Origin of the sequence: Ensifer sp. 22460 (assembly GCF_052044935.1) — a bacterium.
Taxonomy (GTDB): Bacteria; Pseudomonadota; Alphaproteobacteria; order Rhizobiales; family Rhizobiaceae; genus Ensifer.
Genome location: NZ_JBQENZ010000013.1, coordinates 1 through 56,420, shown reverse-complemented (window position 1 = coordinate 56,420; position 56,420 = coordinate 1). Strand labels below are relative to the sequence as shown.

Below are 56,420 nucleotides of genomic sequence, written 5' to 3'. Positions count from 1 at the left end.
GCGCATTCGCGAGATGGGCGTGGATGTCGAGACGGTCTGACACATTCAAAGAGGGATATTATGAGCTATTCGCCGGATCAGGACGCCAGGGCGGTGTTGTTGCCTGCATTTGACACTCTCGATTTCGCGGACGTCATGGAGCCGTTTCTCGAGCAGGGAGGATACGCGGTCCTGATCGGGGAGACGCGCGAAGAATATGTGGCGCGGACCATGTCCGAGACGAGGCTCTCAACCGAAACGGCAAGCCTCTTCCGCGGAGCGATAGAGAGGCTGCTGGCGAAGTGCCCAGACCTCATCGTCGCCGTGGACCAGGAAATGGGTGGAATCCAAAGGCTGCAGGGTCTGGTTCCGCCTCTGCCCACATTGCGTGAGGCCAGTTCGCTCACTGATCAAGCCGTGGCTGACTGCTGTTTCCGAACAGCCAGTGGCGCACGCGAGCTTGGTGTGACCATGTTCCTCGCACCGATTGCCGATGTCGCGGGCGCGCAAAATCCCTGGCTGTGCAATCGGCAGATGGGGACCGACGCCGCGACCGTAGCGAAGCTTGTCAAGGCATTCGTCACGGGCGTTCAGAAGGCCGGGGTTTCTGCCGTTACCAAGCACTTTCCAGGATTCGATCACCTGACCGGTGACCCGGCCCTCGTTGATGTTTCGTTACACACGACACTTGAACGCATACTGCAGAATGCGCTGCCGTTTAGGGCAGCCATCGAGGCAGGAACCAGAGCGATTATGACTGGGCCCGCACCAGTTGCCGCGATCGATGCGGAAAATGCCGCGAGCACGTCGCCTGCCGTCGTTGGTTGGTTACGGCAGCAATTCGGGTTCCAAGGTCTGGTCGTTAGTGATGATCTCGATGCGCCCGCCACCATGCGAGGTAGGTCGCTTTTGCAGACCGCGGTCGCATCGATCAATGCTGGGGCGGATCTACTGCTCGTTGGCGGTGGGCCGCACCTCTGCGATTTGTCTGAAGGCATCGCGGCCGCCGCACGGACCGGCGAGGTCTTGGCCGAACGTTTGTCGGACGCCGCGAGCAGGGTGAGACGGCATGCTGCGTTGACCTAACTCCCATCGGAATACAGGTGCTCTCCACAAGCGCCTAACCTCCGGTTCTACGGGTTGGATCAAGACGAAGGCCCGAGAAAGGAGCGGGATACAGCGCTCCGAAACATATGCTGTGATCGCGACGCGGCAAGAATGCACACGACGCGCAATTCGCGTCATCTTGCATCACCTGTTTTGACGTAGCGAAATCGAAAGTCCTAATCCCAACGGATACCCTGCGGTTCATTGATCGATACACCGGGGGTCGGATGGGAACGCCTAAAGGCAAGCCTAGCATCCGGTGTCGCTCTGCCGCTCCTTCATTGGCTGACGACGCCGGATCGCGAGCAGTCGACAAACACACCGGCGCTCCACCCGGTTTGGAGTGGGTGCGCTCGCCTCTCACTCACCTCATCTCGCGCGTCGGCACCCGCCTTTCTCCCGAAAGCCGGAATCCATCGCCAGTTTTCGCGCTTGTCGTGCAAGAATTCACCCCGAACTATGAAACCGCCCGCGCAGGTGCGTGGCTCGCCGAACTCACTTACTTCGACACGAAACTAGCATTGGCAAGTGCTTCCGCCCGGTCGGGATCCAGATCGTTCTCGACGACAAGCCGGTCAATTTCCGTGGCTGTTGCGATCCGATATGGTGCGCGTTCACCACAGCTCTCCGCCGTCGCAGTGACGACGCACGCCACGGGGCACGCGGCTTACGTTCCGTCACGGTGGCACCTCAGCCGCGCCCGCAAAGCGCAACGCGCATAGAAGGATTCGCATGCCAGATACTCAGTCCCCCTCCACTTGCACGATGCGCAGCGAACGAGATTCACTTGGCGAAGTCGAAGTACCGGCGGACGCCTACTATGGCGCGCAAACCGCCCGCGCGATCGGGAATTTTCAAATCTCCGGGATCCCGATCAGTCACTACCCGCTGTTCATCCGGGCTCTTGCATTGACGAAAAAGGCGGCAGCTCTCGCCAATCACCAAATCGGCGACCTTACGTCCGAGAAGAAGCGGGCGATAGCGATGGCCTGCGACGATGTGGCAAATGGCCAGTTGCTGGACCAGTTTGCGGTCGACGTCTTCCAGGGTGGTGCCGGAACCTCAACAAACATGAACGTTAACGAGGTTATTGCAAATCGGGCACTCGAGCATCTTGGCCTCCCTCGGGGGCGCTTCGACGTCATTCATCCCAACAATGATGTGAATCTCGCGCAATCGACAAATGACGTCTATCCAACGGCAATAAGATTGGCGTTGCTCTTCAGCTACCGGGAGCTATCGACCGCGATTGAACGACTGGCCTCCGCATTCGAAGCAAAGGCTGGAGAATTCGGAGACATCGTCAAACTTGGAAGAACCCAACTCCAGGACGCTGTCCCGATGACGCTCGGACAGGAGTTCATGGCCTTTGCCGTGACCCTGCGAGAGGATGTCCTCCGACTAGAGGAGGCGGCTCGACTCCTTGAAGAGATAAATCTTGGTGGTACCGCGATTGGAACAGGTATCACGGCTGATCCCGCCTACACGACGATCGCAACACAAGAGCTCTGTAGGATTACCGGGATCGAGCTACGACCGGCATCGGACCTTGTCGAGGCCTGTTGGGATACCGGCGCCTTCGTGCACTTTTCCGGAACCTTGAAAAGGACAGCGGTAAAACTGTCCAAGATCTCGAACGATCTACGGCTGCTTTCCAGCGGCCCGCGCGGCGGCTTTGGCGAGATTAATCTCCCTCCGATGCAACCAGGCTCGTCAATCATGCCCGGAAAAGTGAACCCTGTCATTCCGGAGGTTGTGAACCAGGTTGCATTCCAGGTCATCGGAGCAGACCTTGTTGTAACGTTGGCAGCTGAAGCCGGACAGTTGCAATTGAACGCGATGGAGCCGGTGATTGTTTTCAACCTGTTGCAGTCGATGAAGCTGTTGACGAATGCGAGCGAGACGCTCACCGCCAAATGCATTGTCGGCATCACCGCCAACATCGAGCGTTGCCGGCAGAACCTTGAAGCTGGCACTGCACTGGCGACTGCACTTGTATCACTTCTCGGGTATGAGCGATCCGCGCAAATCGCGAAGGAGGTTCTGGAAACCGGCCGTACTATAAGCGAGGTACTTGAGACGACGCTGGCGCTGCCGGCGAGCGTCAAGAACGACCTGCTAAATCCTCTCCATCTCACGAAGCCGTCGAGACTTCGGACACCGAACTGCTAACGTGCGAAGGGCGACCCACGCAGGTCAGGAATGGTAAGCGTGGAGCTCGCCTTCGCAGGCTTGCACTGCGCAGAGCCGGGAAGCGCACTGGTTCAAGCACGTCGCGGGACGGGCAAGCTCTTTTAACGCGCTTTGAGTATTCGAGCTGGCCCGCCTGCCTAGAACGCAGAAACTAGGGCCACCAACGAGTCGCGTTGAACTAACGCAGCGCCCTCGCGAGCTTCGCCAGCTTTTTCCAAGAACGACCAGATAGGGCCTGACGAAAGGAAGAGAAGGCCGATCAGGACCGCAGCAACGGCGAGATGAAGATTGGCGGTTTTGGCATATCGGATAAACACCACTTTTTCCTCCAGGTTCCTCTGTAGATTTGAGTGTCATTGAAACTGCTTTTGTTGTCCCCTTCTCACTCTTCATCTAAGTGACGCAAGTTGACGCACGCTAATGGTGGGCGACGGCGGCACGTGCGCGGTTTCGACCTGCAGATCGGAATCGGTGTTGCGTGGGGTCAAGATAGACCCAACGGCGGCTTGCGTTGATTTTAGTTGCGACCAAACAACACAGCTGGCCGCCTTCCCTTGAAGCGCAGAAGTCCCTCATTTCCTCGGGCGAGCCAGAGATCGGTGACAGCGATCATGTCGTCGCGAGACGTTACGACCTCTGTACACATATGTTCTAGTTTTGTGCTTTTGGGATCGCATAATGTATCGACTGGAATGTGCCGAGGGTCCGGCTATGCTGCTCTATCGATTTCCGGGATCAGCTCCAGTTCGCCATGAAGCGCTATTTCCTCTGTCTTGAGGTTGAAGCTGGTCTGCATGTTCATCCAAAATTCCGGCGTTGTGCGGAAATACTTGGCGAGGCGCAGAGCGGTATCCGTGGTTATCGGTGTTTGCTCCGCCGCTATACGTTCGATGCGGGTGCGCGGAACATTGAGCTTTTTCGCCAGTGCACCGGCGCTCATGTTCAGCGGAAGTAGGTACTCCTCGCGAAGGATTTCGCCCGGATGGACCGGCGGAAGGATATGGGTCATCTCAAGCTCCCTGTGTGCCACGATTGGCCTTCAATGGTAGTCAACGATTTCGACGTCTTCGATGCCGGCCTCTGTCCATATGAAGCATATGCGCCACTGATCATTGATCCGGATCGAATGTTGGCCTTCTCTGTCGCCCTTAAGGGCTTCAAGTCGATTTCCCGGAGGGGAACGCAGGTCGTCGAGAGCGGCTGCGCTGTTCAGGATCGTCAATTTACGAACAGCCGACCTCACGATGTCTGAAGGAAAACCTTTTGGTGCTTTGCCGCGTGCAACAGCTTCGGTCTTGGCATCCTTAAATGACCTGATCACGTCCGGCTCTTCATGTTTGTATCATATGGTGATACTGGTGAAAGTCAACCAATACGTATCACTGCGCGATACAGATTCGCAATCGCAATCCGGTTTATGCCATCCGAAGGATGCCCATCCTCGGTTCGATTTCCTCTCAAGAGTAAAGATCCGATGATTTGGGACGTCTCGAATCCCGACAACGTGACCGCACCGGAAACGGTTCTGCGTCCGATTCCGCTTAACCCGGGCAGGTCGGGCTGTGGTCAGTTGTCAGTCGAGCCCGATAACCTTCGCTGGTGCGAAGGTTTGAAAAGTCTTGACACCGGAAATCATACCGGACTTGAAAAGAGGTGTGCCGATGGCGCCTTTCATCCAGCACTCCCTCTTTTTCTTGATGTAGGTGAATGCAACACACCGGTCATTGTCGATGCAGGCCAGTCGGCACTGAAGTGGCGTTGCGTTCGCGATTGACGCGCGAACGCCCAGGTCGCCTCCAGGCAGATCAACATCCTCGAATAGCGCTTTCTTCGGATCGATTGTGCCCATGCTAAATGGCGTTGGATCTGCGTCCGCGCTTGCCAGGAATTTCCCAGAGATAGCGACCGAGTTTCCGTCCGCGCGACCTTCGTTTGCTTTCAGAAAGCAATTTGGTCCCCGAACAATCTTCGGATTGGCATTGAAGGTGAACGCCTTACAGACGCCGTTCATCTCTAGACAACTCGTCGCGCATTCGGCGACGTCGACCGTCCTCTTTGAAGCGAGGTCATCGCCAAACAGGTCAAGGCCAGCGTAGACAGCGATACGCGTCGGCTTACGGGCGAACTCTTCAATTGCCGACAGTTTCTCACTCTGACCGGGATCGATCGCCGATGGGTCAGAAGCGGCCGCTTGTTGGCTGTTTGCTTCAGGAGTGGGTACTGCGCTTGTGTTTGCCGTCGAGGATGGTGCGCCTTCGGGATTGACGGCCGGAGTTGTGGGGATCGGCTCGTTCGAGGCCGTCGTCGCGCCCTTGCGATTGAGCTTGTAGCGACTGATTTCCTCGCTCGAGAACACATGCATCTGCGACGGAGGCGTCTTGAACATTGTTGTCATGACTTCTGCCGACGTATCGAAGCGAGCGAGCATGTCGATGATATCGGAAATTGACAGCTGTGCGTTCACCAGGTCGTTCGATTCACTGGAGATCTGGTGCACGCCAAGCTCACCGTCCACCTGGCGTTCGACACCCGCCATAAAAATAAACGCGCAGGCCGAGTAGCAGCCTTTCCCTTTCGGAATAAAGGTGGAGAGGCGCCTCTCATGCACGTCGTCGGCAATCAACAGTGCCATTTGGACAGCGCCGCCGACGCTATCGAGCACCAGCAACCTGGCTTTCTGTGATGCATGCAGCGCCCGCCGGAAGTTCAGGGCGGAATAGAGGTCGATCTCGCCCGTGAGCGTGATGACGCTGGGGTCACTCTCCTCGAACGAGAAGGGACCAAATTTTTTTGTGGCGGCGAGCGCTGGATGACACACAAGCGAAAGGGCCAGGCAGAACGCCCATATGCGAATGAAGCCGAACGGAAAACTCGGCAAGATTGATACTCCCACGCTCTGTTTATATTCAGAGAACATTGATCAAATTGAAGTTGCAACTTAAAAAAGCCGCAACAGTTAACAGGCGACATAACGCGGATGTCGGTCCCGGGTTCGGATACTATTTCGTTGGCTTGCCGTCCTCCAGGAACCGTTGAATGATACAACCCTGGGGCGGGGAGTATCATGCGACGATTTCTTGTTGGCGGGTCCGTAGCTGCGGCATTGATCTATTGGCTAGGCTCGACTAGCGACGAGCGGGCGGCGGTCAGTGAAACGCCGCTTCCTTCAGCAAGAATTGTCGTACAAGAACAGAAACCTGCGGCCGCAGACGGCGTCCAAGTCTCTGCAGCTACGCCTCAGCAACCCCAGTCCGCCGCAGCTAAAGCGTCGCCACTGAGGAAATGTTCGCCACGGTTTTCGTTCGCGGCAAGCGTGTCGCCCTACGGGAGGGACCGGGCAAAGAGTTCCGTGTCCTCGATCGCTACGATGCGGGACGGCCGATCCGCTTACTGTCTGTCGATGGGGAGTGGTCGCATGTCCAAGACGATCTCACGCGGCGGGAGGGGTGGATCGCATCGCATCTCCTAAGTTCCGGCAAACCTTGGTCAGAGCTAAGAGGCGATACACCTGCATCCGTAGAGGCATCTCGTGAAAATCCGATCGAAGCTCCGCGGATTTCCGACACCATGGTTGTACAGCGCATCATCGCTGAGTCGATCTCCGGTTACAGCGGCTCCTGCCCATGCCCGGAGAGCCGCGATCGGGCTGGACGGCGCTGCGGACGTAGGAGCGCGTATTCGAAGCCGGGTGGGGCAGCCCCAATCTGTTATCCAGGCGACGTCTCAAAGGCCATGATCGATGCGTTTCGCTCGCGATTGTGACGGAATGCGGTTCTGCTGTAGACGGCTCGGGTCCAGCGGCTCAGCGTTCACCGAAGGCCACCGGAGTTCATCGCCAGTTGAACGCGGTGCTGAAGTCGGGTCTGAATTTTCGAAGGCGAGGCAAGAACTGGTCCGCGTTGCTGACCAACTCGTCATTCGACGCGAGGCAGATCACCCCACCTTATCCTCAGAAGAGGTTTCGCCGTTTTAGGAAGCTTCGAGCGATCGACCATCCGCGATGAGACTTCAAAGTCCGCGTTGATCTTCACGACGAGCAACTTGCTAAAGTTGCTTGATACCTTCACGAAAACCTCGTCCTTGGACTTGAATGGCGTGATCGTTTTGATCTCAACGTGATCGTTGCCAAGCCGACCGTCGGCACCCTGCGCGTAGTTCTTGTTCAGCTTTATGCCGTAGGTGATGGCGCCGAAGAGTTCTCCTATGTCTCCGTACACATTCAGATGACGACCTGTCTCAAGGTGGTAGCTTTCTGCCAGTGACAAGAGCTCTTGAAAATACGGGATCAAAGGCCTGATTGCATTGGGATATTTGGCGCGCCACTCCTGGTATCGGAGCTGCTCTTCCACGTCGGACCAGGAAACCCACTCGCCGTCGTCATAGAAGGCGCGATCCCAGATATCAGCATCCATTCTTCACCTCCTGGAAGTCCGACCTTCGCGACCCAGCCCTTGCGATCTTATGGTCGATCCATACAGAAAGGCCGTTCCAGAGTTCTTGGTTCAGGCCGACGTGACGAGCGATCGCAATGATCTGCTGGTAGGAGATCGGCGTGATCGCAGCTTGGCCAGCGAGGCTGGGATCCACCAGGCCCCGCTTCACCTTCCGCGCCGTCGGGAAACTGGGGTGATCGGCAAAGGCTGCGAGGGCTGCCGCTTGAAGGTTGCGGTGCTTGCCTATTGCCGCCGCCAGCACGGCGTTGCGCATCCACTGATAGGCGTCTCCCTTAAATGGACAGGGCGTGTGATCAACGCCCGGATCGAGCGCGAAGGCCTCTGGGATGTATTCCCAGTACCGAATGCCCTTGCCTGTAAGAGCGCAATGCGCGCGCACGCCGTTGCCTGGGTTGATTTGGTCAGCGTAGCTTCCGTTGCATTGTCGTTTGCCCGAGCGCGACACGGCCGTTTGGCTACATTGCCCTCCGGGTTCGGTGAACTTGCACTCGATGACGAGCGCGGCCAGCGAGCCGACGGCAAGGACGTCGACTTGCGTGGGCCTCGGTTCTCTCAGCAGCCGATCGCTGTCCATCCACTCGAGTGTTATCGCCCATGGACCGCCTGATGCCACTCCCACACGCTCGGCGATGGCGTTGAGGACGCGGTCGCGATCGGCGCTCATCTTGAGTGTGCCGAACACGTCGATTGCGATGGCTTGCGACGAATGCGCCTTGTGTGCCTGAATTCGATTGGCTCGGTCACGGTGCCAAGGGAATGTCCTCCAGTCCTTGATCGCTCCGTGGCTTCCCGGATACAGATTTTCGCGAACTGCCTCGAAATCGGAGATCATGTCGGGCTGCCTCAATTCCATCAAGCCAATGCGATGTGTTCCTCCAATGGAAGTGGCTCGACCGTGCAGGCATTCGTGATGAGCGCGCGTTAGGTGACACTCGGCTTGTCCACCAACTTTTCGACCAAGCGCCTGAGTTCCGACGGGGTCGTTTGGCCAGCCACGACCTCGTAGTACCCGATCCCGGCGCGTCGCAGCGCCTCCTTCTTTACCGCGTCACGCGCGGCCGCGGCGCCTTGATGGTGCGCTCCGCCCTGGTATTCGATGACATGCCGAGGTTGGCAGTTGCTGTCTACGAGCAGCAAGTCGACACGTTTGGAGTTGATGCAACGGTAGGCGTCCGCATCGGTGCTTCGGAGGATCTCACCGAGCGAAACCTGCGCCATTACCTGCCAGGAAGGATTGCAGCCGATCACGATGCTGTCCAGTTCCCGAAACACCCGGGCCTCGCTCTTATTCAGCAACGGCTGAATATTGAAATCCGAGCGCATCACGATACGCAGTTGATCGGTGGCGTCGACCGGCTTCGATGGCTCCGTAACTGGCATCTGTTGCCAAGGTCCCACTACAATGCGCTCGTGGCTGCGCCTTTCCTCCCAGCGTGATCTGTTTTTCTCCCGCCACGCCTGCTTTCTCATCGTGGCTAGGAACTGCTCAATGGCCATGCCGATCAGGAGGCCGATAAACAGCACGGCGATCAGCAGTTCAGGCTTTTCGAAGTCTGCAACGGTTATACTGCCCGAAGCGACTACTGCGGCCGCTCCGATGATTAGCCAAGGCGCTGCGAACAGCACCGACCTTTGGCGATATTGCATGCCCCTCTCCAGATTTCCCGCCAAGATAGTAGAACGCTCGGAGGACGCGCGAAAAGTCGCCCAAAAGGATTAGGTTCCGCGGGACGCAGAGCCAGCAGCTATCGCATGCGAAAGCCTGGGCGGAAGGTTCGCTTCCCTTGGGGCGAGAAGCAGGATTGCACTGTTCATTTTGTGACCAAACCAGCGAAGCTTTTCAAAGCCGCAGTTCGCGAAAGGCAGGTCTCCATCGAAATGGGGATCAAAAACCTGTTGCATAGTTGCCGCTTTCCTATATCTTATAACTTATAAGTTAGAAACAGCGGGAGCAATTCCTTGTCAGTGCGACAGACACCAGGCGGCCACCTTTTGGTGGCGCGCAGCCATGAACTATTGTCCGACGAACAGCTTGCCTTCCTTCATGAGCGTGCGCGCTTCATCAGGCTCGAGACGCTTCGGTTGATCTCGATCGCCAAAGTGGGCCACTACACCTCGGTCTTCTCCTGTGCGGAGATCTTTGCGGCGCTCTATTACGATGTGATGCGGCTTCGAAAGGGCGAGCCGGCCTGGACCGACCGGGACCGCTTCCTGATGGGCAAGGGCCATGCGGCCGTTGGGCTTTTCCCCATTCTCGCCGATCTCGGCTTCTTCGATCCCGCATGGCTTGAAAGCTACACGCGGCTCGGCAGCCCCCTCGGCGATCACCCTGATATGACGAAGGTCCCCGGCGTCGATTTCAGCTCCGGGTCTATCGGTCATGCCCTGTCGAACGGCGTCGGCATGCTGCTTGGCGCGCGCTTCCAGCAGCGTGATTTCAATGCCTTCGTCCTCCTCGGCGACGGGGAAATGCAGGAGGGCCAGGTCTGGGAAGCCGCCTTGTCCGCCGCCTCGCACAATCTCTCCAACCTGATCGCCATCGTCGATCGCAACGGCTACCAGCTCGACGGCAAGGTCGACGACGTCATGGCGATAGAACCGCTTGATGAGAAATGGCGCGCCTTCGGCTGGGAGGTTCACACCGTCGACGGCCATGACCTTGAGGCGCTGACGACGCTGCTGCGCGCCGTGAAGGCCGACCGTGCTCGCACAAAGCCGTGCTGCATCATCGCCCGCACCGTGAAGGGCAAGGGCATCGACTACATGGAAACCGAACCCGGCTGGCATCTCGGCTATCTCGGTGCGGAAGATGAGGCCAAGGCCCGCGAAACGATCATGAACACGGTAATTTCCCAATGACCCAACTGCTTTCCAAGGACTCGTGGCAGTACCGCGAGATCAACCGCCGCGCGCCCTCGCTCCCCACGCTGTCGAATGCGCTCATCGCCCTTGCCGACGCCGGCCATCCCGTCATGGCGGGCACGGCCGACCTGCAATATTCGAACGGTCTTTCCGGTTTCGCCCAGCGCTATCCCGAGCGTTTCGTGCAGTTCGGCATTTCCGAGCAGAACATGGTCTCGGCTGCCGCTGGTATGGCGACGACAGGCGTCATTCCGTATGTGGCGACCTTCGCCTCGTTCCTCGCGCTTTTGTGCTGCGAGCAAATCCGCATGGATGTCGCCTATTGCAAGCAACCGGTTCGCCTGATCGGGCATCACACCGGCATTTCGCTAGGCTTCTACGGGACGTCCCATCATGCGACCGAAGACATTGCCATCATGCGCAGCATTGCCAACCTCGCCGTCGTGTCGACGGCGGATGGGCCGGCGCTCGATGCAGCCCTCAGGGCGACCGTCGACTATCCGCTCCCCATCTATTTCCGCATCCACCGCGGGCACGATCCGGTCGTCTACGAGAACGGCGTCGCATTCGAACTCGGCAGGGCGATCGTACACGGCATCGGCAAAGACATCACGATCATAGCAGCGGGCTATCCCGTGCATGGCGCCAAGCGCGCGATGGAGGAGCTGAATGCCGCAGGCCATTCCGTCGGGCTAATCGACATGCATTCGATCAAGCCGCTCGACGAGGATGCGATCCTCGAGGCCTCCGCCCGTTCGAAAGTCATCCTGACGGTCGAGGAGCACAACATCCTCGGCGGGCTCGGCGGGGCCGTCGCCGAAGTGTTGGCCGAAAAGGGCAGGGGCGCCCGCCTCGTCCGGCACGGCATCCGCGACGAATACAGCCTGATCGCACCCCCCACCCATCTCTACAGGCACTACCGCCTGGACGGCGACGGCATCCGGGCCGTGGCGCTCGAGAGCATTGCGTAAGGAGAATGCCGATGTCGACGAACAACGAAACGATCGCCGCGCGCGCGGAAGCCGTCATACCCGGCGGCCTGTTGAGTCCTAGCCGGCGCCTCGGCGCGCCGATCGCCTTCGCCAGGGCCGAGGGAGCCTATCTCTACGATGCCGATGGCAACCGCTACACCGACTATCACTGCGCCTTCGGTGCCAATGTGCTCGGCCATCGACCGCCCGCCGTCGCTGCCGCGATTGCCGAGACGGCCGAAAACCTCGACCTGATCGGTGCCGGCGTGCTGGAGCTGGAGGTCGAGGTGGCCGAACTCCTCGTGCACGTGATCCCCTGCGCCGATCAGGTGGCATTTTGCAGCAGCGGCTCGGAGGCAACCTACCATGCCCTGCGTCTCGCCCGCGCCTATACGGGGCGGAAGCAGATCATCAAGTTCCAGGGCGGCTACCATGGCTGGCACGATTATGTCGCCATGAACGGCCAGTCGAGCCGCCAGATGATCGGCTCCTACGACCCAATGTCCGACGGCATGCTGTTTGATGCCGCCCGCCACACCGCCATCCTGCCCTATAACGATGCCGGTGCCGTCGAGGACTACATCCGTAAAAACCCCGGCGAGGTCGCGGCGATCATCGTCGAGCCTATCGCGCACAATATGGGCGCGGTCATCGCCGAGAGGCAGTTCCTTTCCGACCTGCGCCGGATCACCGCCGAGCACGGTGTTGTCCTCATCTTCGACGAGGTGATCACCGGTTTCCGGCACGCGCTTGGCGGCTACCAGTCGATCGTCGGCGTCACGCCCGACCTTTCGACCTTCGGCAAGGCCGCAACGAGCGGCTATCCGATCGGCATCGTTGCCGGCCGGCGCGACATCATGGAGCGGGTGGGCCGCACGGGCGAGGGCGCCGTCTTCATGGGTGGCACGTTCAACGGCACGCCGTCCTCGATGGCGGCCGTAAAGGCGACGATTGAGGAGCTAGCGAGACCGGGCGTCTACGAGCGGCTGTTCGAGCTTGGCGCCTATCTCCGCGGCGAGATAGACGGCATCATAGCGCGGCACGGCCTGAAGGCGCAGGCCGCCGGTTTCGGCTCGGTCTGGCTCGTCTACTTCTTTGACGGCGAGTTCCGCCAATACACGGACCTCCTGCGCAACGACAACAATCTCGACATGCGCTTCCGGCGGGCGCTGATCGCCGGCCGGCAGGTCTTCCAGCCGCTTCAGCTCAAACGACTTTACCTCTCGCTGAGTCACGATCGCGCCGTCATAGACGACACGCTCGAACTCATCGACACGACCATGGCCGGCCTCGCGCGTTCCGCCGCGGCCTGATCATTCAAACCTGCTCTCAAAGATAAAAGGGGAACCCATGAGAACTCGGTTTTTTGCGATGATGACGAGTGCCACACTCGTCGTCGCGTCTCCAGCGCTGTCACGCGACCTGACCGTCGTCGGCTTCGGCGGCGCGACACAGGAAGCGATGCGCGAAACGCTCTTCAAGCCTTTTCAGGAGAAAGCCGGCGCGCCGCTACTGGAGGAATCCTATACGGGCGGCATCGCCAAGGTGAAGGCCATGGTCGAGACGGGCACGACCACCTGGGATGTCGTTCAGATGGACGAGAACGAGATGATCCTCGCCTGCGACCAGGGTCTGCTGGAGCCATTCGATTGGGCCAGTCTGCCGAACAGCGCCGAGATTATCGAGCCGGCCAAGTCCGATTGCGGCGTCGGCGCCTTCGTCTGGTCGAAGATCCTCGCCTATGACGGCGACAAGACGAGCGGCGTCACGTCCTGGGCGGATTTCTGGAACCTTGAGAAATGGCCGGGAAAGCGCGGGTTGCGCAAGCAGGCGCGTATGACGCTTGAAGTCGCCCTGCTCGCCGACGGCGCAAAGCCCGAGGAGCTTTACGCCATCCTGGCGACGAAGGAAGGACAGGACCGCGCCTTTGCCAAGCTCGACGAGATCAAGTCGAGCATCCAGTGGTGGGAGAGCGGTGCTCAGCCGATGGAATGGCTGGCCTCCGGCGAGGTGACGATGACCTCCGCCTATAACGGGCGCGTCATCGCCGCAAACCAGCAGGGACGGCATTTCAAGATGTCCTGGACCAACCAGCTCTATGCAATGGACTTCTGGGCCATTCCGAAGGGCGGCAACAGGGACCAGGCGTTCGGCATCGTCAACTTCATGACCAGCCCCGACCCGCAGAAGGCCTTTGCCGAGAAGATGGTCTACGGCGTGACCAATGCCAAGGCGATGGACAGCATCTCCGCCGACATCAAGCCGCAGCTTCCGACGGCCGAGGAGAACATGGCGGGTGCGCTTGCCGTCAGCACGCCGTTCTGGGTGGATCACGAAGAGGAACTTCAGCAGCGCTTCAACCGATGGGTCGCACAATAAGGGAGGATGTCATGAGCTATCGTGGGTTTTTCGGCGGGCTGGGCTTGCTCGTCGCCCTGGCGGGGGCTCCCGCCGCTTTCGCCGATGCCGGCAAGTTGACTGTCGTCGGTGCCGGCGGCGTACTGCAGGATGCCGAGCGCAAGGCCTTCTTCGAGCCCTTCGCGACGTCGTCCGGCGTAGTGCTTACGGAAGATTCCTATTCCGGGCAGATGGCCAAGGTGCGTGCCATGGTCGACAGCGGCAGCGTCTCCTGGGACGTCATGCAGGTGGAGCAGAACACGCTTCTATCCGGTTGCGCCGAGGGCCTTTTCGAGGAACTTGACTGGAGCAGGATCGGCAAGCGGGAGGACTTCATTCCCGAAGCCTATAGCGATTGCGGCGTCGGCGCCTTCGTCTGGTCCATGGTACCGAGCTACGACAAGGTGAAACTGGCGGATGGGCCGAAGAACTGGGCAGACCTGTGGAATGTCGAGAAATGGCCCGGCAAGCGAGGGTTCCGCCAAACGGCGAAGATGACGCTCGAAATCGCACTGCTTGCGGACGGTGTTGCCAAGGACAAGGTCTATGAGGTGCTTGCCACGGATGAGGGCCAGGACCGCGCTTTCGCCAAGCTCGACGAGATCAAGCCGTCGATCCTCTGGTGGGCGACGGGTGCGGAATCCGTCGAGCGCCTTGCCGCTGGTGACGTCGTCGCCACGGCGACCTTCAACGGCCGCGTCGCGGCGGCCAATGCCTCCGGCAAGGACTTCGCACTCATTTGGGACGGTCAGGTCTTCGGCATCGACTACTGGGGCATCGTGAAGGGCTCGCCCAATCGGGAGAATGCGCAGAAGTTCATCGCCTTCGCCTCGACCGAGAGTGCCCAGGCAGCATTCCCGCAGCATATCGCCTATGGCGTCACTAATCTTGCGGCCATTCGCGGCGTCAAGCCGGAAATCGCGAAGGATCTTCCGACGACCGAGGCGAACATGGCCTCGGCGGTAGCGCTCAACACCGAGTTCTGGGCCGACCACGGCGAGGCGCTCGAGGCGAGATTTGCGACATGGCGCGCGCAATGACGTCGGTTGTTTTCCCGGGGCCGCGCATTGGCGCGACCGACGGCCAGCAAGGGCGGGTGTCCGCCCTTGCCACCGGCTTTCGCGCCGACAGACGGCGGCAGACGATCGGCAGCCTTGTTCTGATCGGTCCTCTCGTCGCCTTCATCGTCTTCGCCTTCGTGCTACCGCTCGGCACGATGCTGTTCCATGCCATCAACAATCCCGAGGTCCGCAATGCCTTTCCAATGACGCTCGCCTCGCTGGAGGATTGGGACGGGATGGGAACGCCGCCCGATGCGGCCTTCGACGCTCTGGCTGCTGACATCCGCGCGAGTGCCGATCCCAAGACCATGGCGGAGGCGGGTCGCCGACTGAACTACGAGATCACCGGGTTCCGGAGCCTTCTCGCAAAAACGGTCCGAACGGTCCGCAAAGCGCCGGAGCAACCCGCCAGGACACAGTTGCTCGCCATCGACGGGAACTGGTTCAACCCTGCCTATTGGCGGGTCATCCAGCGCAACGGCGCACCGCTGACGGCCTTCTACCTGCTCTCGGCCGTCGACCTGCGCCCCGGGGAGAACGGCGGCGTGCAGATGGCGCCGCCGGAGGAGCGGCTGTTCCTCTCAACGCTGATGCGGACTTTGACGATCAGTGCGTTGGTCACGCTGATCTGCCTCTTCGTCGCCTATCCGATTGCCAACGCAATCGTCGCCATCGGTGCGCGTTTCTCGGCGATCATGCTGGCCTGCGTGCTCTTGCCGTTCTGGACGTCGCTCCTGGTGCGGACGAGTGCCTGGATCGTCATCCTGCAGAAGGAAGGTGTGGTGAACCGCCTGCTTCAGGCGCTGAACATCACGAACGCGCCGCTCGAGCTCGTATTCAACCGGACCGGCCTCTACATCGCGATGGTGCATATCCTACTGCCATTCATGGTGCTGCCGCTGGTCAGCGTCATGAAAGGCATCTCGCCGTCTTATGTCAAAGCCTCCGCTTCGCTCGGTGCCGGACCCGTCACGACGTTTCTTCGGGTCTATTTGCCGCTCACGCTGCCGGGTGTCGGCGCGGGATGCCTTCTCACCTTCATCATCTCCGCCGGCTACTACGTCACGCCCACTCTCGTCGGCGGTGCATCGGACCAGATGCTGAGCTACTTCGTGGCCTTCTATGCCAACACGACGATCAACTGGGGCATGTCCGCCGCGCTCGGCGTCCTGCTTCTGACCTGTATCCTCGCGCTCTACGGGATTGTCGGGCGGATCGTCGGCATCGGCCGCATCGTTGGAATGGAGTGAGAGATGCCTGTTGCCTTGAGACGCGTACAGATAGCCTTCTGCTGCCTCGCGATGATCTTCCTCATCGGGCCGACGATCGTGGTCATCCCGATCTCCTTCAGCTCGGCAAACTTCCTATCCTATCCGCTGCCGGGCTTTTCCCTGCAATGGTATGAGAAGATCCTGCAGCCGCTGCCCTGGATGTCGGCACTCCTCAACAGCCTGATCATTGGCGCCGGCGCGACTCTGGTGTCCACGGTGCTGGGCACGCTGGCAGCACTCGGCATGTCGCGTGGCCGACTTCCGGCGCGGTCCATGATCCTGGCGGTGGTGATCTCGCCGATGATCGTGCCCGTCGTCATCAGCGGCGTCGGAATGTATTTCTTCTTCGCGAAGCTGGGCCTTGTCGCGTCCTTCCTAGGCCTCGTTCTCGCCCACGCGGTTCTGGCGGTGCCCTTCGTGCTGATCACGGTTACCGCCACGCTGAAGAACTTCGACGTGAACCTCGTTCGGGCCGCAGCAAGCCTCGGCGCGAGTCCCTTCCATGCCTTCCGTACGGTGACGCTGCCACTCATCGCGCCGGGCGTTATCTCGGGTGCGCTCTTCGCTTTCGTCTTTTCGTTCGACGAGGTCGTCGTCGCGCTCTTTATCAGCGGGCCGGGCCAGCGCACTCTACCGCGCCAGATGTTCGATGGTCTTCGGGACAATATAGATCCGTCGATCCTGGCGATGTCGACATTGCTCGTGATCATCTCCATGGTCCTGATGGGGGGCGGGGCCATGGCCCAGAAGCGTGCCGCCACAAACCGTTCGACTGCCAATGTATAGAGGTGAAGGAATGATCATCGTAACAGGTGCCACGCACGGGATAGGGCGGGCCTGCGTGGAGAAGCTTGCAGCGGCCGGCGCCCGGGTGGTGGCGACGGGCCGGGATGCGGAGGCGGGCAGGGCGCTCGAGGAGATTAGTCCGGGCGTCACCTTCCTGCCCGGCGATGTCAGCCGCGAAGAGGATTGCCGGCGCGTCATCGACCGTGCGCTCGACCTTGGCGGGGGCCATCTTTCGGGCCTCGTCAACAATGCCGGCATGTCGAAGCGCATTTCCTTCGCTTCCGCTACGCAGGGCGATTGGGACGAGGTGCTGGCGGTCAATGCTCGCAGCACGTTCCTTTTCATCCGCCACGCGCTGGAAGGCCTGCGGCGCGGCAGGGGATCAGTCGTCAACATCGCCAGCATCGCCGGAAAGACCGGCGAGGAGGGGCTGGCTGTTTACTGCGCCTCGAAGGCTGCCGTCATCGGCCTCACCCAAGCGCTGGCACTCGAGTTCGGCGACGAGGTGCGTTTCAATGCCGTCTGCCCTGGCCAGATCGAAACGCGCATGATGGACAAGATCATGAGTGATGCCTTGCGCAAGAAGCAGCTCGAACTGCGCATCCCCGCCAATCGCTTCGGGGCCCCGCAGGAAGTGGCGGATGTCGTCGCCTGGCTGCTGTCGGATCAGTCGACCTATGTCAACGGCACGGTTGTGACCGTGGATGGCGGGGAGACCGCCGGCCTGCGCACCCCGCGCATCGCGCAGGTCTAGGACCTCGCCGGCGCCGGTTTCACTCGGCGCCGCGTTCTTCGAAATAGCGCAGGAGACTGGGCGAGGCCCGCTGGATGTCGTTTTCGATGGCCTGGCGGGCCTTCTTCTTGTCGCCGAGCCTCAGCGCTTCGATCAGATGGTCGTGTTCCTCCGCGCCGGTATAGCCGTGCGGGATTTCCCGGTAGTAGACGTTGAGGATCGGCCCCATCGAGACCCACATGCTCTCGATCTGGCCGACCAGCATCGGCATGCGCGACAGACGGTAGACACCGAAGTGGAAGGCACGATTGGAGGAGCGCGCCTCCTCCAGATTGCCGGCCTTTTCATTTTTCACGAAGGCGGCGTGGAAGCTTTCGAGCTGCGTCAGATCGGCGGCGGTCACATGGTCGGTGGCGTGCTCTGCAGCCAGCCCCTCGAGTGCCATGCGGATGAGCTTGATCTGGATGTAGCGGGCGCGGCTGAGGTCAGGCACCGTGACGAACCGGCCGGAGCGCAGTTCGAGAGCCTGTTCGCTAACGAGCCTCAGGCAGGCCTCGCGCACCGGCGTGACGCTGGTCCCGAGCTGCTCTGCGAGATCCTGCATGAGGAGACGGTCGCCCGGAGCGAAGTTACCGATGATAAGGCCTTCGCGCACCTTGTTGTATATCCGGGCGGACAGGCTGCCCGCTTCGCCGGGCTGCATCTCCATAACGCTCATGGGAATTCTCCTCATCTTTTTTGCAGCTCTAGCTGAAAATGCCCGGAGCCGCCAATCGCTTATATCCTATCGCTCGCCGCGGCGGCGGGACGTCGCAAAAAGTTTCTCGCCTCTGGCGAAATTCACTTGCATGCGCCTTCTGATAACTTATAACTTATAAAATAGCAAACACGGTTTCGGAGGCTACCTTGCACAATTCGCTGCGGGCGCGCGACATGGCGTACCACTTCCATTCACAGACCAACCCGCGCAGGCATGAGGCCGAGGGCCCCTTGATGATCACGGCGGGGGAGGGTTGCTACGTCATCGACGAGATGGGAAATCGCTATCTCGAGGGCATGGGAGGCCTCTGGTGCGCCTCGCTCGGCTTTCGCAACGAGCGCCTTGCCGACGTTGCGGCAAGCCAGATGCGCAGGCTCGCCACCTATCACACCTTCAATCACCGCTCGAACGACCCGACGGTGGATGTCGTCGAGCAGATCGCGACGCTTTCCCCCATTCCGGGGAGCAAGGTCTTCCTCGTGAATTCCGGCTCGGAAGCCAACGACACGATGATCAAGCTTGCCTGGTACTACAATGTCGCGCGTGGCAAGCCTGGCAAGCGCAAGATCATTAGCCGAAAGGGCGCCTTTCACGGCAGCACCGTCATGGGGGCGGCCCTCGGCGGGCTTCCACACATGCATGAGAGCTTCAACATGCCCGGCCTCAACGTGATCTACACGGAGAAGCCGCACTACTACCGCAACGCCCTGCTGGATGAGAGCGAGGAGGCTTATTGTGTCCGGCTGATTGCCGCGCTGGGGGCCCTGATAGAGGCGGAAGGGCCGGAAACCATCGCCGCGATGATCGCCGAGCCGATCATGGGGGCGGGCGGCGTCGTCACGCCGCCGGCGGGATACTTCCCAGCGCTGCGACAGCTTCTGACGAAGCATGACATCCTGCTTCTTGCGGACGAGGTCGTCTCCGGTTTCGGGCGAACCGGAAAGTGGTTCGGGTCCGAGGCGCTCGGCTTCGTTCCGGACATGATGTCGGTCGCCAAGGGCCTGTCCTCCGGCTACCTGCCCATCGCCGCGGCGGTGATCGGCGATCATGTCTACCAGGCCATTGCCGGCGAAGCCGATCGAATCGGCGTCTTCGGCCATGGCTTCACCTATTCCGGCCATCCGGTCACCGCTGCGGTGGCGGCCGATGTGCTGCGCATCTACCAGGAAATGGATGCGCCGGGCCGAGCCGCCGAACTTGGCCGCCGTCTGTTCGCCGCGCTCGACGCGCGCATTGCGCGTTATTCCCTTGTCGGCGAGATCAGGGGAACCGGCTTCCTTGCCGGCATCGAGCTGGTGGCCGACAAGTCGCGCCGTGCGCCCTTCGATCCCGCTCTGAAGGTCGGCACACTGGTCGAACAGCGCTGCCGGGCGCATGGCGTCATGATTCGCAACATGGGCGACGTCATTTCCATATGCCCGCCCTTCGTCATGACGCCCGAGGAAGTCGACCAGCTTGTCGACGGCATAGCGGCGGCGCTTGACGATGTTGCCGACCGGCTTGCAGCGTGAGGGCGTGACGATGGACGATTTTGTCAATCTGGACCTCACCGCGCAGGCGGATCTTGTGAAGTCGGGGCAGGCCACCGCCTGGGAGCTGGTCGAGGCGGCAATCCGGCGTGCCAAAAAGGTGAACCCCACGATCAACGCGATCATCGCGCCACTCTATGACGAAGGGCGCGCGGAAGCGGCGCAGGCGGCCACGGACAGCCTTTTCGCCGGGGCCCCGTTCCTGGTGAAGGACCTTTACTGCCACATGAGCGGCGTGCCCACCACCGGGGCCTCCCGGCTGACCCGGAGCTTCGTGCCTGCCCGAGACAGCGAGCTGATGCGCCGTTACCGCGCGGCCGGCCTCAGCACGTTCGGCAAGACCAACCTGTGTGAATTCGGAACGCTTGGCACAACCGAGCCGAAGCTGTTCGGACCGACGCGCAATCCCTGGAACGTCGGGCGGTCCAGCGGCGGTTCGAGCGGCGGCGCCGGCGCGGCGGTGGCGGCGGGCATCGTGCCGGCGGCGCATGGCGGTGACGGGGCGGGCTCGATCCGCATTCCCGCATCCTGCTGTGGCGTGTTCGGGCTGAAACCCTCCCGCGGACGCATCACGCTGGGGCCGGATCTCGGCGACAGCACGGGCGGGATCGTGAACGAACATGTCCTGTCCCGCAGCGTGCGCGACAGCGCCGCACTCCTCGACGCGACACAGGGTTCGATGCCCGGCGATCCCTACGCCGCGCCTCCCCCTTCGGGCGGCTATGCCGATGCGATCCGGACGAAGCCGCGCCGCCTGCGCATCGGCTTCACGACGGCCTCGCTGCTCGGCACCGCGGTCGATCCCGACTGCGTGGCGGCGACGACCGACGCGGCGCACCTTTGCGAAAGTCTCGGCCACGAGGTCGTGGAATGCGCGCCGTCGATCGACGGGGAAACCTACCGCACCCTGTACAAGCGCTTCTGGGCGATGACAGCGACACGCGCGATCACCGCGCTGGCGCGAAGCCGCGGCGAGGACCCGTCTGGGCTCGTGGCCGAGGTGGAGAGCTTCAATCAGTATCTCTACGGCGTCGGTTCGCGGATCTCGGCGGCCGACTATCTCGTCGATCTCAACTGGTTCCATACGACGGGCAGGACGCTGGCGAATTTCCTGCTCGACGTCGATGTCTGGCTGACCCCGACACTCGGCACGCCGCCGCCGGTACTCGGCCACTTCGATGCCGACAGGCATGGCGGCGAGGCGGTCATGGAGCGCTTCCTCGAGTTTCTCGCCTTCACGACCTTTGCCAACATGGTTGGCTTGCCGGCAATGAGCGTGCCGCTCTACTGGACAGCCGGCGGCCTGCCTGTCGGCACGCAGTTCACCGGCCGGTTCGACGACGAGGCGACATTGCTTCAACTCGCGGCGCAACTGGAAGAGGCGCGGCCCTGGGCGCAGCGCCGACCCGCGGTCCACGCGGCTGAATGACAGATAAAAAGGGGAACCAAAATGTCATCCTCCAACTATGTCGAATTCCTCAACATCGACAAGAGCTACGACGGCCGCAGCCTCGTGGTCGACGATCTCAACCTCACTATCGCGAAGGGTGAGTTCCTGACCATGCTTGGGCCGTCCGGCTCTGGAAAGACGACGAGCCTGATGATGCTCGCGGGCTTCGAGGCGCCAAGCTCCGGCAGTATCCGGATCGACGGACGATCGCTGGAAGCCATGCCGCCACACCGAAGAAACATAGGCATGGTGTTCCAGAACTATGCGCTCTTTCCCCATCTGACGGTCGCTGAAAACTTAGACTACCCATTGCGGGTGCGTAAGGTCGCCAGGCAGGAGCGGAACGCCCGCGTTCGAAGGGCGCTGGAAATGGTCCAGATGGGGGCGATGGGCGGGAGGAAGCCCGCGCAACTGTCGGGCGGGCAGCAGCAGCGCATCGCGCTCGCTCGCGCAATCATCTTTGAGCCGGATGTGGTGTTGATGGACGAACCGCTCGGCGCCCTCGACAAGAACCTGCGTGAACATCTCCAGCTCGAGATCAAGCATCTCCACGAGCGCCTCGGCATAACCGTCGTCTATGTCACGCACGACCAGTCCGAGGCGCTGACCATGTCCGACCGCGTCGCCGTGTTCAACGCCGGCAAGATCGAGCAGCTTGCGCCGCCGAGTGAACTCTACGAACGCCCCTCCACGGCCTTCGTCGCCGGCTTCATCGGAGAAAACAACCGGTTCGTGGGCGAGATCGTCGGCGGTAGCGGGGGCGAATACGGCGTTCGCACGGCGGACGGGCAGGTCATCAGCGTCTCCAGCAGCGCGGCCTTCTCGAACGGCCAGTCCGTCATCGTGTCCCTGCGCCCGGAGCGCCTCTATCTTGAACATGCCGCCGCCTGCAGCAATAGCTTCTCCGGGACCGTCGCCGAGGTCATCTATCTCGGGGATCATCGCCGGGTCCATGTCCGTTTCGGAGACAATGCGACGCTCGTCGCCAAAATTCCCAATGCGGGCACGGGCGTGGATGTCACACCCTCCCAGGCCATTTCGCTCGGCTGGAACAGCCGCGATGCCGTACTGATCCCGGCCTGACATGAAGGCGGTCTATTCCGGTCTGCATCGGTTGCACAATCCTGGCTCCGTCGTCGAAGGGGGCGTTGTCCGGCGGAGCCGGGACGTGCCCGATCGTCTCGACGCGTTGTTGCGGGCGGCGCGGCGTGCCGGGTTCGAGGTTGTCGATGCCGTCGATCACGGGATGGCGCCGCTCGCTGCCGTCCATACGGGTCGTTATCTCAGCTTTCTCTCGTCCGCGGGATGCGGAGACGGGTGTTCCGGGTGGCTCGCGCCGGCTGTCTTCGAAACCCGTCCCGAAATGTACAGACCGGATTGGTCGCTGATTGCCAAGGCGGGTTACCATCTGCGCGACCAACTGACGCCGCTCGGCGAGGGGACATGGCAGGCCGCCTATTGGGCTGCACAGGCGGCACTCACTGCAGCGTCGCTTATCAGCGCAGGAGAGCGGATCACCTATGCCTTGTGCCGGCCGTCGGGTCACCATGCTGGACGGGATTTCGGCGGCGGTGCGACTTACCTGAACAATTCTGCGATAGCGGCGCGGGCGCTTTCGGCCACACTCGGGCGGATAAGCCTCATCGATATCGATGTCCATCACGGCAATGGGACACAGGACATATTCTGGGAGGATCCGCTCGTCTTCTTCGCCTCCCTGCACAGGAGCCCCGCAGACTATTATCCGCACCTTGCCGGCTTTTCCGACGAGACAGGGGGACGATCGGCCCCGGGCCTCACTCTGAACCATCCGCTTTCGGCAGAAACGGGCGACGTGGCCTATATCGCGGCGTTCAACACGTGCCTTGAAGCGGCACTTTCCTACAGGCCAGAGGTCCTGATCATCTCCCTCGGCTTCGATGCGCTGGCAAGCGATCCGGCGCGGGGCCTTCAGCTCACCGTCGAGGCATTCAGTAAGATCGGGGAAATACTTGGAAGGCTCGATCTGCCGGTGCTGTTGATCCAAGAAGGTGGATACGATCTGATGAGCCTCGAAAAAGCTGTTACAACGTTCTTGCTTGCACTTGCACAGAAGCCGAATGATCCAGCCTGCTCCTGAGAGGCTCCCTCGGGTCAGCAGGTTTGGCGCGATCAGTGTCAACATGGGGAAATAGGTCCGATTACGGCTGACATCACGCGTGAGCAGCGGGAATCCGCCGACGGCCGCATGGGCGCCGATGAAGAAGTCGGGGAATACCCCGGTTCTTATTTCCTTCGCTTTGCGAAATCGGGCGAAAACTATGCCCAAGCGGAACTCCAGGCACTGGCCATGACGGCTGTGGTCGGCGTTGAGGAAATCCGGCTAAATGCTGTTGCTGGCCCGGGGCGTAGAGCGAGAGTTGCGCGCTGCTCCTCTCAACGTGGCGATGGGCCTCCGAGGTGACGGAGGGACCAGAGATCATGGAATGTGCCTTCTGGGCCAAATGATCGCATAATGTATCGACGGGAATTCGTTGGGTGGTCAGGCGGCGCGCGCGGCGCTCCAATGTGGTTACCTCGATCTACGAACCTCCAGCTCGGACTTCTGGAGTAAGAAGTCGGCACAACGCTCGGCAATCATGATCGATGGGGCATTGGTATTGCCACTGACGAGCGTCGGCATGATGGAGGCGTCTGCTATCCGTAGCCGCGGCACACCGATTACTCTGAGCCGACTATCGACGACGGCCATCTCGTCGCGGCCCATCTTGGCCGTGCCCGAGGGATGATAGACGGTCTTCGCGATGGAGCGCGCGTGGTGCTCGATCGCAGCATCGGTTTGGGCTGCGTCCCCTGGCGCCAGTTCGCGGAAGCCGAGCGCTTTCATCGCCGGGGCCGCGAGGATCTTTCGGCCTAGCTTGATGCCGCGCACCAACGTGTCGATGTCGGCTTGCTTGGTGAGGTTGTTCCCGACAAAAAGGATTGGATCTTCGGCCTTGGAGCTTCTGATCGAAACTTTGCCTCGTGCTTGCGGCCGCAGGATGCATGGATTGATCGAGACGCCGTGACCATCCATCTGACCGCGCGACGCATCGCCAACAAGTGCCGGTGTGACGTGAAACTGTACGTCGGGCCGGCCGCAGCCGGACGTGTCGATGAAGCCGCCAGTCTCAACGACGTTCGACGAGAGCAGCCCCGAGCGGTTGAACAGGTATTGTAGGCCGTTGACCGCGGCACGTATCCCCTTGTCCTGCCCTCTCAGCGAAATCGCGCGGTCGGTAATGCCATAAACCGAGGCGGTGATGTGATCTTGAAAATTCTCTCCGACGCCAGGCAGATCGCGTAGTACCGGAATGCCGTGGGACGAAAGATGGGCGGCTGGGCCGATGCCGGAAAGCATCAGAAGCTTTGGCGTGGCGAGGGCCCCAGCGCAAAGGATGACCTCTTCCCTGGCTTTCACTTTGTGGTCGATACCATCCGCAGTCCTGTAGGCGATCCCAGAGGCAGCGCCATTTTCCATCAGTATGCTGCGGACGGCACTTTCGGTACTGATCGTCAGCAGCGGTGATCCCCGCACAACCTTTAGATAGGTTGCCGCCGTCGATCCGCGTCGGGCCTGAAACGTTGTCGTCTGGTAGAAGCCGATGCCTTCCTGGGAGGCCCCATTGAAGTCATGCGAAAAGGGCAGACCCACTTCCTGCGCGGCGCGAACGAAGGCGGAACTGATCGGGTGCCGGTGGCGCGGCTCGGAGACCTTCAAGGGCCCGCCCGTCCCGTGATACTCGCCGGCGAGTGTCTCGTTGTCCTCGCAGCGCTTGAAAACCGGCAAAACGTCGTCGTAGCCCCAGCCCTCACAGCCGAGATCACGCCAGGTATCGTAATCCTGCGCCTGACCGCGAATATAGATCATTGCATTGACGGAGGAGCCGCCGCCGAGCGTTCGGCCCTGCGGCACGACGAGAACACGACCATTGGCGCCTGGTTCGGGTTCCGTTTCATACATCCACGTACGCTTGGAACCGATCACGCGCACGAAGGTGGCGGGGATATGGATGAAGGGTGTATTGTCCCGCGGCCCCGCCTCCAGCAGAAGGACTGTCTTGCCGGCCGTAACGAGCCGGTTCGTTACCACGCAGCCGGCCGAGCCGCCACCCACCACAATGTAATCGAACGTCTTCATCCGCTGTCTGATCCTCTACGAGCCCACAGATAGAGTGCGCCGAACGATGTCAGCACACCAAAGCGGCATCAGGCGCCGATGTGGCTGACGAACTTCACAGTTTGATAGGCGTCGAGACTTTCCGCCCCGCCCTCGCTGCCATAGCCGCTGTCCTTGATGCCCCCGAACGGCGTCTCCGCCGCGGCGATGCCGAAATGATTGATGGACACCATGCCCGCTGCAAGCTCGCACGCGAAGCGGTCCGCCACCGCCAGCGAGCGGGTAAATGCGAAGGCGGCCAAGCCAAAGGGCAAGCGATTGCTGTGCTTGATCGCTTCATCGACAGATTCGACACGAACCAGTGCAGCCAGAGGGCCAAAGGGTTCCTCGTTCATGATGCGTGCCTCTTCCGGCACATCGGACAACACCGTCGGCTCGAAGAAGAAGCCGGCATTGCCAATGCGTCGGCCACCACATTCCAGCTTCGCGCCGGCTGCCACCGCGTCCTCGACGAACATCTCCATCGCATCGAGACGCCGCGGGTTGGCCAGCGGACCCATCTGGGTGCCCTCTGTCAGTCCGCCACCGACCTTGAGTGCCTTGACCCCTGCGACGAAGCTATCCTTGAAGCGGTCGTAGACGGAGTCCTCGATATAAAAGCGGGTTGGCGATGCGCAGACCTGACCGGCGTTCCGAAACTTCAGCATGACGCCGAGCTTGGCGGCCGCTGCAATGTCTGCGTCCGCCGCAACGATGTAAGGGGCATGTCCCCCGAGCTCCATCGTCGAACGTTTCATGTGCGAGGCGGCCGCCGCGGCCAGCGCCTTGCCGACCGGAACCGAGCCAGTAAAGGAGATCTTTTGAATGATCGGCGATGCAATAAGATATTCGGAGACCTCAGCTGGGATGCCGAAGACGATGTTTACGACACCATCTGGCACGCCAGCGTCCTGGAATGCCTTTGCGAGCTCGATGCAGGCAGATGGTGTTTCTTCCGGTGGCTTCGCGATCACCGAGCATCCGGCGGCGAGTGCCGCGGAAATCTTGCGAACAAGCTGATTGATCGGGAAATTCCAGGGAGAGAAGGCGGCAACGGGGCCGACCGGCTCCTTGATCACGATTTGCCTCGCGCCAGGAATGCGCGAGGGGATCACCCGACCGTAGGAGCGGCGAGCCTCTTCCGCATGCCATTCGATGTGCTCCGGCGCAGCATTGGCCTCGCCCCGTGCTTCCGCCAGTGGTTTGCCTTGTTCGCGCACCATGTGCTGGGCGATTGTCTCTGCGCGTTCGCGAACCAAGGTGGCTGCGCGCAGCATGACGCGGCAGCGTTCCAGAGCTGTCGTCTTTCGCCAGATTTCAAAGCCCTTGGCTGCGGCGGCCAGCGCTTCGTCGAGATCGGCTCGTTCGCAGACCGGCAGTCGCGCAATGACCTGGCCGGTTGCCGGGTTCTTGACCTCGGTTGTGCGGCTACCAGAAGGCGCGCGCCAGGTTCCGTCGATCAAAAGCGGTTTATCCAACATTGCTTATTTCCTTCGAATTTCCGTCATAGACGGCGTTTGGCAGGCTGCTTACGACCTGCACATATTCCTTGGCGATACGGGTGACGATTTCGGCTGCAGGCAGAACTTCGGAGACGAGCCCCGTGCTCTGGCCGGCCTCCACCTTGCCGCCGCTCACGTCTCCGTCGAAGGCCGCGGCTTTCAGGGAACTGGCAACGAAGAGCGCCTTGCGCCGATCGTCGGAAAGCCCCTCGGCTTCGGCCTTCGCCATGCCTTCGGCGAACTGGTTGCGAATGACGCGGATGGCGCCGAAACCGCGTCCGACCACCATCGTGTCGGCAACTCCGGCTTTTACCAGCATGTCCTGATAGGCCGGATGCAGACGTGCCTCACGCGACATCATGAAGCGTGAGCCAAATTGCGCAGCACCCGCCCCGAGCGAGAGAGCGGCTGCGAGCCCGGAGCCATCGGCAAAGCCGCCAGAAAGGATCAGGGGTATCTCGGGAACGGCCTTGGCGATCGCCCGACCAAGAACGAGCGTAGAAACCAGTTCCGGAGGCGGATGACCACCGGCTTCGCCGCCAACGGCAATCAACCCATCGACGCCTGCGTCAGCTGCCTTGCGGGCATGGATCTCACCCGAGACGACATGCAAGCAGATCGTTCCGACGGCCTTGAAGCGATCGATGTACTTTTTCGGTCCGCCCTGGGAAGCAATCAAAACCGGGATGCGTTTTGCCAAGAGCATGTCGATGATCGCGTCAGCGCCTTGGCGGTAGAGAGGCAGGTTGACGGCGAAAGGACGATCAGTTCCCGCCCTGATCTCGTTGATTGCCTCTTCGAGATCATGGGGATACATCGGCCCGGCAGCAAGAACGCCGAGACCCCCGGCATTCGACACCGCAAGTGGCAATGCCGAGTTGGATGACGCCCAGGACATACCTGCCTGAATGATCGGCAAGTCGATGCCCAGCAATTTGGTGACGTTGGTCTCGATGCGCATGTCAGCTCTCGATGCCCACGAGTTTGCGCGCGTGGGCGGCAAGTTGCTTCTTCTGAATTTTGGAACTGGCTGTCATGCCGATCGACTCGAAATCCTCGACGATCCAGACGTGGCGCGGCACCTTGAAGCCCGCCATTTCCCGCTTCGACCACTCGATGATCTCCGCCTCCGTTGCCGTGCAGCCATCATTGAGAATGATGAAGGCGGCGGTGACCTCGACGAGACGTTCATCCGGCACGCCAACCACGGCCGCCTGGCGGATCAGCCTGTTCTGGTGCAGCACGTTTTCGACATCGGCGGGCGATACGTTCTCGCCACCTACGCGCACGATTTCCTTCGCCCTGCCGAGAAATCTTAGCCGCCCGGTGGTATCGAGTGCGCCAAGGTCACCCGTCGATAACCAGCCATCGCCGGACAGCGCGGCTGCGGTTTCTTCCAGTTTGTCGAAATAGCCCTTCATGACGTTCCAGCCGCGAACATGGATCTCGCCAGGTTCGTCCGGTCCAGCATTACGCCCCTCTTCAGTGCGGATGCGGACATCGACTCCGGTTTGAACGCGCATGGCCGCGCTGACGCGAACCTCCTCTGGCTCCCACCAACAAGATTGGGCCACATTGGGAGAGGCTTCCGACAGCCCGTAGCCAACGACGCATTCGCGTGCGCCAAGCTCGTCGATGACACGACGAACAATTGTGGGGGACGCGGCAAGCCATGCGCCGCGCAGGTTGAGGTGGCGCGACGGCAGGTCGGGATGTGTGAGGAGCATCAGCGCCATGGTGTCGTTGCCCGAGAAATGCGTGCAGCGCTCCCTTTCCATCAGGCGAAGCGCCTCGCCGGGCTCGAAGCGGTCCATGCTTACCAGGGTCACCGCATGCTGCAGACATGAGAGGATCGACAGCGTGGTGCCCGCGACATGGAAGAACGGGCGGGCACTGTGGAAACGGTCACCAGGCCGCAATCCCATCCGCAGGCCGGAGAAGAAGGCATTCGGCAACATGTTGCGATGCCGAAGCAACACGCCCTTGGGAAAGGAAGTTGTGCCGGATGTGTATTGAATGAGGAGGACGTCGTCGGCGTTGTCCTCTGGTTTCGTGCGCACCAGCGTGCTTGCGTACAGCTCACGAAAGTTTTGCGCGGCAGAAGGAACATTGTCCCCAATCACCAGAACTCGCCGAAGGTCGGGCAGGGCATCGTGCGGGAGCGCACTATCTAGGCCTGGACACACCTCGCGAAACATTGAGATGAAGTCGATCTTGAGGAAACGATCGCAGGTAACGAGCGTGGTCACGCGCGACTGCTTTAGCGCATACGCCATTTCGGCGGTAACGAAACGGGTATTGATGGGGACGGTCACGGCTCCCATTGATCCGATCGCCAGGAAGATGACGACCCATTCAATGGAATTCCCGAGGCACAGGCCGACATGATCTCCCTTGCGCACGCCCGCTGCGAAAAGCGCATCGCGGGCGTCGGCAACTCTTGTTTCGAGTTCTTGATATGTCAGCCTGCCGTCGCTTGCGACGATCGCTTCGACATCCGGCGTAATGGTCGACGAACGGCGTAACGCGGCAGAGATCGTCAAGGGGCAAGTGGCGTGGAGATCGAGATCGCTCATTTGCCGCTCCCACTGCCAACGACTTCGGAGAACTTTTCGATGCCGGAGCGCCAGTTGCCATCGGCAAGGCAGCGTTCGATCGCTGCCATTTCGATGCGGATACCGTTGCCAAGGTTGGTTTCATGGCCGAGGTCAACAGCCTGTTTGGACAACGCCATCGCAAGTGGTGGTGCTGCCGCAATGCTTTGGGCAATTTCCTGCCCTACCTTCTCCAGTTCGTCCGCCGGCACGACCCGCGCGACGAGGCCGCGTTGATAGGCTTCGTCAACCGGCATGATTCGACCGGTGAAGAGCAGTTCCTTAGCGTTCATGCGTCCAATCACCCGCTGTAGGCGCTGGGTGGCGCCAACCGTGCCCCATTGTGGTTCCGGGAAGCGGAATGTCGTGTTCTCAGACGCGACGACGAAGTCGCAACTCATGAGAATCTCACCGCCGGAGCCGACGACCGGCCCTTGCGTCAGAGCGACAATCGGCTTGCCGCAGCGGCCGATCGCGTCATAGGCGGCGAAGGAGGCCTGCCGGCGCGCAAGCACCCAAGCTTCGTCCTTGTCGGCGCGTTCCTTTAGGTCCGCGCCCGCACAGAATACTGGACCGTTGGCGGAAAGCAGAATGACGCGGACATCTGGCTTTGAGTCCAGGCGTTGAAATGCCTCGCGAAGCGCGATGCACATTTCAAGATTGACCGCGTTGCGGGACTGCGGGCGGTTCAGGACAACGCGCGCGATGGCCCCGTCCTGCGTTACCGATACAGCATCGAGGCTCATCCGATCGCTCCTTCCTTCCGAAGCGCCGCAATCTCAGCGTCGGTCAGGTTCATCTCGTCTCTCAAAATGGTCTCGGTGTCGGCGCCAAGCAGCGGCGGACAGCCTATCTCGGGGCTGTCGAAACCTTCGAAATTCACAGGCGTGCGAAGTGCCTTGAACGTGCCTTCCGCCGGGTGTTCGAACGTGCCTACCATACCGCGCGCCAGCATATGCGGATCATCAAGGATCTGCCGCGTCGTGTTGACTTCGCCGGCCGGTATGCCGACTGCGCGTAGCGCTTCGGCCAGCGGCGCGCGCTCACATGCCGCAATCGCCGTGCGCATCTCGTCCATCACTCTTTTTCGATTGGCCACTCGCCCGCCGTTCTTGGCGAGGGCGGGGTCGGCACCGAGCTCAGACAGGCCGAGGACGTCACACAGTCGTCCCCAATGTTGATCGCTGCCGCTGATATGCAACCATCCGCCATCACGGCACTGGAAGGCTGCTGAGGGAACGCGGCCCGGATGCTCTGTGCCGGAGCGACCGATATCTTCGTCCAAGGCGAAAAGGCGCGCGGCGGCCAGCGCAAGCAGACTTGCCTGCACATCCATCATCGCAAGGTCGATATGGCACCCCTTACCACTGCGGCCCCTGCCGACGAGGCCGGTTAGAATGGCGATCGCGATCCACAGGCCGGCGGTCAAGTCGGCGATCGGCACGCCAGCCTTGGCCGGCGGCGTATCGGGATGGCCAGTCAGGTGCATGATACCGGATAATGCTTGAAACACCGTGTCGTAGCCGGCGCGCTCTCGATACGGTCCGGTCTGGCCGAAGCCGGTATTGGAAACATAGATCAGGCCTGGATTGAGCGCCGAGAGTTTGCCGTAGCCAAGATCGAAGCGATCCATGTCGCCGGGAAGGAAGTTTTCCAGCACGACGTCGTGCTGCGCTGCGAGCCGTGCTGCGATCTGCTGCGCCTTTGGCGACTTCAGATTCAGCGTCAACGATCGCTTGCCGCGATTGAAAGCAAAGAAGTAGGCACTTTCGCCTCCGGGAAGACGCGGCTCGAACACGCGCGATTCATCGCCGCCACCCGGGCGCTCCACCTTTGTGACAGTTGCGCCCAACTCAGCGAGAATCTGGGTCGCCATCGGGCCTGCCAGGACACGGGAAAAATCCAGAATACGGATGCCTTCAAGCGGTTTCATTTGGCCTCCGTGCGGAAACTGCGCATTTTAGCATTAAGCTCGCGGCCAGCGGCCATGGCTTGAGGGTAGGGGAGGTCCGCCACCTGATAGTAGAGCGCCTTTGCGGCTGCCATGGCGAGCGGGTTGGCCGTCGCCCACGCCTCTGCAATCTCGACCGCCGCCGCGAGAATCCCCTCCGGGGGCACAACGCGGTTGCACAGGCCGAGTGACATAGCTTCATCCGCACCAATCAACCGGCCGAGGCTGATCATTTCGAAAGCAGCCTTGCGACCCAGCGACCGCTGCAGGCCTGTCATGACCAGTGCTGGCACAATGGAATGCTTCAGCTCCGGATAGCCGAATTTCAGGTTCGTCGCCGCCACCATCATGTCGCAGCCGATGGCAAGGCCTGCGCCGCCGCCGACGGCCGCGCCCTGCACCGCGGAAACGATGGGCTTCGACAGGCTTTGCATCATTGCCTGCGTTCGGCACGTCAAATCGGCGCGCTTTTCGACCAGATCCTGGTTTCCCGGAGTCAGTGTCTCGAACTCTGACAGGTCGGCGCCAGCGCAAAAACCACGGCCATTCCCGGCCAACACGATCGCGCGGATCGCGGGATCGGCATCCGCGGCCAAAAGCGCATCCTGGATCGCTTGGGTGAGTTCGGTATTCAACGCGTTAAGCTTTTCGGGGCGGTTCATCGTAACGATGCGCACCGCGCCGCGTGTCTCGGCGAGAAGAACGGTAGAAGATGGAACGTTCATGCCCTAACCCTATGCTGCCAGATGGCCAAAGCCGCTGCGCGCGACCCGGCTTAAAAGTTCACGTTTGAGGATGGCCTCGCAGCGACGGGAGGCCTCTTGCAGTTTCTCCAGGTCGAGACCGGTCTCGATCCCTTCGGCTTCGAACAGGTTGACGAGGTCTTCTGTGGCGACATTGCCCGTGAAACCTTCGCCGTATTTGATTTGTGCCGGGTGGCCGCCGACGCCGCCCATCGCACTGTCGAACCAACGGCAACCTGACTCATAGGCGGCGTAGCAGTTGGCAAGCCCCGTTCCGCGACTGTCGTGGAAATGGGCGATCGGGGTCATATCCGGGAGTTCGTGGGCGATCCGCTTAAAGAGGCCTTTTATCGACGCCGGTGTGCCATGCCCTGTCGTATCGCAGACGGAAACGTGGTGCACACCGAGTTGCGAAAAACGGGCGAGGTCAGCAAGCACACTCGACGGATCGACCTTGCCTTCGAAGGGGCAGCCAAGGGCCATGGAAATCACCCCGATCAGCCGGAAGCGGCCATCCGCCAATTTCACCATTTCCGCGACATTCGCCCACTGCAATTCTCGGGTAGTTCTAAGGTTGCGCTGGGTGTGGGCTTCGGTGGCAGAAACCAGCAGGCTGATTTCTTCGGTGCCATATCCGGCATCGAGATCGGTAATCGCGCGTTGAACAGCTTTAATGTTGGGGCAGGTGGCCTTGTAGCGCGTGCCCTTGCGTCTGGTGATGCCTGCCAGAACCTGCGACGCATCTGCAAAGACAGGGACGTGCTCCGGGCTGCTGTAACTTGTCGCTTCAATTCTGGGAAAGCCGGTATCCGAGAACGCATTGATCAACGCGATCTTGTCGGCCGTGGACGTCGAAACAGCCTCATGCTGCAGTCCGTCTCGCGCAAAGCATTCGCAGATTGTGATTTCGCTCGCCATGCCTCACCTCCGTTCGGCTTGACGACAGGAATGAATTCATTCGTTCACAATGTCAACTAATTTTCTTTCCGAGATTACCATGTGCCTCACTCTTCCTCGAGGCTCTTGAGGTCCGACTGTGAGGCGGTGTTGCGCAATTCGTGATAATATTTACTGCTCGTACGGGTGACGCGGCGCAGGAGCTCGACAAGGATTTGTTGCTCGGCGCGGCTCAAAGTGGCGAGCATTTCCTCGTTTCGCTCGAAGGAGTCCTCGAGGATGCTTCGCGACAGTGCCAGGCCTTCTGGGCTTAGCGTCAACAGGATGCTGCGTCCGTCCTGCGGGTTGGCGGTCTTGGCGATGTAGCCGCGCTCAATCATTGCCGACACGGTACGGCTCATCTGGCTTTTCAGAAGGCCGCTATGCTTCGCCAGTTCCTGTAGCGGCACCTCTCCAAGGTATTTCAGAACCGCAAGAACGCGCCACTCCCGTGGCGTAATGCCGTATTTGGGGCGAATGGAAAGGGCCGCAATGCGGGTCGAAAGTCCTGCCAACCGCTGAAGCTGGAAGCTGAACAGGTCGCGGATATCGGGTTCCTTTTCCGACTGCTCGTGGAGCCGATCGAAGTAGTCCCCTGATTTTTCATTGAGCTGATCGCGGTTCTGCACAGTCGTTTCCTCTCCGGGTGTGAATCGGTCTCTTTCTGCTCGATTTCTTCCGGCGATGCCAGTTTTGCCAAAGTCGCGCAGAAAATTAGTTGACAACGTGAACAATGTAGTTAATTTCGTCAACTAGATTGGCATGTGGCCGACGACTTGTCGACCACGATGATCTCGCCGGAGGAGTGGCGGGACGGTCGGATCTGTTTTCGTGGAGGAGCAAACATGATTTCACTGCGGCATAAATCGGCCTGCATCGTTGGTGCGGCCTTTATCGCATCGATGGCGGTACCTGCTAGCGCGGCCGACGCGACGCTGACGATCGCTGGTTTCGGCGGCAACCTACAGACGGACCTGCGCAACACGATCTGGCAGCCGGCGGCCGATGCGGTAGGGGTTCAGCTGCGCGAGGAGACCCATGACGGTCTGGCGGCGGTGCGGGTTCAGGTCCAATCGGGTTCACCGACATGGGATGTCGTGCATCTCGGCGCCGACGAATGCGCCGTCGGCGGCAAAGAAGGCCTGTTCGAAACGCTCGACTATAAGGTGATCGACACCACTGGTTTCGATCAGCTCGGCTATGGCGACAACTGGATCGCAACGAACACGTATTCGGTAGTGCTCGCCTGGCGCACCGACGTATACAAGGACAAGAAGCCGCAAGGCTGGAAGGACCTTTGGGACGTGGAAAATTTCCCAGGCCGTCGTGCGCTGAGCAGCTACCCGCAGGAGATGATGGAGATCGCCCTCCTGGCTGACGGTGTGGAAAAGGACAAGCTCTATCCGCTCGACACCAAGCGCGCGCTCGCCTCTCTGGACAAGATCAAAGGGAATGTCGCCGTCTGGTGGTCCTCCGGCGCACAGTCTGCGCAGCTGATCAAGGACAAGGAAGTCGACATGATGGCAATTTGGGGTAGCCGCGTTGCCAATGTCATCAAGGATGGCGCGCCCGTTGAGTTCACCTATCAGGACGCCATTCTCGGCTATGGCTGCCTCGCCATTCTAAAGGGATCGCAGAACGTCGAAGCGGCGCAAAAGTTCATCGCTGGCGTTGTGTCTCCTGAAGTCCAGGCGCGCATTCCGGAAATGATGCCATACTACGGACCAACGAACAGCCATGCCTTCGAAGTCAAGAAGTTCGCGCCCGAGGTGCTGGCCAAGTCGAACATGTCGCCGGAAAACGTCAAGAAGCAAACCTTCCTGAACGCCAATTGGTGGCGCGACAATAATGCTCTCGTTCGCGAGGACTACAGCCTGTTGATGTCGAACTGACGTCGATCGCATACGGAGAACGGCAATGACATCAGGTGCAGTTTCGATCCGCCAGATCCATAAGGCCTATGGGAGCTACAAGGCGCTGGACGGCATATCTCTCGATATCGCTGCCGGGGAATTCCTGACGCTTCTCGGCCCCTCGGGTTCGGGTAAGACCACGCTCCTGAACGTCATTGCCGGCTTCGAGAGACCGGACAGCGGTAGCCTGCTGGTCGACAATACCGAGTTCATCACCCGGCCGCCGCACAAGCGCGACCTGGGCATGGTATTCCAGAGCTATGCTTTGTTTCCGCATATGGACGTGTTCGCCAATGTCGCGTATCCGCTGAAGCTCAGAAAGGCGGATGCCTCGACTATTCGGGCGAAAGTGACAAAAGCGCTCGAGACCGTGCATATGGCCCATCTCGCCGGGCGACGCATTCACGAACTGTCAGGCGGTCAGCGTCAGCGCGTCGCATTGGCACGCGCCATCGTATTCGAACCCAAACTGCTTCTAATGGATGAGCCTTTGTCGGCGCTCGACAAGAATTTGCGTGAGCACATGCAGATCGAACTGAAGCGTCTGCATCGTACTCTCGGGATGACGACCGTCTATGTCACTCATGATCAGCAGGAAGCGCTGACCATGTCGGACCGTATCGCCGTTCTCGATCGGGGCCGCATCATGCAGTTGGATACGCCGAGGGCAATCTATGATGCGCCGAACTGCAAGTTCGTTGCCGGCTTCATGGGCGACACCCGTTTCGTCCCGGTCGAAAGGAATGGCTCGGATTTCGCGTTGGGTGGTCAACCACTCAAAGTTCGCGCCGCACCGGCGAAGTCCGCAAGCGACATCTTCCTGATGGTGCGCCCGGAGCGATTGCGCTGGCACGGCACTCCCGAGCGCGACAATCGGATCGAAGGCAATGTCATCGATGTGATCTATCTTGGTGACAGCCATATGGTGTCAGTCGAACTGCCCCAAAGCACGGAAATTTCCATCCGCCATACCGGCGCGGAAGCGACCTCCTTGCCGAAACCTGGCGATCGCCTTGCCCTTTGGATGACGCCGGAGTCCAGCGTCATCATCGAAGGGGCCCGCTCATGACCATGGCGGAAACTCATATGCCCTCAATTGAACTCAATACGGACGTCCTGCAGCGGTCCCGCCGCAAGACCGGGCTTACTTTTATAGGGCTGTCGGCTCCTGCGTTCGTATTGGTCGTCTTGGTGCTTATTATCCCGTTTGCCTGGCTCGCATGGATGTCGCTCTATGACGCATCGGGCGCTTTGTCGGCAGAAAACTATGCGCGTTTGCTGCGCCCCGCCTATGTCGACAGCTTTCTGACGACCTTCAAAGTCGCGGCGATCGTCACAATCGTCTGCGTCGTGCTCGGCTACCCGGTGTCGTACCTTCTTTCGCAACTGCCGCAGAAGGTGGCGCAGATTTTGATGATCTTCATCATCCTACCCTTCTGGACCTCGGTGCTGGTGCGCACTTATGCCTGGCTCGTTCTCCTGCAGCGTCAGGGGCTGATCAACACCTGGCTGACGAATCTTGGGTTGATCTCTGAGCCGCTGCCACTTGTTAACAATCTGACGGGTACCGTTATCGGCATGGTCCACATCATGCTGCCCTTCCTGATCCTGCCCCTCTATGCCTCGATGAAGACGATCGATCCCATTCTCTTGCGGGCGGCGTCCAATTGCGGCGCTTCGCCGACCCAGGCGTTTCGGCAGGTGTTTCTGCCTTTGTCACTGCCGGGCGTGGCGACGGGTGTGGCGCTGATCTTCGTACTGTGCCTTGGCTACTATTTGACGCCGGCTCTGCTTGGCGGCGGACGAGTGGCGATGTGGTCGACTCAGATCGCCGACATGATCGCCAAATTCGCAAACTGGGGCGCGGCCAGCGCTCTGAGCGTAGTGCTTCTCGTTGTCACCGGAAGCATTCTGTGGATCGTCAGCGCGCTGTTTAAAGCCGCCAGCGTAACCAAAGGAGGCGTCTGATGCTGAAATCTCCGGCCACCTCCACCCAGATCACCCACGGCGAGCGGCTTTGGCTCTATGTCTTTGTCGGGGTCATCTTGGCCTTCCTGATCATTCCATGCCTGATCGTCATTCCGATGTCTTTTTCGGATTCCCAATATCTCGAGTTTCCACCCCGGGTGCTGAGTTTACGCTGGTACGATGCGTTCTTCTCCTCGCCGGAGTGGCGGCAGTCGGCAATCGTCTCGTTCAAAGTGGCTGGCGCCACTACTCTCTTAGCGACAATCCTGGGAACGCTCGCAAGCTATGGCCTCTTCAAATCGACGAACCCGTTCAATTTCGTCATTCGCAGCGTTCTCATCCTGCCAATGATGGTACCGCTGATCTTTGTGGCGATCGGCGTGTTCTTCGTCTTCGCAAAGCTTGGTATGAACAATACGCTCACGGGCCTCATCCTGGCTCATACGACGCTTGCAATCCCCTTTGTCATGATTGCTGTGACCAATGGTCTGCAGGGCTTCGATTTTAACCAGGAGCGGGCTGCCCGCAGCCTTGGAGCTTCGCCGGCCTGGGCCTTCTTCACCGTCACCCTGCCGCAGATCAGGATCTCAATCGTGTCCGGCATGCTGTTTGCGTTCATTACCTCATTCGACGAGGTCATTGTGTCGTTGTTCGTCTCCAGCGGCGCCAACTCTACGCTCACCAAGCGCATGTTCGCCAACATTCGCGACCAAGTTGACCCGACCGTGGCCGCTATTTCGTCCATGCTGGTGGTCGCCTCGATCGTGATCCTTATAGGCGCGCAATTCGTCAAAAGGCCGAAGGCCAGGGCCGCCGAACAATAAGCTTCGCGGTCCATCATTCATCGACTGGCAGCAGTCGCCCCTCAGGAGGAAACCATGCTTCAGAATTCGCTTCGCGCGCTCGACATCGCCGTGCAGATCCATCCCCAGACCAATCTCGCTTTGCACGAGAAGGTGGGCCCGACGATCATGTCGCGCGGTGAGGGCGCCTATGTCTACGACGATGACGGCAAGCAGTACATCGAAGGGATGTCAGGTCTGTGGTGCGCCGCTCTCGGCATGAGCGAAAAGCGCTTGGTCGAGGCTGCAACGCGCCAGATGAATACTCTGCCTTATTACCAGAATTTCGCCCATCGAACGACCGAGCCGGCCATCGAGTTGTCCGATCGGCTGCTGCGGTTGGCGCCAGTGCCAATGTCGAAGGTTCTCTTTCAAAGTTCCGGATCGGAGGCCAATGACACCGCAGTCAAGCTTGTTTGGTACTATTTCAACTCGCAGGGGCGCACGGAAAAAAAGAAGATCATTGCTCGCAAGCGCGCCTATCACGGCACCTCAATCGCATCCGCCAGTATTACCGGCTTACCGCATTTGCATCGCGACTGGAACCTACCGCTCGATGGCTTCCTGCATGTGACCTGCCCGCACTTCTATCGCGATGGCTTGCCAGGCGAGACCGAAGAGGAGTTTGCAACGCGTCTGACCGATGAACTTGACGCGCTGATCGTTGCTGAGGGGCCCGAAACAGTCGCGGCCTTCTTCGCTGAACCCGCCATGGGCACTGGTGGTGTGGTGCTCCCGCCGAAGACCTATTTTGAAAAGATCCAGAAGGTCCTGAAGAAGCACGACGTCCTCCTGATTGCCGACGAAGTCATTACCGGCTTCGGTCGGACTGGCAACTGGTGGGGAGCGCAGACCTATGAAATGCGACCCGATATAATCACCTGCGCGAAGGCATTGACGTCTGCATACATGCCGCTGTCGGCAATCCTCCTATCGGAGCGCATCTATGAAGGCATGAGGGCACAGAGCGAGAAAATCGGCGTCTTCGGCCACGGATACACCTATGGTGCTCACCCGGTGGCCTGTGCTGTCGGGGTCGAAACTTTGCGCATCTACGAGGAAGACGGCATTATCGACGGCGTTAAAGCGCTTGGGGAGCACATGGGCAAGCTCCTGCACCCTCTCGTGGATCACCCGCTCGTAGGGGAGGTCCGTGGCGTCGGCCTGATGTGGGGCGTGGAACTGGTGCGCAGCAAGACGAGCCGTGAGGCATTTTCGCCCGAACTGCAGTTCGGACTTGGCGTCCAGAACCACGCCTTCGAAAACGGCCTCGTCTGCCGCTCGCTTGGTTCGGCCATTGCCTTTGCGCCGCCGCTCATCGCAACCACGCAACAGATCGACCAAATCGCCGATCGTTTTAAACGCGCACTCGATACGGCTCTGGACGACTATTCCCGTTCGGGCGGGAAGCTGGGCTGAGAATTACTGGGGAGCGTGATCGATATTGGCCATATACGAAACAATCGCAAGGGCTTGCACAAGCCCTTGCAGCGCCGGCGCAGCCGGACTGCAGCAAGTTGTTTAAGCAGGGGCTTGATCGGTATCATATCCCTTGCGTCGGTAGAACACGACTTTGATGCGGTCGCGGTAGCCGAGTATCTGGATTTCCTGCAGATCGGGTGTTCATTGCGGGGCTGGGTGCCGCGACCGCGCCCAGCAAGGTCGTCGGCCAACATCATTTGCGTGCCATCGCCGCACGCCATCCGACTGCGAATTCGACCGAGGCGAAATACGAAGCCTGAGCAGGGGTGCAAAATAACATGGAAGCCAGCACGCTTTACACCAACGGCGCGATCCGGACGATGGATCTGGAGCGCCCCTTAGCCGAAGCGCTCGCCGTCGACGCGGCGGGCCGCATCCTCGCTATCGGTACTGCGGCAGAACTGAAGCCGTTCATCGGAACGACAACGAAGGTGATCGATCTCGGCGGGCGCTTCGTCATGCCTGGTGTCTTCGATTTCCATTTGCATGTGATCACCGGCATGACGACGCGCCTGCGCTCATTCGTTATCGATGCCGGCGATGACTTTGGGACTATCTTGGCGCGGGTCCGCGCGGCAGCTGCAGGTAAGCGCGAAGGCGAATGGCTCACTGGCAGTGCCTATGGCGCGCGTGCCCTCGCCGATATCCAACGAGCTGGCCTCGATGCCAAGCGGCAACTGGATGAAGCGAGCGGAGGCCGTCCGACGCTCCTCATCCACAGCAGCCTGCATGGAGCTTTCGCCAACGAGGCCGGGCTAGCACGCGCGGGCATTGACGCGGCGACGCCGGACCCTGCGGGCGGTCGGATCGTGCGCATTCGCGGCGAGGCTACCGGGCTGCTCGAAGAGAACGCGATGTGGATCGTCGATGCCGCGATTCCGATGCTTAGAGACAGCGAGATGGTCGACGTGGCGCGAGCCGCGATGCGCTACTTCAATTCGGTCGGTGTTACCGGATTCGTCGACGCCCAGTCGACACCGGAGATGATCGATGCTTTCCGAGCACTGGATGATGCTGAAGAACTGTCGACCTGGGCAGGCTTCACGCTTTCGGCAAGCCGAACCTGTTCAACTTGGTCTCCTGGCTCGGAAGCGCTGCTTGCACGCCGCAAGGAGGTCTGTGGGCCGCACATGATTGCCGAGAATGCCAAGATCTTCCTCGACGGCGTGCCGTCGCTGAAGACTGCTGCCATGATTGAGCCGTATCCCGGCACAGACGGGTATGGCGAAATGTATCTTTCACCGGAGGAACTTTTCGCCGAAATAGCGGCCTTCGACAAGCAAGGCGTCGGTGTAAAGGTGCATGCGGTGGGAGACGCCGCCGTTGTACGCGTGCTCGATGCCGTGGAGAGAGTGCGTGACGAAAACGGCGACGGTGGCCCCTGGCACCACATTGCCCACGGTCAATACATTCCGCATCGGGAGTTTTCGCGTATGAAGCGGTTGCGAATAGTTGCTGACCTCAGTCCGCCCATGTGGTTCGTCAACCATGCTAGCCTCGCCCATGAGCGCGTCGTCGGCAAAGAACGTTACGCAACGGTCTGGCCAATCCGCTCCATGCTGGAAGCCGGCGTGAACATGGCGCTGGGCTCGGACTGGATGACGATCTTTCCAGAGCTCAACCCGTGGCATGCGCTCGCCGGCCTGCTGACACGCCGTGATCCTACCGGCCAGTTTGAAGGAATTCATGGGCCACACGAGGCGATCACCCTCGATCAGGCGTTGCCGCTTATGACGCGCAACGGCGCCACGGCAATGGGCCTCGGCGATCGAACAGGGCGCCTAGCGCCGGGCTTGTCGGCCGATTTTATCGTGCTCGACCGCGATCTCTACGAAATTTCGGCTGCTGAGATCGCCGGAGCGCAGGTACTGAAGACCATCTTCGAGGGGCACGAAGTCTACAGCGCGCCGGCGTAAGCGGACCCGTATCAACCGCAGCAAAAACCCAAGCGGGTGGTGTTAGTGTGAAACGAGGTTGGGCCCAGAGACCGGTAACTTGTCTGGGGATGGGCCGCGCGCAGGAGCGGCGGTATGGGGTTGAACAGCGAAGGTACGTTCGGCCCTGGCTGTCGGGGGGCTTGTTGCCGTGACGTTCACCTTTTGGGCCAAGAAGATCGCATAATGTATCGTCTGGAAGGGTGCGACTGGCGCCGTGGTTGTCGAGCTGCGATTCCCGTCATGGACAAGGCGGGCGGTCTTAAGGAGGAAGGTGCTTGGCTTCCCGAGGCAATCACCTCGAAACACGTGGAGGGCATGCCAGTCAAAGGGATTGGTTGAGATTGCAACCGGAAGATGTTGTTATGCGCGGCAAGTAATGGTGTGCCGTCCTTTGACAATCAAACCGAGCTTCTCATGTCGATTTCAGATGCGATCTACCGCCCTTTCGAAACGCTGATCCGACCGCTGGATATCCCCTATCAGCCACTGCCGACCAACGGGCCAGGTGCGGTGCTTCTGCATTTCATCCGGATGTTTCGTGGCGTCGTGGTTGCGATGGCGTTGACGTCGATGGCGGTGGAAGCCATCAATCTGACGATCATCTGGGGGCTGTCGGTGATCGTTGACGGCGTGGCGACAGAGGGCGTCGAACACTTCGTTGAGAACCGTTTCTGGCTTTTGGCGTTCTTGGCCTTTTTGATCTTTCCGGTGATGCCGGTCTTTTTCTACATCACCAACATTCTGAACTCGCATACGATCGGCATCAGTCTGCCAATCGCCATACAGTGGCAGGGACATAAGGCCATCGAAGGGCAGGACCTCGCGTTCTTCCACGACTTGTTTGCCGGGCAGGTGGCATCGCGTCTCAACCAGGTCGCCAATGCCGTTCAGCAGCAGATCCTGATCGCCTTTCAGACAGCGCCTCGCTTCCTGCTTCAGATCGTCGGCTCGGTCCTGCTCCTGTTTACCCTCTCGTGGCAGTTGGCGGTACCAGTGGTCATCTGGGTAGTCGTAAACGTGCTCTTCACGATGAAGGTCGTACCCGACTTCACAGAGCGCGCGCGCCGCTCGGCGAAGCAGAACAGTCTGGTGTCCGGCGCGATGACCGACATCTATGGCAACATCCAGATGGTCAACAGTTCGCGGCCGAAGATAGCGAGGCAGGTGCACTCCGCAAGATCATGTCGAAGGCCGTCGCTACGCTTCACCACGAGCAGCGCATCTACAGGACCACGGAACTCGTCGTCATCAGCCTCAATATGCTGCTCTGGCTCGCCATGCTGGGGATCGGCTTTTGGGGGCCTTTCGACAGCTCTTTGACTGTCGGTGATTTCGTCGCGACCGTCTATATTCTCCAGAGGCTTTCGGCGAATTCCTTCACCTTCCTGCAGATGGGGCAGCAGGTCTTCAAGGCGCTGGGCACGATCAAAGATGCGATGCCTGTGATGACCACGCCGCCGACCGTGACCGATCGGCAGGGTGCGACGAAGCTTGTTGTCCAGCACGGCGAAATTCGTTTCGAGAACGTCCGCTTTGCTTATAAGTCGAACCGGCCGGTTATCGATGGCTTGTCGCTGACGGTCCACCCGGGTGAAAAGGTGGGGTTGATAGGCCTTTCCGGCGCCGGAAAGACGACGCTCGTCAGTCTGCTGCTACGTTTCTACGACATCCAGGAGGGCAGCATCGAGATCGACGGTCAAGACATTCGCGCCGTGAGTCAGGCCAGTCTGCGGCGAAACATTGGGGTCATCGCCCAGGATGTCGCGCTCTTGCACCGGTCGGTCGGCGACAACATCCGGTATGGCCGCCCCGAAGCAAGCCAGACAGAGATTGAGCAGGCCGCAAGGGCGGCGCAAGCCGATGCCTTCATCGCCGAACTGACCGATGGCGAGGGGCGAAAAGCTTATGAGGCGTTCGCCGGCGATCGTGGCATCAAGCTTTCGGGAGGTCAGCGGCAGCGTGTTTCGATCGCGCGGGTGCTGCTGAAGAATGCGCCAATTCTGATTCTCGACGAGGCAACGTCCGCCCTCGATAGCGAGGCCGAGGCAGCGATCCAGGAAAAGCTCAATCTGCTGATGGAGGGTAAGACTGTGATTGCGATCGCCCACCGCCTGTCGACAATCGCAAGGATGGACAGGATCATCGTCCTGGATCGTGGTCAGATCATTGAGGAAGGCACGCCGGATGCGCTTCTGGAGCGAGACGGGCTCTATGCCCGTCTTTGGAAGCGGCAGACAGGTGGCTTCATACCAGAAGAACTGGAGTAGGTGCCATTCTGGGCACAGCACCCCTGGCTTGGTTCCGTTCACGGTGAGGGATGCAATCACTTTCTAGAACGTCGCTAAGCGGCAGGGGGAAGCATGCCAGTTGTTGTGTTGGTAGGTGCATCCGGTTCCGGAAAGACCACGATTGCCAAGGCAATCGCGGAGCGCTTTCAAGATGCTGTCGACGTGCTGTTTTTGACAGCATTGGAGTACCAAGTGCCGTAATGGTCGTCGACCATGGATCAGTCGAAGGTTGGCAACGCGCCAAGACCATCGAATGGATGATCCGCCTCGCTCAAATTGCGGACACGCGACGAATGGTTATCCTCGAAGGCCAAACTCGCCTTTCATTCCTTGAGGAAGGCGCCTCGGCCGCGGGATGATTATTTGCCGATTCTCGTGGACTGCGATGATGCAACGCGAATCAGGCGGCTAACGGTTGACCGGCAGCAACCTGAACTCGCAAGCGCCAACACGATAAGGTGGGCGGAATACCTGCGACGGGAAGCTTTGGGCAGGGACTGTCAAGTCCTAGACACGTCAGAGTTATCGCTGAACGAGGCGGTCTCCTACGTCGTGAAGCGAGGCTTGGGGGAGCCGCTATAACTGAAAGCTTCTTTTGGCTGCATTGAACATTCGTTATCCAGGTGCTGCGTCAAGCAACGGCCGTTTGGCGACCAGCATGCTGATATGGTGGGCCCGGCAGACTCGAACCCGCACCCAATCGGGCCGACCGCGCTTCTTTCTTACGGCCCGATTCAAGCTCTTGGTGACGTTGGCATCTTGTAATATTCCGTAAAGTACGTATTTTACGGAAAAATGGAGGTGCATGATGACATCCACCGTAACCGCCGCTGCGGTCTCCAAGAATTTTGGAGCCTATCAGGACGCGGCCGTGCGCGAGCCGTTAATTATCACTAAGAACGGCCGACCGCGCACGGTTTTGATCGCCTATGAGGACTATCTTCGATTGACGCGGCGCGAGCGCCACGTCGAGCTGACGAGCGCGTTGGATGCCGACGAACTCGCCGCAGTCGAAAAATCCACGATGGATCCCGGACTTGACCATCTCAACGCCGAATTGACGAAGGACAAGAATGCTGCCAGCTGAGCCGAAAGTCGGCTGGGTCTTCCGCTATTCCTATCTCTGGCACTGGCAGCATTTGGAAGGACGAGAAGAGGGGGACAAGGATCGCCCGGCGCTCGTTCTTGCCATCGTTGCCACCTTGGAAGATGGAACGCCGGTGGTCCGGGTCCTTCCGATCACGCATACGCTACCCTCCGACCCGGCCGATGCCGTCGAGATTCCGCCGGCGACAAAGCGTCGATTGGGGTTGGATGACGAACGCTCCTGGATTGTTTTGACGGAGAGCAACCGCTTTGCCTGGCCAGGGCCGGACGTCCGACCGCTCGACACGGAAAGCGGCTACCACGGCCCGTTGCCTCCGGCCCTGTTCGAAGAGGTGAAGCGTCGTTTTGTCGGGCTGGCGCGCAGCCAAAGACATCAGGCGACCCCGCGTAGTTCCTAAAAGCGATTTGTTCCGGCAATTTCTGCAAAATGGCGCATCGCATGACGGTCCCGAAAAGACGGGACGGCAATCATGCGGTTCGCCAGCATCTTGCGCCGAACTCCCGTAAAGCAACCGTCAAGCCGAAGGGCAGATCAAACCTGGCAAAGGCTCGTTGCGCGTATGTTCACGGTCTGGGCCAAGCAGATCGCATAATGTATCGAGTGGAATGCCCTGGACGGCAAAGGCTAGGCGTGGTTTTTGGCGGCGACAATCGCCTCTGCCTGTATCACACAGAGCTCGATTTCTTGTTTCGTCATGCCATTGGTTGCGTTGGCGGAGCGTTCGAGCTTCGAGAGGCTGAACCAGCCTTTGGGCGGGAGCCTGGTTCCCGCGAATTTCAGGCGGTATTATCCTCGGCCTCGCTGCTGTCGTCTGAGAGGTCCAAAGAGGCAAGCCCGGCTTCCGACTGCGACGGCGATCGCTTGGCGGCGTTGTGTCGTGCGAATTTGCATGACTCTGCTTGCTAGGTGCGGTCATTGGAGTTGCGGGGTGACGGCCTCTTCGACGCCGTTGAGGGTCTATCAAACCGGATCCAATCGTGCGAAGTGCGCCGCTTCCCCGATATTTGACTTGAGGGCGCTGGACGACGATAAAGCAGGCGCATGTTGGCCGTCTCGCGATTTTATATGGCGGTCAGCGCCGCAGAAGAGACTCAACAGCAGGTCCATGACCGCTTCGACCCTTTCATCGGCGACGGAGTAGAAGATCGTGCGCGACTCCCGACGCGTCTTGACCAGGCCCGCCTGGCGCAGCTCCGCAAGTTGTTGCGAGAGTGCCGGCTGCTTCAGCCCAAGGTCGTTCTGGATGTCGCCGACCGACCGCTCCTGCTGAGCGATGTGGCAAAGCAGCATCAGCCGGCTTGGCGCGCTGAACAACCGCATGAATTCGGCGGCCTCGGTGGCCTTGTTCTGCAGCGTTTCGATGGGAATGTCTTTCCCGCTCATGCGATCCGCTCCCTATAATACCAAGCGCCCGTCGACCCATTGGCCGCTTCCGCCTCCTCCAGGGTCGTTGCCGGCTGCAATAACAGTGGGTCGCCGGAACACCAACCCTCTGGCGTGGAGGCGCCTTCGCGCTGAGATACCTGCAAGGCTTCGACAAGGCGCAAAAGTTCGTCCACGGATCGACCTATATTCGTGGGATACCAGACGATAGCGCGGATAACGCCTTCAGGATCGATGACATAGGTGGCCCTGACGGTTGCGCTGCTCGGCGCCGCACTGTCGAGCATGCCATAGGCTTGCGCAATCGCCATCGACGGATCCTCGATAAGCGGGAAGTCCACCTTGACGCCGAAGCTCCGCTCGATATCGCGCAACCAGGCAAGATGCGAATAGAGGCCGTCGACCGATAGACCCAAGAGGTCGCATCCGCATGCGGCAAAATGTTCCTTTGCACGCGCAAAGGCGATGAATTCACTCGTGCAAACCGGAGTGAAATCGGCCGGATGCGAAAAGAACAAAACCCAGCGGCCTCGATAACTGGCAAGCGACACCTCTCCCGCCGTCGATCGAGCCGAGAAGCCGGGCGCGTGATCGTTGATCCTGAGAGTGCGCGCCTCAGTTCCTGAATCGGTGTCGTTCATTCCAAATCTCCTGACCGGTACCTGTCCGCCTATAGCTCAGAAGCCATCGCAATTCCACGATATACACACTTGCATATTTAATGTAAATATATACCTAAATGATCAACCAGGAGATCAGTCATGACGGATACCGCATTCACTCACGCGCGCGAAACTATCCTCGCCGCCCAAGACGAACCCATGAAGAGGCCGGTAATAAAGTCATTCTTCGACCCCGCAACGTTCACCGTCAGCCACGTCGTTCGCGATCCGGGATCGAACGCCTGTGCCATTATCGACAGTGTGCTCGATTACGATCCCGCCTCCGGGCGGACAATGAATGACTCAGCACGGGTGCTCGTTAATTACGTAAAATCCGAAAGTCTTGAGGTACAGTGGCTTCTGGAGACGCATGCCCATGCAGATCACCTGTCGGCAGCTCCGCTACTGCAGGCCGAGCTCGGGGGCGCGCTCGCGATTGGCCGCGAGATTATCCGGGTGCAGGAGGTCTTCGGCAAGATCTTCAATGCCGGCTCGGAGTTCCAGCGGGACGGCAGCCAATTCGATCAGCTCTTCCAAGATGGTGACCGGTTCAAGATTGGCGATCTCGAGGCAACGGTCTTGCATGTACCGGGACACACCCCCGCCTGCCTCGCCTACATCATCGGCGACGCCATATTCCCTGGCGACACGCTGTTCATGCCCGACTATGGCACGGCACGCTGCGACTTTCCGGGCGGCGATGCTCGTCAACTCTATCGGTCGATCCAGAGACTGATGCGCCTGCCGGGCGAAACCCGCATGTTCATGTGTCACGACTACAAGGCGCCAGGCCGCGAGGAATTTGCTTGGGAGACCACCGTGAGTGCAGAACGGACCGGAAACGTTCATGTGCACGACGGCATTGGCGAAGATGCGTTCGTCAAGATGCGGACCGAGCGGGACGCGACGCTTTCGATGCCGAACCTGATCTTACCTTCAGTGCAGATCAACATGCGCGGCGGCCGGTTGCCACCCGCAGAAGACAATGGCGTGCACTATCTTAAAATCCCCGTGAACAGGTTGTGACAGCGATGAGTGAGATCAACTATCATTGGCCATTAGCCGGCGGCCTTCTAATCGGCCTGTCGGCGGGCCTTTACCTTCTGCTAAACGGACGGATCGCCGGAGTTTCCGGTCTTACGGCCGCGGCGGCGGGCCTGACAGGTGGCGGGATCAACAAGTTGGGACTGGGCTTTCTCGCAGGCATCGTCGCCGGCGCCTGGTTCACGTCCCTCCTTGTTCGAGAACCCCACATCGCCATCACCTCCTCGCCCCCGTTGCTGATCGCTGCAGGACTGATCGTCGGTTACGGCACACGGCTCGGATCCGGATGCACGAGCGGTCACGGCGTTTGCGGGATCGCACGTCTTTCGCGACGTTCGCTCGCTGCAACAGCAATCTTCATGGCCGTAGCAGGCATTACCGTCTTCGTGACCCGCCATCATCTGGGAGGTCAATTATGATCGCTCGTGTCCTGGCATCCATCCTCTGCGGCCTCATCTTTGGGGCGGGGCTGGTGATCTCCGACATGATCAACCCCGCACGTGTGCTGGCCTTCCTCGATGTCGCCGGCAACTGGGATCCATCGCTGGCGTTTGTAATGGGGGGTGCCCTCATCCCCTCCGCCGCCGCCTACATCATCCGCGGTCGCCGCGCGGCACCACTGCTCGACAGCCGCTTCCATGTACCAGAAAATGCCTCGATCGACTGGAAGCTGGCGACTGGCGCGGCCCTTTTCGGGCTCGGTTGGGGATTGGTGGGGCTCTGCCCCGGTCCGGCGATCGCCGCATTGTCGACCGGCCGATGGGAGGCCGCGGTGTTCGTTGCGGCGATGTTGCTCGGCATGGCGGCCTATCGCGTTTCGCTCGGCGGCATGTTGAAAACCAGCTCTTCAGCCAGCACTAAAGCCTAGCTCGACGGAACATCCATGTATCTCGATCCTCTACAATATTTTCTCGGCGGGCTGTCCGGTGTCCTGGTTGGCTTCACTCTCGGCCTGTTTGGCGGCGGCGGTTCGATACTCGCCGTCCCGCTGATGGTCTATCTGGTCGGCGTACCGAGCGCGCATCTGGCGATCGGTACCAGCGCGCTCGCGGTTGCCGCCAATGCCTTCACGAACCTTGTCGCTCACGCGCGCCTCGGCAACGTCAAATGGCGTTGTGCCGCCGTCTACAGTGCCGCCGGAATCGCCGGAGCGTTCCTCGGTTCAACGCTCGGCAAGATGGTCAGCGGCCAGCACTTGCTGATACTGTTCGCCCTCCTGATGCTGGTCATCGGCGCCCTAATGTTCAAACGAGGGGATGCCGAAGGCAATCCGGGAGCCCAATGCAATCCCGAGAATGCCTCTAAAGTCTTGGGTTTTGGCGGCATGACCGGCATTCTATCAGGTTTCTTCGGGATTGGCGGGGGGTTCCTCATCGTCCCCGGGCTCATTGCGGCAACAGGCATGCCGATCATCAATGCCATCGGCTCCTCCCTCGTCGCCGTCACCGCACTTGGGCTGACGACGGCCCTGAACTACGCCTTTTCCGGCTATGTCGACCGGGCGCTGGCAGCGGTCTTCATCCTCGGCGGTGTCGCAGGCGGGACCCTTGGCGCATTCGTCGCGGCACATCTTTCGGCCAGGAAAGGCGTGCTCAATAGATTGTTCGCTTCACTGATCTTCGTAGTCGCTGGCTACATGATCTACAGGGGCGTGGGCCAGATTACGGCGTCTTGATCCCACGCCGACCGAGGAGATCATTTCGAAGCAGGCTGAAACGCTCCAACGAAAACCGAACGTTGGCATGCGGCTTTGACAAAGCGGTACAGCGAACGACAGGCGCCTTGAAGGCTGTCGGTTTTGGCATCATCACCGAAATCGACGTCAAGGAGACGCTGAAGAAGAAGATCGACGTGGACTTCCGTGCTTACCGGATCCTCGGCGCCTGCAACCCGCGCATGGCGTATGAGGCGCTCAACATCGAGGAGAAGGTCGGTACGATGTTGCCGTGCAACGTCATTATACAGGATGCTGGAGACCGCAAGATCGAGGTCGCCGCCATTGATCCTGTCGCCTCGATGCAAGCGATCGGCAATCCATCGCTTTTGGAGACCGCCAAGCGAGTGCGGTCGATGCTGGAGAGCGTCGTCGAGGGACTTTGACCGGTCGTCTCGCTCACAATCATGACGCAAAGAAAATCAGAGCCACTAGGTGTCGGCCAGAGACGTCGGCTCGCGCATTTGATGCCGATCAATGACCCAATGTTGGCCAGCGACTTATCATTGATGCTCACTCAGCAGGAGCACAGCGATGTTCAAGGCCTCCATGATTGTACTGATGACCGTTGGGATGTGGTCAGGGCAAGCGCTCGCCGACGACGCCGGGCCGCGATGGGGTTTGGGACAGGGGCTTGGTCCTGGAATGATGCAGCGTCTCGGTGCTATCGATACCAATGACGACGGTATGATCAGCGATGACGAAGCGGCCGCCCAGGTGGAATTGGTGTTCGCCGCGATGGACGGTGACGACGGTGAGTTGACCGAGGACGAATATTTGAGTGTGCGTATGGGCCCTGGACGAGGCTTTAACGAAGCGCGGCAGAAGGTCATGCAGGAACGAAAGAAGACCCGGTTCGCTCAAATGGACCACGACAAGAACGGCAAGGTCAGCAAGGCGGAGTTCATGGCGGCCGGCAAGGCTCGCTTTGAAGCGGCCGATACCGACAAGGATGGAAGGGTCACGCCCTGGGAATTTCGCGCTCAGCACAGGAATTTGATGTGAGTGCGAGCAGGCATGTTGTATGTCCCCATTGCGCCGCGGTGAACCGGCTAACGGCAAACCGTGACGCGGGGTCGGCTAAGTGCGGTGTCTGCAAGCAAGGGCTGTTCGTCGGACGTCCAGTGGACGCAAACGCAGAAATGCTCACAGATCAGATCAGTCGCAGCGATATCCCCGTGCTTGTAGATGTCTGGGCACCCTGGTGCGGTCCCTGCCGGATGATGGCCCCTGCTTTTGCGGAGGCTGCGAAAATACTGGAGCCGGGCATCCGCGTGGTGAAGCTCAACTCCGAGGAGCATCAAAAGGTCGCCGCCCAGCTCGGCATTCAAAGCATTCCGACGTTATTGCTTTTCCAAGGCGGGCGGGAACTCGCCAGGACTTCCGGCGCCATGAACACGCGCCAAATTGTTGACTGGACCGGCGCCCACTTAAATGGTCAGCAGCGACAACCGCTCGCTTAGCAAAAGCGTTCACGTGGTCTACAGATCGAAAGGCAGCCTACGCCTGACGGCGCGTGCCGGACGTGATCTCTGTCATCAGTTCAGGAGCAAAAAACTGCACCAGTACGCTGATCAACGCAAAGGATCTGACACGCGTGCCTTTAGGGAGCCAGTAAGAGTTTTTCCCCAATCGTACAGTCTGTAGCCGCTTCGCCTGATGCGAGCTGAAAACGATCAGCGGGCGAACGTCCGCTCACTTCCATAACTAGCTTTTGACGGATAGCGACGGCAAAGTCCTCTGGCTCGTGCACGGCAAGCACGAACGAACCGGGGCCGCCGATGACGCAGTCTCGATAGTACCGGTCCAGAGGACCGAAAGAGACAGAGGGCCGAATCATGATGGCAAGTCCGTTGATGATAATGCCGCGGGCCAGAGTATCAGCGCGTGTGGAAATCACTGGAGGTCCGGTGTTGTTCGGTCCATCGCCTGAAATATCTAAGATTCGTCGCGTACCAGAAAATTCATTCCCGTCGATTAGAGACGTAGCAAAGGAGATTGCGTTGGAGACGGAAGTCGCCCGCCGTGTTCCAATTGGCCGGGCCTCGAGTTTGGCCGCGAAGGCTTTGGCATCCGCCGCATCATCAATTACCTGCCACGCGATGACCGATTTCTCGTTTACCAACCCCGCCCATTCGAAATAGCCTAGGGCAATGCGTCCAAGGTAACCGCCCTTAACTGCGTCCACAAAATCCGGGTGCCTCAGTGCCTCAACATACCCGGCCCGCTGCACATGCGCTTCTTCCAGGTCCATCGAGCCTGATACATCGACCGCAAGCATGAGTTCGACATCAACTGGTTCGGCAGCCATTGTTTGAAGCGAGAATCCGCTGAACGCCAGGATCACTGATAGAACTTTGAGCATCGTCTTGACTCGCCCCCTTGGAAGACGCGGTGCCATTTGCTCGAACTATTGTATCGGCCCGCGTTCTGACCGCAAAGCGGCAAGACGGTAGACTATTTCATATCGTGTACGTCGTCGGTCGCGCGGCGCGACGCAGATTTTGCGAGATCGCTGGCCGCTGGATTCGCAAGGGGAGTGACAAACAATGTGATTAGTCATGACTGCCAGTCAGAATCGGAACTGAAGGGCTGATTCTCTAAAAGCAGATGGTGTGCCGCTGTGCCGTGTTTGTTTCCGATTTGTGCGTCTGGGATCGCATAATGTATCGACTGGAATGTTATCCCTAAGGGAACGCCGCCCCGTCAATTGAGAGGGTTGTCTTCGTTTTTCATTCCTCAGTGCGCTGATCGGACGGCGAAATGCATCCCCATTCTTAGTGATGTGGGTCCTTGCGAGGCTTTCCGGAAAAAATGCTGCCCCGCAATATACAACTTGAAAGCGAAGAGTATTACGTTTTAGCATGCGACTATGGGCTGAGTGATCCGCTGCTCGAAAGTTCGGCAACGGGCAAGGGGGAATGCGTGCAGGCAGGGGCGTTGAGTGGCGCGGCTCCGAATGGAGCGGTGTCGGACCAGGATAATGTGACGGCCGAGAAACTGGCCGAACTTAAGACCAAAGTCCATTCGATCTTTGGCGAAGTCGTGCTGGCGATGAGTTCTGTACCTCGATACAGAACTCAGTCACTAGCAGACCTTGCTCACCTGATCATTGACCCTTTGGTTCGTAACCGCATTGCGGTGGCTTCTCCAAAGCGAACACGAGCGAAAGCTCTCTGCTCTCGCCAAGTGCCGTTGCCGTGTGGGCAAGCGTTTCTGCTGAAGTGGACGCCAAGATAGCAGAACAAACGAAGGCTGGCGTCTTCCCGATCCGTCTGAAGCCTGATGATTGGACCAGCGGCGAGATTGTGTGGTTATTGGACGTGATCGCGCCATCGCGGGAAATGGCAACAACCGTGCCTGCCAACTTCAATCGCGTTGCCAAGCAGGATGCAGTTAAGATCCATCCCCTCGTTGCTCGGTTGGTTGATGCCGAAGTGCTGCAAAAACTTGTCCGCAAAGTTGACGACGACAGGTCCTCCAAAGACTCTAGTTCTCTGAATTGAAGTCCATTGGAGCTTGCTCGCGTTCTCAGCGGGCAAAGCGGGCATGTAGGCGTCAATGACCCGAACGCGATTTGCACTGCTGATATTGTCGGCCGCCTTGCTGGCGGGGCTGGCAGGCTGTGACTTGTTCGGATTCCGGACATACGAATGGCACCAGAAGATCACTGTCATTGTTGATACTCCAGATGGCTCTGTGTCCGGTAGCGCGGTGACCGCCGTGACTCTTTCGGTTTCCCCAAAGTGGTTCGGCCTAGGAGATGTCTCGGGAGCGGCCGTGGGCAAACTTGCGGGAGAAGCGGTTGTCGTTGAGGTGCTGTGAGCGTCCGGCGAAGGCATTTTCGCTTGGTCGAGAGGCCGATATTATAGGTCGCGTTTCATCTCGTCTGCCATTACGCGGTCGACCACATCCGGATCGCATTGTTCATCGACGAGAAACTGGCGGATTCCACCATCCCATGTCCGTATGTCGGCGAGGAGATTCTGGAGCTCGTCCACGCCGTTCTCGGTCAGGCCCTTTGTGCCGTATTCGCTGCCGTCGCGGACATAAAGCAATTCGCCTTCGCTGATATTATCCGAGTTGGCGGTCACCTCTTCGATCAACTCGAGGTTCTCGCCGATCATCTCAGCGACCTGTTTGAGGGTATAGATGATCCTTGAGCGTGCCATCACGCAGCCTCGTACCGGTCTTTTGCCGGAGTCCACTGCCACGGGAGCAGTTCCGCAAGTCGATCCTTGGGATGGCTCTGGATCCTGGTCAGGACGTCTGCCAGATAGGTCTCTGGATTGTGGCCATGGAGTTTAGCTGTTTCGATGATGGTCAGGATATTGGCGATGCGCTCGCCGCCCTTGTCTGACCCAGCAAAGAGCCAATTTTTTCTTCCAATTCCGAGTGGCCTCATAGCGCGCTCAGCTATGTTGTTATCGATTTCGACACGGCCATCGTCAATGTAGACGCTCAAAGCTGCCCATCGCGAGAGAGCGTATCGCATCGCTTCGGCAAGCTTCTGTTTCTGCGGCAGCGTCGAAAGCGACGTTTCAATCCAAGCCTTGAGGTCCGCCAGAATGGGTCTGGCGTGTTGCTGGCGCAGTGTTCGCCTCTCGTCGGAAGACATGCCGCGGATACGATCCTCGATATCGTAGAGTGCACCGATGCGCGACAGAGCCTCGTCGGCGATCGGAGATGGCTTGAGCTTGATCACATCATGGAACTTGCGGCGAACATGCGCCATGCAGGCGGCTTCGATGATCTGGTTGCCGTAAAGCTTGCTATAGCCAGCATAGCCATCCGCATGCATTACGCCGCTGAAGTCAGCGAGGTGTTCAGCCGGATGCACGCCCTTTCGGTCGGGGCTATAGTAATAGGCGATCGCTCCGGGCGTGGGATCCTGGTAGCCGCTGCCGTCGAAGACATAGACCCAGACCCTGCCGGTCTTCGTCTTTCCTCGTCCTGGATCGAGAACATCGACCGGCGTATCGTCCGTGTGTACTCGGTCGACCGCGGCGATATGGGCTCTGATCAGCAAGATGAGGGGCGAGAGCAGAACGGACACACGGCCAACCCAGTCCGCCATGACAGACCGGGAGATGTCTATCCCCAGCCGGTCGTACATCTCGGACAAACGATAGAGTGGGATATGATCGTCAAATTTGGCGACCATGATGTGTGCGAGCAGTCCTGGTCCAGGTTTCCCTCGCTCGATCGGCAAGCTCGGCATCTCACCCGATACCGTCGTGTCGCAGTCCTTACAGACCATGCGCTTCTCGATATGCCGGACGATCTTCACCGAAGCCGGCACATGCTCCATCACCTGGACCACCTTGTCGGCCGCCTTCAGGAACGACATGCCACCACAAGTCGGGCAACTGCAGGGCGCTGTGTACACCCGCTCTTCAGTTGGAAGGCCATCCGGCAGAGGTCTGCGTTTCGGCTTGTCGGGGGTATCATCCAGATCTGGCAGCAGGCCTTTTCCGGAACGAGCATCAGCCTCGGCGCGGGAAGCCTCGATCTCCTCGAGCATCAGCTCGAATTGCTCAATCTTCCGATCGATCTTTTCCGAGGATGCGCCGTGCTGCCGATGTCGGAGCAGTTCCAACTGCGCGCGCAGAAGGCCGATGATCGAGTCGCGTTTGATGACTTCGGCTTCTTGTGCGCTGAGTTTCGCCGCCTGTTCTGCGACGAGCGCGCGCAATGCCAATAGCTCGTCCTGACTGTCCAGCGGCGGTGCTTTCATGCCCAAAAACATAGCCGATTTGCAGCGAAAGCACTAGCGTTTTGCCCCGGATGTGCCTGTAAAATATAGCTTTTAACCCGTGCGGCCAGGGGCGGAAGTCCACGCTGGTCGGCGCCAGTCAATCCCCTCAACAAGCATCGACAACTGAGCCTGCGTCAGATGCGCAACACCATCTTTCGCCGTCGGCCAAGGAAAGTATCCGCGCTCGAGAATCTTGTAAAACAGGCAGAACCCTTGGCCATCCCACCATAGAAGCTTGATCCGGTCGGCGCGCTTTCCACGGAAGCCGAAGATCGCTCCGGAACCCGGCGCTTCCTTGATCACCGCCTCGACCATAGCAGACAGACCATCGATACCGCGCCGCATATCGGTCACCCCGCAAGCCAAGTAGACCCGCACATTTCCTGTCGGCCCGATCATGCAGCCTCAACACACGCGATCAACGATGACAACGTCTTGCGTTCAATGTCCGCCGGAACTTTCAAACTGCGACCATTTCGTAGCTGGATCTTGATAAGCGCGGGCGCCCCGCCGGCCGCCGGCATCTGCCCGAGGCTTACTTCGTTGACCAGGTGGACCGGAAGGAACGTTGCTGACACATCGAAGTGGCTAAGCGCTTTCCGCCATAAACGGATCTGCGCAGGATAAATGTCATGGCGACGAGCGACATCACCAATGCGAACGCCCGGTTGATCGGCTTCAGCCAATATCGCCAGCTTCGCTTCCTTCGACCACCGCCGCCTACGCTCAACGCCGGAAATGATCTCCATGCGAGCCATGCCAACCTCTCAGATCTGATATTAGTGCCAGCACTAATGCTGGTTCTAATGCCAGAACATCGCCTAACTGGCTCGTTCAGCAAAATCCGCTCACCGGACGCTCACGA

The 56,420-nt window shown here is 59.8% G+C and carries 56 protein-coding genes and 2 pseudogenes (1 of these 58 running past the window's edge); 34 read left to right on the top strand and 24 right to left on the bottom strand.

Annotation, left to right across the window (positions count from 1 at the left end; genetic code table 11):
• From ACTJKM_RS17510 to ACTJKM_RS17500, 3 genes are all read left to right on the top strand, one after another.
• Positions 1–40: the 3' end of a DeoR/GlpR family DNA-binding transcription regulator gene (locus ACTJKM_RS17510; protein WP_058328998.1), read on the top strand. The gene continues 743 nt to the left of window position 1, outside the view; 40 of the gene's 783 nt are visible here — the last part of the coding sequence; the start codon falls outside the window, past its left edge; the stop codon is at positions 38–40.
• Positions 41–60: 20 nt separating this feature from the next.
• Positions 61–1,065: a glycoside hydrolase family 3 N-terminal domain-containing protein gene (locus ACTJKM_RS17505; RefSeq protein ID WP_058328997.1), complete on the top strand. Its 1,005-nt coding sequence runs from the start codon at positions 61–63 to the stop codon at positions 1,063–1,065.
• 753 nt (positions 1,066–1,818) lie between these two features.
• Positions 1,819–3,258, top strand: a complete 1,440-nt coding sequence (locus tag ACTJKM_RS17500) for an aspartate ammonia-lyase (protein ID WP_058328996.1) — start codon at positions 1,819–1,821, stop codon at positions 3,256–3,258.
• A gap of 730 nt (positions 3,259–3,988) precedes the next feature.
• On the opposite strand, the gene ACTJKM_RS17495 is transcribed toward ACTJKM_RS17500, so the two are convergent.
• The 3 genes from ACTJKM_RS17495 to ACTJKM_RS17485 form a co-directional block, all read right to left on the bottom strand.
• Complete coding sequence (locus ACTJKM_RS17495) at positions 3,989–4,288, bottom strand: HigA family addiction module antitoxin (protein ID WP_058328813.1); 300 nt, start codon at positions 4,286–4,288, stop codon at positions 3,989–3,991.
• Positions 4,289–4,318: 30 nt separating this feature from the next.
• Positions 4,319–4,600, bottom strand: a complete 282-nt coding sequence (locus ACTJKM_RS17490; protein ID WP_058328814.1) for a type II toxin-antitoxin system RelE/ParE family toxin — start codon at positions 4,598–4,600, stop codon at positions 4,319–4,321.
• 252 nt (positions 4,601–4,852) lie between these two features.
• Complete coding sequence (locus ACTJKM_RS17485; RefSeq protein ID WP_245296214.1) at positions 4,853–6,157, bottom strand: PAN domain-containing protein; 1,305 nt, start codon at positions 6,155–6,157, stop codon at positions 4,853–4,855.
• Positions 6,158–6,561: 404 nt separating this feature from the next.
• Between ACTJKM_RS17485 and ACTJKM_RS17480 the strand changes: the two genes are divergently transcribed.
• Positions 6,562–7,041 carry an SH3 domain-containing protein gene (locus tag ACTJKM_RS17480; protein ID WP_082663667.1) on the top strand — a complete coding sequence of 160 codons (480 nt, stop codon included), beginning with the start codon at positions 6,562–6,564 and terminating at the stop codon, positions 7,039–7,041.
• Positions 7,042–7,193: 152 nt separating this feature from the next.
• On the opposite strand, the gene ACTJKM_RS17475 is transcribed toward ACTJKM_RS17480, so the two are convergent.
• From ACTJKM_RS17475 to ACTJKM_RS17465, 3 genes are all read right to left on the bottom strand, one after another.
• Positions 7,194–7,691 carry a hypothetical protein gene (locus ACTJKM_RS17475; RefSeq protein WP_058328815.1) on the bottom strand — a complete coding sequence of 166 codons (498 nt, stop codon included), beginning with the start codon at positions 7,689–7,691 and terminating at the stop codon, positions 7,194–7,196.
• Positions 7,681–8,565, bottom strand: coding sequence for a PGN_0703 family putative restriction endonuclease (locus ACTJKM_RS17470; RefSeq protein ID WP_058328840.1), 885 nt, complete (start codon positions 8,563–8,565; stop codon positions 7,681–7,683). The genes ACTJKM_RS17475 and ACTJKM_RS17470 overlap by 11 nt, the downstream gene beginning before the upstream one ends.
• 89 nt (positions 8,566–8,654) lie before the next feature.
• The gene (locus ACTJKM_RS17465) at positions 8,655–9,380 is read right to left on the bottom strand and encodes a DUF2726 domain-containing protein (protein ID WP_058328816.1); all 726 of its coding nucleotides are present in this window, start codon (positions 9,378–9,380) and stop codon (positions 8,655–8,657) included.
• 318 nt (positions 9,381–9,698) lie between these two features.
• Here ACTJKM_RS17465 and ACTJKM_RS17460 point away from each other — a divergent pair, with 318 nt between their 5' ends.
• The 8 genes from ACTJKM_RS17460 to ACTJKM_RS17425 are packed head-to-tail and all read left to right on the top strand — an operon-like array spanning position 9,699 to position 17,835.
• Complete coding sequence (locus ACTJKM_RS17460; protein ID WP_375293111.1) at positions 9,699–10,592, top strand: transketolase; 894 nt, start codon at positions 9,699–9,701, stop codon at positions 10,590–10,592.
• Positions 10,589–11,566: a transketolase family protein gene (locus ACTJKM_RS17455; protein WP_058328818.1), complete on the top strand. Its 978-nt coding sequence runs from the start codon at positions 10,589–10,591 to the stop codon at positions 11,564–11,566. Before ACTJKM_RS17460 ends, ACTJKM_RS17455 begins: the two co-directional genes overlap by 4 nt.
• Before the next feature lie 11 nt (positions 11,567–11,577).
• Positions 11,578–12,879 carry an aspartate aminotransferase family protein gene (locus ACTJKM_RS17450; RefSeq protein WP_058328819.1) on the top strand — a complete coding sequence of 434 codons (1,302 nt, stop codon included), beginning with the start codon at positions 11,578–11,580 and terminating at the stop codon, positions 12,877–12,879.
• 37 nt (positions 12,880–12,916) lie between these two features.
• Positions 12,917–13,945: an ABC transporter substrate-binding protein gene (locus tag ACTJKM_RS17445; protein WP_058328820.1), complete on the top strand. Its 1,029-nt coding sequence runs from the start codon at positions 12,917–12,919 to the stop codon at positions 13,943–13,945.
• A gap of 11 nt (positions 13,946–13,956) precedes the next feature.
• A complete protein-coding gene (locus ACTJKM_RS17440) occupies positions 13,957–15,003 on the top strand; it encodes an ABC transporter substrate-binding protein (protein ID WP_440660674.1) in 1,047 nt (348 codons plus the stop codon).
• Entirely contained in the window at positions 15,000–16,274 is a 1,275-nt protein-coding gene (locus ACTJKM_RS17435) for an ABC transporter permease (RefSeq protein ID WP_156436987.1), read from the top strand. The genes ACTJKM_RS17440 and ACTJKM_RS17435 overlap by 4 nt, the downstream gene beginning before the upstream one ends.
• 3 nt (positions 16,275–16,277) lie before the next feature.
• Entirely contained in the window at positions 16,278–17,081 is an 804-nt protein-coding gene (locus tag ACTJKM_RS17430) for an ABC transporter permease (protein ID WP_058328823.1), read from the top strand.
• A 10-nt stretch (positions 17,082–17,091) separates the two neighbouring features.
• Entirely contained in the window at positions 17,092–17,835 is a 744-nt protein-coding gene (locus tag ACTJKM_RS17425; RefSeq protein ID WP_057248595.1) for an SDR family NAD(P)-dependent oxidoreductase, read from the top strand.
• A gap of 19 nt (positions 17,836–17,854) precedes the next feature.
• On the opposite strand, the gene ACTJKM_RS17420 is transcribed toward ACTJKM_RS17425, so the two are convergent.
• Entirely contained in the window at positions 17,855–18,532 is a 678-nt protein-coding gene (locus ACTJKM_RS17420) for a GntR family transcriptional regulator (protein WP_058328824.1), read from the bottom strand.
• A 188-nt stretch (positions 18,533–18,720) separates the two neighbouring features.
• On the opposite strand from ACTJKM_RS17420, the gene ACTJKM_RS17415 reads away from it, so the two are divergent.
• The 4 genes from ACTJKM_RS17415 to ACTJKM_RS17400 all read left to right on the top strand — a co-directional run bounded on the left by ACTJKM_RS17415 (position 18,721) and on the right by ACTJKM_RS17400 (position 23,672).
• Positions 18,721–20,085: an aminotransferase gene (locus ACTJKM_RS17415; RefSeq protein WP_082663668.1), complete on the top strand. Its 1,365-nt coding sequence runs from the start codon at positions 18,721–18,723 to the stop codon at positions 20,083–20,085.
• The gene (locus tag ACTJKM_RS17410) at positions 20,060–21,532 is read left to right on the top strand and encodes an amidase (RefSeq protein WP_245296215.1); all 1,473 of its coding nucleotides are present in this window, start codon (positions 20,060–20,062) and stop codon (positions 21,530–21,532) included. Before ACTJKM_RS17415 ends, ACTJKM_RS17410 begins: the two co-directional genes overlap by 26 nt.
• Positions 21,533–21,553: 21 nt before the next feature.
• On the top strand, positions 21,554–22,636 hold the full coding sequence (locus ACTJKM_RS17405; RefSeq protein ID WP_058328825.1) for an ABC transporter ATP-binding protein: 1,083 nt from the start codon (positions 21,554–21,556) through the stop codon (positions 22,634–22,636).
• A gap of 85 nt (positions 22,637–22,721) precedes the next feature.
• On the top strand, positions 22,722–23,672 hold the full coding sequence (locus ACTJKM_RS17400) for a histone deacetylase family protein (RefSeq protein WP_245296216.1): 951 nt from the start codon (positions 22,722–22,724) through the stop codon (positions 23,670–23,672).
• Positions 23,673–23,696: 24 nt separating this feature from the next.
• Here ACTJKM_RS17400 and ACTJKM_RS17395 read toward each other — a convergent pair.
• The 10 genes and pseudogenes from ACTJKM_RS17395 to ACTJKM_RS17350 all read right to left on the bottom strand — a co-directional run.
• Positions 23,697–23,867 (bottom strand): annotated as a pseudogene (locus ACTJKM_RS17395) (DNA-binding protein); the annotation flags it as partial.
• A 237-nt stretch (positions 23,868–24,104) separates the two neighbouring features.
• Complete coding sequence (locus ACTJKM_RS17390) at positions 24,105–25,712, bottom strand: GMC family oxidoreductase (RefSeq protein WP_058328826.1); 1,608 nt, start codon at positions 25,710–25,712, stop codon at positions 24,105–24,107.
• Positions 25,713–25,780: 68 nt separating this feature from the next.
• On the bottom strand, positions 25,781–27,211 hold the full coding sequence (locus ACTJKM_RS17385) for an NAD-dependent succinate-semialdehyde dehydrogenase (protein ID WP_058328827.1): 1,431 nt from the start codon (positions 27,209–27,211) through the stop codon (positions 25,781–25,783).
• Positions 27,201–28,193, bottom strand: coding sequence for an NAD(P)H-dependent flavin oxidoreductase (locus tag ACTJKM_RS17380; protein WP_058328828.1), 993 nt, complete (start codon positions 28,191–28,193; stop codon positions 27,201–27,203). The genes ACTJKM_RS17385 and ACTJKM_RS17380 overlap by 11 nt, the downstream gene beginning before the upstream one ends.
• 1 nt (position 28,194) lies before the next feature.
• Entirely contained in the window at positions 28,195–29,808 is a 1,614-nt protein-coding gene (locus tag ACTJKM_RS17375; RefSeq protein ID WP_058328829.1) for an AMP-binding protein, read from the bottom strand.
• Positions 29,805–30,572, bottom strand: coding sequence for an enoyl-CoA hydratase/isomerase family protein (locus tag ACTJKM_RS17370; protein ID WP_058328830.1), 768 nt, complete (start codon positions 30,570–30,572; stop codon positions 29,805–29,807). The genes ACTJKM_RS17375 and ACTJKM_RS17370 overlap by 4 nt, the downstream gene beginning before the upstream one ends.
• Positions 30,569–31,759 (bottom strand): CaiB/BaiF CoA transferase family protein, encoded by a 1,191-nt coding sequence (locus ACTJKM_RS17365; protein WP_058328831.1) that lies wholly within the window; start codon positions 31,757–31,759, stop codon positions 30,569–30,571. The genes ACTJKM_RS17370 and ACTJKM_RS17365 overlap by 4 nt, the downstream gene beginning before the upstream one ends.
• On the bottom strand, positions 31,756–32,502 hold the full coding sequence (locus tag ACTJKM_RS17360; protein WP_058328832.1) for an enoyl-CoA hydratase/isomerase family protein: 747 nt from the start codon (positions 32,500–32,502) through the stop codon (positions 31,756–31,758). The genes ACTJKM_RS17365 and ACTJKM_RS17360 overlap by 4 nt, the downstream gene beginning before the upstream one ends.
• 9 nt (positions 32,503–32,511) lie before the next feature.
• Positions 32,512–33,438, bottom strand: a complete 927-nt coding sequence (locus ACTJKM_RS17355; protein WP_058328833.1) for a hydroxymethylglutaryl-CoA lyase — start codon at positions 33,436–33,438, stop codon at positions 32,512–32,514.
• Positions 33,439–33,524: 86 nt separating this feature from the next.
• A complete protein-coding gene (locus ACTJKM_RS17350) occupies positions 33,525–34,190 on the bottom strand; it encodes a MarR family winged helix-turn-helix transcriptional regulator (RefSeq protein ID WP_197423509.1) in 666 nt (221 codons plus the stop codon).
• Between the two features lie 111 nt (positions 34,191–34,301).
• Here ACTJKM_RS17350 and ACTJKM_RS17345 point away from each other — a divergent pair, with 111 nt between their 5' ends.
• The 10 genes and pseudogenes from ACTJKM_RS17345 (at position 34,302) to ACTJKM_RS17300 (ending at position 45,391) form a co-directional block, all read left to right on the top strand.
• The gene (locus tag ACTJKM_RS17345) at positions 34,302–35,348 is read left to right on the top strand and encodes an ABC transporter substrate-binding protein (RefSeq protein ID WP_058328834.1); all 1,047 of its coding nucleotides are present in this window, start codon (positions 34,302–34,304) and stop codon (positions 35,346–35,348) included.
• Positions 35,349–35,373: 25 nt separating this feature from the next.
• Complete coding sequence (locus ACTJKM_RS17340; protein ID WP_058328835.1) at positions 35,374–36,438, top strand: ABC transporter ATP-binding protein; 1,065 nt, start codon at positions 35,374–35,376, stop codon at positions 36,436–36,438.
• On the top strand, positions 36,435–37,337 hold the full coding sequence (locus tag ACTJKM_RS17335; protein ID WP_440660667.1) for an ABC transporter permease: 903 nt from the start codon (positions 36,435–36,437) through the stop codon (positions 37,335–37,337). The genes ACTJKM_RS17340 and ACTJKM_RS17335 overlap by 4 nt, the downstream gene beginning before the upstream one ends.
• The gene (locus ACTJKM_RS17330; RefSeq protein WP_057248610.1) at positions 37,337–38,161 is read left to right on the top strand and encodes an ABC transporter permease; all 825 of its coding nucleotides are present in this window, start codon (positions 37,337–37,339) and stop codon (positions 38,159–38,161) included. Before ACTJKM_RS17335 ends, ACTJKM_RS17330 begins: the two co-directional genes overlap by 1 nt.
• 54 nt (positions 38,162–38,215) lie before the next feature.
• On the top strand, positions 38,216–39,598 hold the full coding sequence (locus ACTJKM_RS17325; RefSeq protein WP_058328836.1) for an aminotransferase: 1,383 nt from the start codon (positions 38,216–38,218) through the stop codon (positions 39,596–39,598).
• A 494-nt stretch (positions 39,599–40,092) separates the two neighbouring features.
• On the top strand, positions 40,093–41,577 hold the full coding sequence (locus tag ACTJKM_RS17320; protein WP_197423510.1) for an amidohydrolase: 1,485 nt from the start codon (positions 40,093–40,095) through the stop codon (positions 41,575–41,577).
• A 435-nt stretch (positions 41,578–42,012) separates the two neighbouring features.
• Positions 42,013–43,865 (top strand): annotated as a pseudogene (locus ACTJKM_RS17315) (ABC transporter ATP-binding protein).
• A gap of 93 nt (positions 43,866–43,958) precedes the next feature.
• Positions 43,959–44,087 (top strand): ATP-binding cassette domain-containing protein, encoded by a 129-nt coding sequence (locus tag ACTJKM_RS17310; protein WP_245296219.1) that lies wholly within the window; start codon positions 43,959–43,961, stop codon positions 44,085–44,087.
• Positions 44,088–44,694: 607 nt separating this feature from the next.
• Positions 44,695–44,973 carry a type II toxin-antitoxin system Phd/YefM family antitoxin gene (locus ACTJKM_RS17305; protein WP_058328843.1) on the top strand — a complete coding sequence of 93 codons (279 nt, stop codon included), beginning with the start codon at positions 44,695–44,697 and terminating at the stop codon, positions 44,971–44,973.
• A complete protein-coding gene (locus tag ACTJKM_RS17300; protein ID WP_058328838.1) occupies positions 44,960–45,391 on the top strand; it encodes a hypothetical protein in 432 nt (143 codons plus the stop codon). The genes ACTJKM_RS17305 and ACTJKM_RS17300 overlap by 14 nt, the downstream gene beginning before the upstream one ends.
• Positions 45,392–45,954: 563 nt before the next feature.
• On the opposite strand, the gene ACTJKM_RS17295 is transcribed toward ACTJKM_RS17300, so the two are convergent.
• Positions 45,955–46,377 carry a metalloregulator ArsR/SmtB family transcription factor gene (locus ACTJKM_RS17295; protein ID WP_113514776.1) on the bottom strand — a complete coding sequence of 141 codons (423 nt, stop codon included), beginning with the start codon at positions 46,375–46,377 and terminating at the stop codon, positions 45,955–45,957.
• Positions 46,374–47,018, bottom strand: coding sequence for a peroxiredoxin (locus ACTJKM_RS17290; protein WP_113514775.1), 645 nt, complete (start codon positions 47,016–47,018; stop codon positions 46,374–46,376). Before ACTJKM_RS17290 ends, ACTJKM_RS17295 begins: the two co-directional genes overlap by 4 nt.
• A 120-nt stretch (positions 47,019–47,138) precedes the next feature.
• Here ACTJKM_RS17290 and ACTJKM_RS17285 point away from each other — a divergent pair, with 120 nt between their 5' ends.
• From ACTJKM_RS17285 to trxC, 7 genes are all read left to right on the top strand, one after another.
• Positions 47,139–48,065 carry an MBL fold metallo-hydrolase gene (locus ACTJKM_RS17285; RefSeq protein ID WP_440660664.1) on the top strand — a complete coding sequence of 309 codons (927 nt, stop codon included), beginning with the start codon at positions 47,139–47,141 and terminating at the stop codon, positions 48,063–48,065.
• Between the two features lie 5 nt (positions 48,066–48,070).
• Complete coding sequence (locus ACTJKM_RS17280; protein WP_058328442.1) at positions 48,071–48,502, top strand: YeeE/YedE family protein; 432 nt, start codon at positions 48,071–48,073, stop codon at positions 48,500–48,502.
• A complete protein-coding gene (locus ACTJKM_RS17275; protein ID WP_058324811.1) occupies positions 48,499–48,951 on the top strand; it encodes a DUF6691 family protein in 453 nt (150 codons plus the stop codon). Before ACTJKM_RS17280 ends, ACTJKM_RS17275 begins: the two co-directional genes overlap by 4 nt.
• Before the next feature lie 15 nt (positions 48,952–48,966).
• Positions 48,967–49,758 (top strand): sulfite exporter TauE/SafE family protein, encoded by a 792-nt coding sequence (locus ACTJKM_RS17270; protein WP_058328441.1) that lies wholly within the window; start codon positions 48,967–48,969, stop codon positions 49,756–49,758.
• 107 nt (positions 49,759–49,865) lie between these two features.
• Entirely contained in the window at positions 49,866–50,183 is a 318-nt protein-coding gene (locus ACTJKM_RS17265; protein WP_245296184.1) for a DUF302 domain-containing protein, read from the top strand.
• Positions 50,184–50,331: 148 nt separating this feature from the next.
• Entirely contained in the window at positions 50,332–50,802 is a 471-nt protein-coding gene (locus ACTJKM_RS17260) for an EF-hand domain-containing protein (protein ID WP_058328440.1), read from the top strand.
• Positions 50,799–51,260 carry a thioredoxin TrxC gene (gene trxC, locus ACTJKM_RS17255; protein WP_058328439.1) on the top strand — a complete coding sequence of 154 codons (462 nt, stop codon included), beginning with the start codon at positions 50,799–50,801 and terminating at the stop codon, positions 51,258–51,260. Before ACTJKM_RS17260 ends, trxC begins: the two co-directional genes overlap by 4 nt.
• Before the next feature lie 140 nt (positions 51,261–51,400).
• Here the strand turns inward: trxC and ACTJKM_RS17250 are convergent, their stop codons facing one another.
• Positions 51,401–52,162: a DUF1194 domain-containing protein gene (locus ACTJKM_RS17250; RefSeq protein WP_058328438.1), complete on the bottom strand. Its 762-nt coding sequence runs from the start codon at positions 52,160–52,162 to the stop codon at positions 51,401–51,403.
• Positions 52,163–52,997: 835 nt separating this feature from the next.
• Between ACTJKM_RS17250 and ACTJKM_RS17245 the strand changes: the two genes are divergently transcribed.
• Complete coding sequence (locus ACTJKM_RS17245) at positions 52,998–53,303, top strand: toxin-activating lysine-acyltransferase (protein ID WP_245296183.1); 306 nt, start codon at positions 52,998–53,000, stop codon at positions 53,301–53,303.
• 360 nt (positions 53,304–53,663) lie between these two features.
• Here the strand turns inward: ACTJKM_RS17245 and ACTJKM_RS17240 are convergent, their stop codons facing one another.
• From ACTJKM_RS17240 to tnpA, 4 genes are all read right to left on the bottom strand, one after another.
• On the bottom strand, positions 53,664–53,969 hold the full coding sequence (locus ACTJKM_RS17240; protein WP_440660022.1) for a hypothetical protein: 306 nt from the start codon (positions 53,967–53,969) through the stop codon (positions 53,664–53,666).
• A complete protein-coding gene (tnpC, locus tag ACTJKM_RS17235; protein ID WP_440660024.1) occupies positions 53,969–55,534 on the bottom strand; it encodes an IS66 family transposase in 1,566 nt (521 codons plus the stop codon). Before tnpC ends, ACTJKM_RS17240 begins: the two co-directional genes overlap by 1 nt.
• Before the next feature lie 72 nt (positions 55,535–55,606).
• Positions 55,607–55,954: an IS66 family insertion sequence element accessory protein TnpB gene (tnpB, locus tag ACTJKM_RS17230; RefSeq protein ID WP_018240454.1), complete on the bottom strand. Its 348-nt coding sequence runs from the start codon at positions 55,952–55,954 to the stop codon at positions 55,607–55,609.
• Positions 55,951–56,304, bottom strand: coding sequence for an IS66-like element accessory protein TnpA (gene tnpA / locus ACTJKM_RS17225; RefSeq protein WP_440660025.1), 354 nt, complete (start codon positions 56,302–56,304; stop codon positions 55,951–55,953). Before tnpA ends, tnpB begins: the two co-directional genes overlap by 4 nt.
• Between the last annotated feature and the right edge of the window lie 116 nt (positions 56,305–56,420).

Coding starts and splice junctions, on each gene's coding strand:
- ACTJKM_RS17505 (WP_058328997.1), top strand. CDS start 61: ATGAGCTATTCGCCGGATCAGGACGCCAGGGCGGTGTTGTTGCCTGCA.
- ACTJKM_RS17500 (WP_058328996.1), top strand. CDS start 1,819: ATGCCAGATACTCAGTCCCCCTCCACTTGCACGATGCGCAGCGAACGA.
- ACTJKM_RS17495 (WP_058328813.1), bottom strand. CDS start 4,288: ATGACCCATATCCTTCCGCCGGTCCATCCGGGCGAAATCCTTCGCGAG.
- ACTJKM_RS17480 (WP_082663667.1), top strand. CDS start 6,562: ATGTTCGCCACGGTTTTCGTTCGCGGCAAGCGTGTCGCCCTACGGGAG.
- ACTJKM_RS17475 (WP_058328815.1), bottom strand. CDS start 7,691: ATGGATGCTGATATCTGGGATCGCGCCTTCTATGACGACGGCGAGTGG.
- ACTJKM_RS17470 (WP_058328840.1), bottom strand. CDS start 8,565: ATGATCTCCGATTTCGAGGCAGTTCGCGAAAATCTGTATCCGGGAAGC.
- ACTJKM_RS17465 (WP_058328816.1), bottom strand. CDS start 9,380: ATGCAATATCGCCAAAGGTCGGTGCTGTTCGCAGCGCCTTGGCTAATC.
- ACTJKM_RS17455 (WP_058328818.1), top strand. CDS start 10,589: ATGACCCAACTGCTTTCCAAGGACTCGTGGCAGTACCGCGAGATCAAC.
- ACTJKM_RS17450 (WP_058328819.1), top strand. CDS start 11,578: ATGTCGACGAACAACGAAACGATCGCCGCGCGCGCGGAAGCCGTCATA.
- ACTJKM_RS17445 (WP_058328820.1), top strand. CDS start 12,917: ATGAGAACTCGGTTTTTTGCGATGATGACGAGTGCCACACTCGTCGTC.
- ACTJKM_RS17440 (WP_440660674.1), top strand. CDS start 13,957: ATGAGCTATCGTGGGTTTTTCGGCGGGCTGGGCTTGCTCGTCGCCCTG.
- ACTJKM_RS17435 (WP_156436987.1), top strand. CDS start 15,000: ATGACGTCGGTTGTTTTCCCGGGGCCGCGCATTGGCGCGACCGACGGC.
- ACTJKM_RS17430 (WP_058328823.1), top strand. CDS start 16,278: ATGCCTGTTGCCTTGAGACGCGTACAGATAGCCTTCTGCTGCCTCGCG.
- ACTJKM_RS17425 (WP_057248595.1), top strand. CDS start 17,092: ATGATCATCGTAACAGGTGCCACGCACGGGATAGGGCGGGCCTGCGTG.
- ACTJKM_RS17420 (WP_058328824.1), bottom strand. CDS start 18,532: ATGAGCGTTATGGAGATGCAGCCCGGCGAAGCGGGCAGCCTGTCCGCC.
- ACTJKM_RS17410 (WP_245296215.1), top strand. CDS start 20,060: ATGTTGCCGACCGGCTTGCAGCGTGAGGGCGTGACGATGGACGATTTT.
- ACTJKM_RS17405 (WP_058328825.1), top strand. CDS start 21,554: ATGTCATCCTCCAACTATGTCGAATTCCTCAACATCGACAAGAGCTAC.
- ACTJKM_RS17390 (WP_058328826.1), bottom strand. CDS start 25,712: ATGAAGACGTTCGATTACATTGTGGTGGGTGGCGGCTCGGCCGGCTGC.
- ACTJKM_RS17385 (WP_058328827.1), bottom strand. CDS start 27,211: ATGTTGGATAAACCGCTTTTGATCGACGGAACCTGGCGCGCGCCTTCT.
- ACTJKM_RS17380 (WP_058328828.1), bottom strand. CDS start 28,193: ATGCGCATCGAGACCAACGTCACCAAATTGCTGGGCATCGACTTGCCG.
- ACTJKM_RS17375 (WP_058328829.1), bottom strand. CDS start 29,808: ATGAGCGATCTCGATCTCCACGCCACTTGCCCCTTGACGATCTCTGCC.
- ACTJKM_RS17370 (WP_058328830.1), bottom strand. CDS start 30,572: ATGAGCCTCGATGCTGTATCGGTAACGCAGGACGGGGCCATCGCGCGC.
- ACTJKM_RS17365 (WP_058328831.1), bottom strand. CDS start 31,759: ATGAAACCGCTTGAAGGCATCCGTATTCTGGATTTTTCCCGTGTCCTG.
- ACTJKM_RS17360 (WP_058328832.1), bottom strand. CDS start 32,502: ATGAACGTTCCATCTTCTACCGTTCTTCTCGCCGAGACACGCGGCGCG.
- ACTJKM_RS17355 (WP_058328833.1), bottom strand. CDS start 33,438: ATGGCGAGCGAAATCACAATCTGCGAATGCTTTGCGCGAGACGGACTG.
- ACTJKM_RS17345 (WP_058328834.1), top strand. CDS start 34,302: ATGATTTCACTGCGGCATAAATCGGCCTGCATCGTTGGTGCGGCCTTT.
- ACTJKM_RS17340 (WP_058328835.1), top strand. CDS start 35,374: ATGACATCAGGTGCAGTTTCGATCCGCCAGATCCATAAGGCCTATGGG.
- ACTJKM_RS17335 (WP_440660667.1), top strand. CDS start 36,435: ATGACCATGGCGGAAACTCATATGCCCTCAATTGAACTCAATACGGAC.
- ACTJKM_RS17330 (WP_057248610.1), top strand. CDS start 37,337: ATGCTGAAATCTCCGGCCACCTCCACCCAGATCACCCACGGCGAGCGG.
- ACTJKM_RS17325 (WP_058328836.1), top strand. CDS start 38,216: ATGCTTCAGAATTCGCTTCGCGCGCTCGACATCGCCGTGCAGATCCAT.
- ACTJKM_RS17310 (WP_245296219.1), top strand. CDS start 43,959: ATGCCAGTTGTTGTGTTGGTAGGTGCATCCGGTTCCGGAAAGACCACG.
- ACTJKM_RS17305 (WP_058328843.1), top strand. CDS start 44,695: ATGACATCCACCGTAACCGCCGCTGCGGTCTCCAAGAATTTTGGAGCC.
- ACTJKM_RS17300 (WP_058328838.1), top strand. CDS start 44,960: ATGCTGCCAGCTGAGCCGAAAGTCGGCTGGGTCTTCCGCTATTCCTAT.
- ACTJKM_RS17295 (WP_113514776.1), bottom strand. CDS start 46,377: ATGAGCGGGAAAGACATTCCCATCGAAACGCTGCAGAACAAGGCCACC.
- ACTJKM_RS17290 (WP_113514775.1), bottom strand. CDS start 47,018: ATGAACGACACCGATTCAGGAACTGAGGCGCGCACTCTCAGGATCAAC.
- ACTJKM_RS17285 (WP_440660664.1), top strand. CDS start 47,139: ATGACGGATACCGCATTCACTCACGCGCGCGAAACTATCCTCGCCGCC.
- ACTJKM_RS17280 (WP_058328442.1), top strand. CDS start 48,071: ATGAGTGAGATCAACTATCATTGGCCATTAGCCGGCGGCCTTCTAATC.
- ACTJKM_RS17275 (WP_058324811.1), top strand. CDS start 48,499: ATGATCGCTCGTGTCCTGGCATCCATCCTCTGCGGCCTCATCTTTGGG.
- ACTJKM_RS17270 (WP_058328441.1), top strand. CDS start 48,967: ATGTATCTCGATCCTCTACAATATTTTCTCGGCGGGCTGTCCGGTGTC.
- ACTJKM_RS17260 (WP_058328440.1), top strand. CDS start 50,332: ATGTTCAAGGCCTCCATGATTGTACTGATGACCGTTGGGATGTGGTCA.
- ACTJKM_RS17250 (WP_058328438.1), bottom strand. CDS start 52,162: ATGCTCAAAGTTCTATCAGTGATCCTGGCGTTCAGCGGATTCTCGCTT.
- ACTJKM_RS17240 (WP_440660022.1), bottom strand. CDS start 53,969: ATGGCACGCTCAAGGATCATCTATACCCTCAAACAGGTCGCTGAGATG.
- tnpC (WP_440660024.1), bottom strand. CDS start 55,534: ATGAAAGCACCGCCGCTGGACAGTCAGGACGAGCTATTGGCATTGCGC.
- tnpB (WP_018240454.1), bottom strand. CDS start 55,954: ATGATCGGGCCGACAGGAAATGTGCGGGTCTACTTGGCTTGCGGGGTG.
- tnpA (WP_440660025.1), bottom strand. CDS start 56,304: ATGGAGATCATTTCCGGCGTTGAGCGTAGGCGGCGGTGGTCGAAGGAA.